Origin of the sequence: Thermomonospora catenispora, assembly GCF_006363815.1 — a bacterium.
In the GTDB taxonomy this organism is placed as follows: domain Bacteria; phylum Actinomycetota; class Actinomycetes; order Streptosporangiales; family Streptosporangiaceae; genus Thermomonospora; species Thermomonospora catenispora.
In genome coordinates this window covers 1-55239 of record NZ_RRYT01000019.1, presented here as the reverse complement: position 1 = coordinate 55239, position 55239 = coordinate 1, and the positions used below count along the sequence as shown (strand labels likewise).

General features: G+C 73.2%; 56 protein-coding genes and 2 pseudogenes (1 of these 58 only partly in view). 34 read left to right on the top strand and 24 right to left on the bottom strand.

Going from position 1 to position 55239, the window contains the following annotated elements; all coding sequences use genetic code 11:
- The 5 genes from EIO00_RS15865 to EIO00_RS15845 form a co-directional block, all read left to right on the top strand.
- Positions 1-125, top strand: the 3' end of a protein-coding gene (locus tag EIO00_RS15865; protein ID WP_140179720.1) for an SgcJ/EcaC family oxidoreductase. The gene continues 265 nt to the left of window position 1, outside the view; 125 of the gene's 390 nt are visible here — the last part of the coding sequence; its start codon lies off the left edge, out of view; it ends in the stop codon at positions 123-125.
- The gene (locus EIO00_RS15860; protein WP_140179718.1) at positions 122-439 is read left to right on the top strand and encodes a hypothetical protein; all 318 of its coding nucleotides are present in this window, start codon (positions 122-124) and stop codon (positions 437-439) included. Before EIO00_RS15865 ends, EIO00_RS15860 begins: the two co-directional genes overlap by 4 nt.
- Positions 440-928: 489 nt before the next feature.
- Positions 929-2170 (top strand): SfnB family sulfur acquisition oxidoreductase, encoded by a 1242-nt coding sequence (locus tag EIO00_RS15855; RefSeq protein ID WP_140179716.1) that lies wholly within the window; start codon positions 929-931, stop codon positions 2168-2170.
- Positions 2171-2474: 304 nt separating this feature from the next.
- On the top strand, positions 2475-2984 hold the full coding sequence (locus tag EIO00_RS15850; RefSeq protein WP_140179714.1) for a flavin reductase family protein: 510 nt from the start codon (positions 2475-2477) through the stop codon (positions 2982-2984).
- Between the two features lie 222 nt (positions 2985-3206).
- Entirely contained in the window at positions 3207-4118 is a 912-nt protein-coding gene (locus EIO00_RS15845) for a hypothetical protein (protein ID WP_140179712.1), read from the top strand.
- Between the two features lie 45 nt (positions 4119-4163).
- On the opposite strand, the gene EIO00_RS15840 is transcribed toward EIO00_RS15845, so the two are convergent.
- From EIO00_RS15840 to EIO00_RS15830, 3 genes are all read right to left on the bottom strand, one after another.
- Positions 4164-5078 carry a sulfotransferase family protein gene (locus EIO00_RS15840; RefSeq protein WP_140179710.1) on the bottom strand — a complete coding sequence of 305 codons (915 nt, stop codon included), beginning with the start codon at positions 5076-5078 and terminating at the stop codon, positions 4164-4166.
- A gap of 111 nt (positions 5079-5189) precedes the next feature.
- Complete coding sequence (locus EIO00_RS15835) at positions 5190-5969, bottom strand: IclR family transcriptional regulator (RefSeq protein WP_140179708.1); 780 nt, start codon at positions 5967-5969, stop codon at positions 5190-5192.
- The gene (locus EIO00_RS15830) at positions 5966-6478 is read right to left on the bottom strand and encodes a cupin domain-containing protein (RefSeq protein WP_140179706.1); all 513 of its coding nucleotides are present in this window, start codon (positions 6476-6478) and stop codon (positions 5966-5968) included. Before EIO00_RS15830 ends, EIO00_RS15835 begins: the two co-directional genes overlap by 4 nt.
- 108 nt (positions 6479-6586) lie before the next feature.
- On the opposite strand from EIO00_RS15830, the gene EIO00_RS15825 reads away from it, so the two are divergent.
- From EIO00_RS15825 to EIO00_RS24820, 14 genes and pseudogenes are all read left to right on the top strand, one after another.
- Positions 6587-7684, top strand: a complete 1098-nt coding sequence (locus EIO00_RS15825) for an LLM class flavin-dependent oxidoreductase (RefSeq protein WP_140179704.1) — start codon at positions 6587-6589, stop codon at positions 7682-7684.
- Between the two features lie 26 nt (positions 7685-7710).
- Positions 7711-8709, top strand: a complete 999-nt coding sequence (locus EIO00_RS15820; protein ID WP_140179702.1) for an ABC transporter substrate-binding protein — start codon at positions 7711-7713, stop codon at positions 8707-8709.
- Positions 8706-9572: an ABC transporter permease subunit gene (locus tag EIO00_RS15815; protein ID WP_140179700.1), complete on the top strand. Its 867-nt coding sequence runs from the start codon at positions 8706-8708 to the stop codon at positions 9570-9572. The genes EIO00_RS15820 and EIO00_RS15815 overlap by 4 nt, the downstream gene beginning before the upstream one ends.
- Before the next feature lie 57 nt (positions 9573-9629).
- Positions 9630-10604: an NrtA/SsuA/CpmA family ABC transporter substrate-binding protein gene (locus EIO00_RS15810; RefSeq protein ID WP_140179698.1), complete on the top strand. Its 975-nt coding sequence runs from the start codon at positions 9630-9632 to the stop codon at positions 10602-10604.
- Entirely contained in the window at positions 10601-12091 is a 1491-nt protein-coding gene (locus tag EIO00_RS15805) for an FAD-dependent oxidoreductase (protein WP_140179696.1), read from the top strand. The genes EIO00_RS15810 and EIO00_RS15805 overlap by 4 nt, the downstream gene beginning before the upstream one ends.
- On the top strand, positions 12088-12444 hold the full coding sequence (locus EIO00_RS15800) for a 4Fe-4S dicluster domain-containing protein (RefSeq protein WP_140179695.1): 357 nt from the start codon (positions 12088-12090) through the stop codon (positions 12442-12444). Before EIO00_RS15805 ends, EIO00_RS15800 begins: the two co-directional genes overlap by 4 nt.
- Entirely contained in the window at positions 12441-14765 is a 2325-nt protein-coding gene (locus EIO00_RS15795) for a molybdopterin-dependent oxidoreductase (protein ID WP_140179693.1), read from the top strand. Before EIO00_RS15800 ends, EIO00_RS15795 begins: the two co-directional genes overlap by 4 nt.
- Positions 14755-15909, top strand: a complete 1155-nt coding sequence (locus EIO00_RS15790; RefSeq protein WP_140179691.1) for an acyl-CoA dehydrogenase family protein — start codon at positions 14755-14757, stop codon at positions 15907-15909. The genes EIO00_RS15795 and EIO00_RS15790 overlap by 11 nt, the downstream gene beginning before the upstream one ends.
- Before the next feature lie 48 nt (positions 15910-15957).
- Positions 15958-16152, top strand: a pseudogene (locus tag EIO00_RS25260) (Clp protease N-terminal domain-containing protein); the annotation flags it as partial.
- Between the two features lie 495 nt (positions 16153-16647).
- Positions 16648-17595, top strand: a complete 948-nt coding sequence (locus EIO00_RS15780) for an ABC transporter substrate-binding protein (protein WP_140179687.1) — start codon at positions 16648-16650, stop codon at positions 17593-17595.
- Positions 17596-17893: 298 nt separating this feature from the next.
- Positions 17894-18706, top strand: coding sequence for an ABC transporter ATP-binding protein (locus EIO00_RS15775; protein ID WP_241661379.1), 813 nt, complete (start codon positions 17894-17896; stop codon positions 18704-18706).
- The gene (locus tag EIO00_RS15770; RefSeq protein ID WP_140179685.1) at positions 18703-19716 is read left to right on the top strand and encodes an aliphatic sulfonate ABC transporter substrate-binding protein; all 1014 of its coding nucleotides are present in this window, start codon (positions 18703-18705) and stop codon (positions 19714-19716) included. Before EIO00_RS15775 ends, EIO00_RS15770 begins: the two co-directional genes overlap by 4 nt.
- On the top strand, positions 19713-20531 hold the full coding sequence (locus EIO00_RS15765; protein ID WP_140179683.1) for an ABC transporter permease: 819 nt from the start codon (positions 19713-19715) through the stop codon (positions 20529-20531). The genes EIO00_RS15770 and EIO00_RS15765 overlap by 4 nt, the downstream gene beginning before the upstream one ends.
- 157 nt (positions 20532-20688) lie before the next feature.
- Positions 20689-22386 (top strand): serine/threonine-protein kinase, encoded by a 1698-nt coding sequence (locus tag EIO00_RS24820; RefSeq protein ID WP_206664155.1) that lies wholly within the window; start codon positions 20689-20691, stop codon positions 22384-22386.
- 25 nt (positions 22387-22411) lie between these two features.
- Here the strand turns inward: EIO00_RS24820 and EIO00_RS15755 are convergent, their stop codons facing one another.
- From EIO00_RS15755 to EIO00_RS15730, 6 genes are all read right to left on the bottom strand, one after another.
- Positions 22412-24004 carry a CocE/NonD family hydrolase gene (locus EIO00_RS15755; RefSeq protein ID WP_140179681.1) on the bottom strand — a complete coding sequence of 531 codons (1593 nt, stop codon included), beginning with the start codon at positions 24002-24004 and terminating at the stop codon, positions 22412-22414.
- 27 nt (positions 24005-24031) lie between these two features.
- Positions 24032-24481, bottom strand: a complete 450-nt coding sequence (locus EIO00_RS15750) for a DUF3237 domain-containing protein (RefSeq protein ID WP_140179679.1) — start codon at positions 24479-24481, stop codon at positions 24032-24034.
- A 397-nt stretch (positions 24482-24878) separates the two neighbouring features.
- Positions 24879-25145 (bottom strand): hypothetical protein, encoded by a 267-nt coding sequence (locus EIO00_RS15745; protein ID WP_140179677.1) that lies wholly within the window; start codon positions 25143-25145, stop codon positions 24879-24881.
- Positions 25146-25293: 148 nt separating this feature from the next.
- Positions 25294-26253, bottom strand: coding sequence for an HNH endonuclease (locus EIO00_RS15740; protein WP_140179676.1), 960 nt, complete (start codon positions 26251-26253; stop codon positions 25294-25296).
- 854 nt (positions 26254-27107) lie between these two features.
- Positions 27108-27365: a hypothetical protein gene (locus EIO00_RS24565; protein WP_175596242.1), complete on the bottom strand. Its 258-nt coding sequence runs from the start codon at positions 27363-27365 to the stop codon at positions 27108-27110.
- A gap of 5 nt (positions 27366-27370) precedes the next feature.
- Positions 27371-27610 (bottom strand): helix-turn-helix domain-containing protein, encoded by a 240-nt coding sequence (locus tag EIO00_RS15730; protein WP_140179674.1) that lies wholly within the window; start codon positions 27608-27610, stop codon positions 27371-27373.
- 605 nt (positions 27611-28215) lie between these two features.
- Here EIO00_RS15730 and EIO00_RS15725 point away from each other — a divergent pair.
- On the top strand, positions 28216-28692 hold the full coding sequence (locus EIO00_RS15725) for a hypothetical protein (RefSeq protein WP_140179672.1): 477 nt from the start codon (positions 28216-28218) through the stop codon (positions 28690-28692).
- 96 nt (positions 28693-28788) lie between these two features.
- Positions 28789-29241 (top strand): ATP-binding protein, encoded by a 453-nt coding sequence (locus EIO00_RS15720; protein WP_140179670.1) that lies wholly within the window; start codon positions 28789-28791, stop codon positions 29239-29241.
- Between the two features lie 123 nt (positions 29242-29364).
- Here the strand turns inward: EIO00_RS15720 and EIO00_RS25995 are convergent, their stop codons facing one another.
- The 3 genes and pseudogenes from EIO00_RS25995 to EIO00_RS15705 form a co-directional block, all read right to left on the bottom strand.
- A complete protein-coding gene (locus tag EIO00_RS25995; protein WP_479681610.1) occupies positions 29365-29793 on the bottom strand; it encodes a WD40 repeat domain-containing protein in 429 nt (142 codons plus the stop codon).
- A gap of 343 nt (positions 29794-30136) precedes the next feature.
- Positions 30137-30589 (bottom strand): annotated as a pseudogene (locus EIO00_RS25940) (serine/threonine-protein kinase); the annotation flags it as partial.
- 985 nt (positions 30590-31574) lie between these two features.
- Positions 31575-32111 carry an aminoglycoside phosphotransferase family protein gene (locus EIO00_RS15705; RefSeq protein WP_140179667.1) on the bottom strand — a complete coding sequence of 179 codons (537 nt, stop codon included), beginning with the start codon at positions 32109-32111 and terminating at the stop codon, positions 31575-31577.
- Between the two features lie 129 nt (positions 32112-32240).
- On the opposite strand from EIO00_RS15705, the gene EIO00_RS15700 reads away from it, so the two are divergent.
- On the top strand, positions 32241-33680 hold the full coding sequence (locus EIO00_RS15700; protein WP_140179665.1) for a coiled-coil domain-containing protein: 1440 nt from the start codon (positions 32241-32243) through the stop codon (positions 33678-33680).
- Positions 33681-33761: 81 nt separating this feature from the next.
- Here the strand turns inward: EIO00_RS15700 and EIO00_RS15695 are convergent, their stop codons facing one another.
- On the bottom strand, positions 33762-34388 hold the full coding sequence (locus EIO00_RS15695; protein WP_140179663.1) for a LysE family translocator: 627 nt from the start codon (positions 34386-34388) through the stop codon (positions 33762-33764).
- Between the two features lie 490 nt (positions 34389-34878).
- On the opposite strand from EIO00_RS15695, the gene EIO00_RS15690 reads away from it, so the two are divergent.
- Complete coding sequence (locus tag EIO00_RS15690) at positions 34879-35457, top strand: restriction endonuclease (RefSeq protein ID WP_140179661.1); 579 nt, start codon at positions 34879-34881, stop codon at positions 35455-35457.
- A gap of 277 nt (positions 35458-35734) precedes the next feature.
- Here EIO00_RS15690 and EIO00_RS25250 read toward each other — a convergent pair whose 3' ends face one another.
- Complete coding sequence (locus EIO00_RS25250) at positions 35735-36082, bottom strand: hypothetical protein (RefSeq protein WP_241661387.1); 348 nt, start codon at positions 36080-36082, stop codon at positions 35735-35737.
- Positions 36083-36434: 352 nt separating this feature from the next.
- Here EIO00_RS25250 and EIO00_RS15680 point away from each other — a divergent pair, with 352 nt between their 5' ends.
- The 4 genes from EIO00_RS15680 to EIO00_RS15665 are packed head-to-tail and all read left to right on the top strand — an operon-like array spanning position 36435 to position 41253.
- A complete protein-coding gene (locus EIO00_RS15680; protein WP_140179659.1) occupies positions 36435-37262 on the top strand; it encodes a hypothetical protein in 828 nt (275 codons plus the stop codon).
- Between the two features lie 54 nt (positions 37263-37316).
- On the top strand, positions 37317-38438 hold the full coding sequence (locus tag EIO00_RS15675; protein ID WP_140179657.1) for a hypothetical protein: 1122 nt from the start codon (positions 37317-37319) through the stop codon (positions 38436-38438).
- A complete protein-coding gene (locus tag EIO00_RS15670; protein ID WP_140179655.1) occupies positions 38435-39913 on the top strand; it encodes a hypothetical protein in 1479 nt (492 codons plus the stop codon). Before EIO00_RS15675 ends, EIO00_RS15670 begins: the two co-directional genes overlap by 4 nt.
- 14 nt (positions 39914-39927) lie before the next feature.
- Positions 39928-41253 carry an AAA domain-containing protein gene (locus EIO00_RS15665; RefSeq protein WP_241661377.1) on the top strand — a complete coding sequence of 442 codons (1326 nt, stop codon included), beginning with the start codon at positions 39928-39930 and terminating at the stop codon, positions 41251-41253.
- 69 nt (positions 41254-41322) lie between these two features.
- Here the strand turns inward: EIO00_RS15665 and EIO00_RS15660 are convergent, their stop codons facing one another.
- The gene (locus EIO00_RS15660) at positions 41323-41706 is read right to left on the bottom strand and encodes an ArsR/SmtB family transcription factor (RefSeq protein ID WP_140179649.1); all 384 of its coding nucleotides are present in this window, start codon (positions 41704-41706) and stop codon (positions 41323-41325) included.
- Between the two features lie 105 nt (positions 41707-41811).
- Between EIO00_RS15660 and EIO00_RS15655 the strand changes: the two genes are divergently transcribed.
- A complete protein-coding gene (locus EIO00_RS15655) occupies positions 41812-42279 on the top strand; it encodes an ArsI/CadI family heavy metal resistance metalloenzyme (RefSeq protein ID WP_140179647.1) in 468 nt (155 codons plus the stop codon).
- 214 nt (positions 42280-42493) lie between these two features.
- On the opposite strand, the gene EIO00_RS15650 is transcribed toward EIO00_RS15655, so the two are convergent.
- On the bottom strand, positions 42494-42997 hold the full coding sequence (locus tag EIO00_RS15650; RefSeq protein ID WP_140179645.1) for an ATP-binding protein: 504 nt from the start codon (positions 42995-42997) through the stop codon (positions 42494-42496).
- A 150-nt stretch (positions 42998-43147) separates the two neighbouring features.
- On the opposite strand from EIO00_RS15650, the gene EIO00_RS15645 reads away from it, so the two are divergent.
- Both EIO00_RS15645 and EIO00_RS15640 read left to right on the top strand, forming a co-directional pair.
- Positions 43148-43903, top strand: coding sequence for an XRE family transcriptional regulator (locus EIO00_RS15645; RefSeq protein WP_140179643.1), 756 nt, complete (start codon positions 43148-43150; stop codon positions 43901-43903).
- A 157-nt stretch (positions 43904-44060) separates the two neighbouring features.
- Positions 44061-44267 (top strand): DUF397 domain-containing protein, encoded by a 207-nt coding sequence (locus tag EIO00_RS15640; protein WP_140179641.1) that lies wholly within the window; start codon positions 44061-44063, stop codon positions 44265-44267.
- A 74-nt stretch (positions 44268-44341) separates the two neighbouring features.
- On the opposite strand, the gene EIO00_RS25820 is transcribed toward EIO00_RS15640, so the two are convergent.
- The 3 genes from EIO00_RS25820 to EIO00_RS15630 are packed head-to-tail and all read right to left on the bottom strand — an operon-like array spanning position 44342 to position 46644.
- A complete protein-coding gene (locus EIO00_RS25820) occupies positions 44342-44806 on the bottom strand; it encodes a DUF6879 family protein (protein ID WP_338325934.1) in 465 nt (154 codons plus the stop codon).
- A gap of 55 nt (positions 44807-44861) precedes the next feature.
- Positions 44862-46148 (bottom strand): ArsB/NhaD family transporter, encoded by a 1287-nt coding sequence (locus EIO00_RS15635; RefSeq protein WP_140179788.1) that lies wholly within the window; start codon positions 46146-46148, stop codon positions 44862-44864.
- 28 nt (positions 46149-46176) lie between these two features.
- A complete protein-coding gene (locus tag EIO00_RS15630) occupies positions 46177-46644 on the bottom strand; it encodes a CBS domain-containing protein (RefSeq protein WP_140179639.1) in 468 nt (155 codons plus the stop codon).
- A 483-nt stretch (positions 46645-47127) separates the two neighbouring features.
- Between EIO00_RS15630 and EIO00_RS15625 the strand changes: the two genes are divergently transcribed.
- On the top strand, positions 47128-47514 hold the full coding sequence (locus EIO00_RS15625; protein ID WP_140179638.1) for a group I truncated hemoglobin: 387 nt from the start codon (positions 47128-47130) through the stop codon (positions 47512-47514).
- 239 nt (positions 47515-47753) lie between these two features.
- On the opposite strand, the gene EIO00_RS15620 is transcribed toward EIO00_RS15625, so the two are convergent.
- The 3 genes from EIO00_RS15620 to EIO00_RS15610 form a co-directional block, all read right to left on the bottom strand.
- Positions 47754-48962, bottom strand: coding sequence for a poly(ethylene terephthalate) hydrolase family protein (locus tag EIO00_RS15620; protein ID WP_140179636.1), 1209 nt, complete (start codon positions 48960-48962; stop codon positions 47754-47756).
- A 307-nt stretch (positions 48963-49269) separates the two neighbouring features.
- Positions 49270-50154: a universal stress protein gene (locus EIO00_RS15615; RefSeq protein ID WP_140179634.1), complete on the bottom strand. Its 885-nt coding sequence runs from the start codon at positions 50152-50154 to the stop codon at positions 49270-49272.
- Between the two features lie 286 nt (positions 50155-50440).
- On the bottom strand, positions 50441-50830 hold the full coding sequence (locus tag EIO00_RS15610; RefSeq protein WP_206664154.1) for a winged helix-turn-helix transcriptional regulator: 390 nt from the start codon (positions 50828-50830) through the stop codon (positions 50441-50443).
- 140 nt (positions 50831-50970) lie between these two features.
- Between EIO00_RS15610 and EIO00_RS15605 the strand changes: the two genes are divergently transcribed.
- Positions 50971-51555, top strand: coding sequence for a YceI family protein (locus EIO00_RS15605; RefSeq protein ID WP_140179630.1), 585 nt, complete (start codon positions 50971-50973; stop codon positions 51553-51555).
- Positions 51556-51568: 13 nt separating this feature from the next.
- Here the strand turns inward: EIO00_RS15605 and EIO00_RS15600 are convergent, their stop codons facing one another.
- On the bottom strand, positions 51569-52420 hold the full coding sequence (locus EIO00_RS15600; protein WP_140179628.1) for a cytochrome c oxidase assembly protein: 852 nt from the start codon (positions 52418-52420) through the stop codon (positions 51569-51571).
- The gene (locus EIO00_RS15595) at positions 52417-52851 is read right to left on the bottom strand and encodes a DUF2243 domain-containing protein (protein ID WP_140179626.1); all 435 of its coding nucleotides are present in this window, start codon (positions 52849-52851) and stop codon (positions 52417-52419) included. The genes EIO00_RS15600 and EIO00_RS15595 overlap by 4 nt, the downstream gene beginning before the upstream one ends.
- A 425-nt stretch (positions 52852-53276) precedes the next feature.
- Here EIO00_RS15595 and EIO00_RS15590 point away from each other — a divergent pair, with 425 nt between their 5' ends.
- Positions 53277-54281 carry a LacI family DNA-binding transcriptional regulator gene (locus tag EIO00_RS15590; protein ID WP_140179625.1) on the top strand — a complete coding sequence of 335 codons (1005 nt, stop codon included), beginning with the start codon at positions 53277-53279 and terminating at the stop codon, positions 54279-54281.
- A gap of 505 nt (positions 54282-54786) precedes the next feature.
- A partial coding sequence (locus tag EIO00_RS15585) for a thiolase family protein (protein WP_338325933.1) occupies positions 54787-55239 on the top strand: 453 nt, incomplete at its 3' end.

Sequence of the window (55239 nt, the reverse complement as noted above, 5' to 3'; positions counted from 1 at the left end):
GGATCTCGCCGGGCGGCGACCGGGAGACCATGATCACCCTCACCGCGGTGCGCCGGGAGACGGGCTGGCGCTTCGGTTCGTTCCAGAACACCCCGCGCGTCCCCGTCCCGGGGGCGGCGGCATGAGGCCGCTCGCCGAGGAGACCGGCCTCGTTCCGGGATCCGTCCCGGATGTGCTGCGCAGGCTGTCGGCGTCGCTGGAGGGCGCCCGCGTCGAGGACTCCGGTCCCCGCCCCGTCCTCGTCGTGCAGGGCGACTGGTGGTACCGGGCCGAGTACCGCCTGGCGCCCGAGGACGCGGGCACCCGGGTGACCCTGCGGGTCTTCAACGCGGCCACCCGCGCCCGCTGGGCCGTCCCGCTCGTCAACCGCTTCTTCGTCGGGTTCCGGTCCCAGGTGCACGACGGTTTCGCGGCGACCCTGCGGTCCCTCGGCGGCTGACTCGCCCGGGCGGCGCCGGTGCGAGGGGGCGGGGCCCCTCCACCGGCGCCGGCGGCGGCCCTGCGGATCCGCCGGGCCGCCGCCCCGCGCCCGGTGCGAGGGCTCAGTCCCGCCGCAGCTCCGCGCGCTCGTCCCGCCGCGCCGGGAGGGCGGCCTCCGCCTGCGGGGCGGGGAGCCGGCGGCCGGCATCGCCGGCAGGACGGCCGAGTCGTCCGGCGCGAGGCCCTGGCCGAAGTGCAGCAGCGTCTGCGGGGTGAAGCGGCCGACCGGCCGGGAGTCGGTCAGCCCGGCGGCCGCCATGCCCGAGGCGTTGCCGGCGAAGGCCGCGAAGCAGGCGGAGGCGGACGGCACCGGCACGTTCTTGATCACGAAGTCGCGGTGCCCGGCCCGCCCTCGCCCGCTCGGTTTTGCGGAGATCGCCCTTGGGCAAATCCCTAGTAAACAGGTAGAGTTACCATGTATCTCCCGGTTTCGTTCCCAGGGGGCGAGATGACCACTTTCGACCAGGCTCTGGAGGTCCCGATCGCCTCCGCCGGTCGCGCCCATGTGATCCGCACCGACGAGGAGGCCCTCGAGGTCGCCGCGCGTCTGGCCGCCGAGTTCGCGCCCGGCGCCGCCGAACGCGACGCGCAGCGGCTGCTGCCGCGGGCCGAGCTCGACCGGCTGTCGGAGAGCGGGCTGCTGGCGATCACCGTGCCGCGCCGGTACGGCGGGGCCGACGTGCGCGCCGACACCCTCGCGGAGGTCTACCGCCTGCTGGCCGAGGCCGACCCCAACATCGCCCAGATCCCGCACAGCCACGTGGTCTATCTGCGGGTGCTGGCCCAGCAGGGCGACGAGGAGCAGCAGCGGTACTTCTTCGGCGAGGCGCTGGCGGGCAGGCGCTTCGGCAACGCCCAGTCCGAGGCCGGCACCCGGCACGCCCAGGACTACCGCACCCGGCTCGTCCCCGACGGGGACGGCGGCTACCTGCTGAACGGGGAGAAGTTCTACTGCACCGGCGCGCTGTTCGCGCACTGGGTGCCGGTGCTGGCCCAGCTGGAGGTGCCGGGCCAGGGCGACCGGCTGCACGTGGCCTACGTGCCCCAGGGCGCGCCCGGCCTGGAGATCGTCGACGACTGGACGGGCATGGGGCAGCGGGTCACCGCCAGCGGCACCGTGCGGCTCAAGAACGTGCGGGTGCCGGCCGAGCGGGTGGTGCCGCACCACCTGACCTTCACCGGGCCGCAGATCCACGGCGCCTACGCGCAGTTGCTGCACGCGGCCATCGACGTGGGCATCGCCGGGGGCGCGCTGCGCGACGCCGCCGAGTTCGTGCGCACCCGCTCCCGTCCCTGGCCCGACAGCGGGTGCGCCCGCGCCGCCGACGATCCGCTGCTCATCCAGCGGTTCGGCGAGCTGGTGGTCCTCGAACGGTCGGCGCGGGCGCTGCTGGCCGAGGCGGGCCGGGCGGTGGAGCGTGCCAGGCACGAGCTCACCGAGGAGAACGCCGACGCCGCCTCGATCGCGGTGGCCACCGCCAAGACGGTCGCCGACCGGGCCGGCGTGGAGATCTCCAGCGCGCTGTTCGAGCTGTCGGGCACCCGATCCAGCCTGGAGCGGCACAACCTGCACCGGCACTGGCGCAACGCCCGCACCCACACCCTGCACGACCCGGTCCGCTGGAAGATCCAGCACATCGGCCGCTACGTGCTCAACGGCACGCCGCCCCCGCAGCACGGCGCCATCTGAGGGCCCGGGCCCCGCCCGGACGGGAGGCCGGGCGGGGAGCCCGCAGAGGAGCCGTCTTCCTATTTCATAGTAAATAAGTAGGAATAAGTGAATATCGGCGGGACGGCCCGCCCCGCCGCCGCTCGACGCATCCACCGAGACCACGGTCGTGAACGGCGCCATGCCCTGGGAGACGCCGGACCGTGCACCGCCGGTCCCCGGCCCCGGCGATCGGGGCCTGCGGGGCCGGACCCGACCCGAGACCAGGGCGCCCCGGTGCGACGCACCACCCCCACGACGGCAGAGCCCGAAAGGACCTGTGGCGATGACCGAACTGCTGCGCGACCAGGCGATCGACCCCGATCAGTTCCGCCGGACCCTGGCCCTGCACGCCGCCGGGGTCGTGGTGGTCACCGCGGCCCCCGGCGGCGCCCCGGCGGGGCTGACCGCCACCTCCTTCACCTCGGTCAGCCTGGAGCCGCCCCTGGTGTCCTTCTGCATCGCCCGCACCTCCACCACCTGGCCGTCCCTGCGCGCCGCCGACCGCTTCGCGGTCAACATCCTCTCCGACGCCCAGGCCGACCTGGCCGCCCGCTTCGCCCACCGCGGCGTCGACCGCTTCGCCGCCCCCACCCGCTGGCGTCCCGCCCCCGACGGCACCCCGCTGCTGGAGGGCGTGTGCGCCCATCTGCTGTGCACGCCGTACACCACCACCGACATCGGCGACCACATCCTGGTCGTGGGCCTGGTGACCGGCGCCCGGATCCACCGGCCCGACCAGCCCCTGCTCTACCATCGCGGACGCTTTGGCCGCTTCCGCCCGCAGACCTCCTGACCTCCCGCGCACGGGGGTCGGTCTCCGCGGGCCGGCCTCCGTGCACGGCGGACGGGACGCGGCGCGGAACGTGCGGGTCCGAGGACGTCCGGATCCCGTGCGAAGAGGGGCGCCGACCGGGCTTTCGGTCGCATCGGGGGCCGGCCGCCGGTGGACCGCCGGCCCGACACGCGGGGCGGACGCTCCGTGGCGCGACCGGGCCAATCTCTATAGTGTTCCGACATGTTTGATGGAGATTTCGGTCTGCCGTTTCCCCCGCCCAGGCCGGAGGACTCCCGGCCGGTCATCGCCCCGCCACGGGACGAGCCGGGGCACTGGGCGGGCGCGCCCAGCGCCTGCCTGGTGGACGGCGTGATCTACCTGGCCTACCGGCTGCGCCGCCCGGTCGGTCAGGGCCGCGGATACGCGGTGGTGGTGGCCCGCTCCCGCGACGGGGAGCGCTTCGAGACGTTGACGGTCATCGACAAGGACCTCATGGACGCCGAGTCGCTGGAGCGTCCCGCGCTGGTGACCACCGAGGACGGGACCTTCCGGCTGTATCTGAGCTGCGCCACCACCGGCACCAAGCACTGGCGGGTGGAGGTGCTGGAGGCCGCCGACCCGGCGCGGTTCGACCCGGTCGGCAGCCGCGTCGTGCTGCCCGGCAGCCGGCTGGTCGGCGTGAAGGACCCGGTGATCCGCCAGGACGGCGGCAAATGGCACCTGTGGGCCTCCTGCCATCCGCTGGCCGACCCCGACGAGGCCGACCAGATGGTCACCGACTACGCCACCAGCGCCGACGGGCTGGAATGGGTCTGGCACGGCACGGTGCTGACCGGTCGCCCGGGGCGCTGGGACGCCCGCGGCGCCCGGGTCACGGCGGTGCTGCGGCACGGGGGGCGCACCGTCGCCTTCTACGACGGACGGGCCAGCGCCGCCGAGAACTACGAGGAGCGCACCGGCCTGGCCGCGGGGGAGGGGTATTCGGTGCTGCTCCCGCAGGGCGAGGAGCCCGTGGGGGTCTCCCCCCACGGCGGCGGCGGTCTGCGCTACCTGGAGGCGCTGCGGGTGCCGGGGGAGGGCTGGCGGATCTACTACGAGATGACCCGCGCCGACGGGGCGCACGAACTGCGCACCGAGCTGCACCCGGAATGACGTCGCCGTACGGGGCGGCCTCCGCCGGCGCGGCGGGCGAGGGGCTCAGGCGACCTTGAGCCAGTCCGTGCAGTCCCAGCCGGTGATCTCCGACAGGAGCGCGATGTCGTCCTCGAAGTAGGGCAGCAGCCGCGCGCGCTGCTGCGGGGTGGGCGGCCGCCGGGTGCGCGGGTCCCGCTGGAGCAGGGCCAGAAAGGGCCGGCGCGCCGCCTTGCGGACGGCCTCCGGCATGTGGGCGCCGATCCGGGCCCCGCCGCGCAGCAGCGCCTGCAGCGCCCGGTTGCCGGGGGAGTCGGCGACGTGCGGGGTCACGTTCTCCCGGGGGAGGGCGTCGAGCACCCCCGTCCGCACGCCGAGGAAGGCGCAGATCTCGTCCAGCGCGGCGGCGGGCCGGTCGCGCAGCTCCTCATAGCGCAGCAGCAGCACCTGCTCGCGCGGGAACAGCTTGAACAGGTGCTGCAGCTGCTCCCCGTACCTGCCCAGGTCGACATAGCGCCAGAACGCCGACCACCCGGCCCGCACCCGCCGCTCCTGGGCGGCGCACGCCTCCACCACGTCGCCGATCGGCTCCAGGCCCGCCGACCACAGGTGCGCCCAGTTGGAGTGGGCGCGTTCCACCGGGTCCCGCAGCACCGCGATCATCCGGACGTGGGGGATCAGCCGGTGGATCCGCAGCTGCGCCTCCTGGTCGTACAGGTAGAAGGGGGTGCTCTCGCCGCGCAGCGCGCCGGGCGGGGCGGCGTCGAAGAGCGCCTCGTAGTCCGAGCGCCGCCAGATGTGCTCTCGGTAGGTCTGCGCGTCGCCGGGGCCGCCTCCCCGAGGCGGCGGCCCGTCGGTCAGGAAGAACTTGGGCTCCTTGACCGGCGACATGAACAGCTGGGGGTGGCGGGCCAGCCCGCGGTGCAACGCGGTCGTGCCCGCTTTGGGCGCGCCGATCACCAGGACATCGGGCAAGGACATACCCGCCTCCATATTGAAGGTAAAACCTACCTTAAATATAGGTAATAGGGAAAAATGTCACCAGACCCGTTCTCGACGGCCGGGTCACGCGGCACCGCCGCGTGACCCCGCTCAGCCGCCCCGGTGCAGCGCGGTGAGCCGGTCGGCCGCGGCGCGCACGGCCGCCGCCAGCTCCGGCAGCCGATCGTCGCCGAACCGGACGGCCGGCCCCTGCAGCGCCACGGCCGCGATCGTGCGGCCGGAGTGATCGCGGACCGGGGCGGCCACGGCCCGCACGCCGACGATGCGCTCCTCGTTGTTGATCGCGTACCCGCGTCGCCGGATCCGCGCCAGCTCGGCCTCCAGCTCGGCGCGGGTGGTGATGGTGGCGGGCGTGTAGCGGCGGAACGGCTCGGCCATGGCGACCCGCCGGTCCCCGAAGGCCAGCAGGGTCTTGCCCATCGCGCAGACGTGGACGGGGTTGCGTGCGCCGGGCTCCTGGTCGTACCGCAGCGGGTGGGGGGACTGCTCGTGCAGCAGCACCGCCACCTCGTCGCCGACGCGCACGCCCAGGCTGACGGCCTCCCCGGTCCGATCGCGCAGCGCGATCAGCTCCGGGTGCAGCAGCGTGCTGCCCATGCGCTCCAGGGCGAGCCGGCCGAGGATCGCCACCGACGGCCCGAGGAAGTAGCGCTCGGTCACCGGGTCCTGCCCCAGCATGCCCGCCGCGTGCAGGGCGCGGACGATGCGGTGCGCGGTGCTGGTGGTCAGGCCGAGCCGGTGGGCGATCTCGGTGACGGTGAGCTGGGCCGCGCTCTCGAACGAGCGCAGCACGGCGATCGCCCGGTCGACCGCCTGGGTGCCCTGCCGGGGGAGCGCGGCCCGCTCGCCGTGGTCGACGGTCTCCGTCATGAGGACGATCTTCCGGCGTCGGCCGCGCCGTCCCGCCCCGCCTCGGGCGGCACCTCCACGGGCGCCCACAGGCTGGGCAGGTTGACCACGATGCCCTCCTGGGTGCTGCGGGCGATCACGACGACCGCCTCCTCGTCGGGGGAGGGGTTCTCCTCGCGGTGCGGCACATAGGGCGGCACGAAGACGTAGTCGCCGGGGGAGGTCTCGATCCGCACCTCCTCCTCCCCCTCGGCGAACACGAACACCGGGTGGCCGGAGACCACGTAGATCGCCGTCTCCGCCTCACCGTGGTGGTGGTCGCCGGAGCTGGTGACGGGGGCGACGTGGGTGCGTCCCATCCACAGCCGGCGGGAGCCGACGGTCTTGCCGGAGATCGCCTCCAGCCGCCGCATCCCCGAGGTCTGCGCGGTGTCGGAGGTCAGCGCGTCGCCGCGGATGTGCTCCAGCCGCCGGTGCCAGGCCGCGTCGCCCGCCGCCGTCCGGTCCGCTCGTGGCGTTCGGTCGGTCATGTCTCGATCCTCACATTCTCGACTATCTTGACCGATGTTATAGGGATTATTACAGTGCGGGACACGAGTCCTGCAATGTGGGATGCTCCGAGCGCCCGAGGAGGGCAGATGTCCGTCGAGTTCATCGGCATGATCAGGACCGCCGACACCTCCGAGATCCGTCCCCGCACCGGACCGGCGATCGACCCCGACTACACGCGCCGCTTCGCCCAGGCCCACGAGGAGGCCGGCTTCGACCGGGTGCTGATCGGCTACCACTCCTGGGACGCCGACGGCTTCGCGGTGGCGTCCTACGCCGCGGCGCACACCGAGCGGCTGGGCATCCTCCTGGCCCACCGCCCCGGCTTCGTCGCCCCCACCCTGGCCGCCCGCAAGTTCGCCACGCTCGACCGGTTCATCGGCGGCCGGCTCGCCGTGCACGTCATCACCGGCGCCAGCCGGACCGAGCAGCGCCGCGACGGCGACTACCTCGACAAGGCCGAGCGCTACCGCCGCACCGACGAGTACCTCGACATCCTCAAGCGCGTCTGGGCGGCCGAGGAGCCGATCGACCACGACGGCGAGTTCTACCGCTTCGAAGGCGCCTACTCGGAGGTCAAGCCGGTGAACGGGCGCCTGCCGATCTACTTCGGCGGCTCCTCGGCCGACGCCTACCGGGTGGGCGGCAAGCACGCCGACACCTACGCCCTGTGGGGCGAGCCGCTGGCGGAGACCGCCGAGCAGATCGCCTCGGTCAGGGCCCAGGCCGCCGCCCACGGCCGCGACCCCGACGAGATCGGCATCTCGGTGTCCTTCCGCCCCATCCTCGGCCGCACCGACGAGGAGGCGTGGGAGCGGGCGCACCGCATCCTGGACGCCATCACCGCCCGGGGCGGCGCCCGGCCGTACTTCCCGCCCGAGGAGCGCGGCGTCGGCTCCCGCCGGCTGCTGGCCGCCGCCGAGAAGGGCGAACGCCACGACCGCGCCCTGTGGACGGCCCCCGCCAAGGCGACCGGCGCCGCGGGCAACTCCACCGCCCTGGTCGGCAGCCCCGAGACCGTGGCGCAGGCGCTGCTGGACTACATCGACATCGGCGTCACCACGATCCTGATCCGCGGCTTCGAGCCGCTGGAGGACGCGGTCGACTACGGCCGGCGCCTGCTGCCGCTGGTGCGCTCCGAGCTCGCCCGCCGCCGGCCCGCCGAGCGGGCCGCCCGGACGGCGTGACCGCCTTCTCCCGCGGAGGGACGACCATGCCCGGCCGACCGTTGCCCCGCCGGTCCGCGCTGCGCCGGTGCGCCGCCGCGCTGGGCGCGCTCGCGCTCACGGCCGTCACCGCCGCCTGCGGCTCCTCCGGCGCGGCCGGAGGAGCCTCCGGCGACGTCGTGCTGCGGGTCGGCGACCAGACCGGCATGACCCGCTCGAGGCTGGAGACGGCGGGACTGCTGAAGAACCTGCCCTACAAGATCGAATGGTTCCGCTTCGCCGCCGCTGCCGACCTGCACGAGGCGCTGCGCGCGGGCGCGGTGGACGTCGGGGGAGCCGCCGACTCGCCCACGGTCGCCGCGATGGCCTCCGGATCGACGATCAAGGCCGTGGCGGCCTGGAGCAACAGCGGCGCCGGAAGCTACATCCTCGTCCCCGCGGACAGCCCCATCCGCACCTTCGCCGACCTCCGGGGCAAGCGGATCTCCCCCTCCACCCGCGGGAGCATCGCCCACTACCTCGTGCTCGGCGCCCTGCGGCGCGCCGGGCTGAGCGCGGCGGACGTCGAGCTCAACTTCCTCAACCCCGCCGACGCCTACGGGGCCTTCTCCACCGGCAAGATCGACGCCTGGGGCACCTGGGGCGTGTACGCGGCCCGGGCGCGCGGCCAGCTCGGCGCGCGCGTGCTCACCACCGGCCGCGGGCTGACCTCCGGCCTGTACGTGATGAGCGCGACCGACCGGGCGCTGGGCGACGCCGGCAAACGCAGGGCGATCGCCGACTTCAACGACCGCGTCGATCGGGGGTTCGCCTGGGCGGCGCGCGAACCCGACGACTTCATCGCCTGGTACGCCCGCTTCACCAAGCAGACCACCGCCATCGCCGCCCAGGTCCAGCCGGAGGAGGCGGCCTACCGGCGGGTCCCGCTGGACGACCGCCTCATCGCCCAGCTCCAGCAGACCTTCGACACCTGGGTCGGCGCCGGGGTCCTCCACGGACGGCTGGACCTGGCCTCGTACGTGCACCGCGACCTGGAGGGAGCATGACCGTGCCCGCCACCTCCGCCGGCGGTGCGGCCGGCGCCCGCACCGCCCGGCCCGCCGGCACGACGGGTGAGACCGTCGCGACCCCGCCGGCGATCCGCTTCCCCTACCGGACGGTCTCCTGGCTCACCCCGTTCGTCCTGATCGGCCTGTGGGAGGTCGCCGCCCGGACCGGGCTGCTGCCGCCCCAGGTGCTGCCGGCCCCCAGCACGGTGGTGGGCACGGCCGTCCAGCTGACCGCCAGCGGCGAGCTCCCCCGGCACCTGCTGGCCAGCCTGCGCCGGGCCGCGCTGGGCTTCGTCATCGGCGGGAGCATCGGCCTGGCCCTGGGCGTCGCCGTGGGGCTGTCCCGCATCGCCGAGGCCTTCATCGACCGCAGCGTCCAGATGCTCCGCGCCATCCCGTTCCTGGCCATCCTGCCGCTGGTGATCGTCTGGTTCGGGGTGGGCGAGGCCGGGAAGGTCTTCCTGATCGCCAAGGGCAGCGCCTTCCCCCTCTACCTCAACACCGTGCTGGGCATCCGCCAGATCGACGGCAAGCTGCTGGAGATGGGCCGGACCCTCGGCCTGGGACGCGCCGCCCGCATCCGGACGCTGATCCTGCCCGGGGCGCTGCCGTCCATCCTCGGCGGGATGCGCATGTCGCTGACCTACGCCTGGCTGGCCCTGGTGATCGCCGAGACCGTCGGCGCGATGGCCGGCATCGGCTTCCTGGCCACCAACGCCCGCGAGTTCCTCCAAGTGGACGTGATCGTGCTGGTGGTGGTGCTGTACGCGGGCATCGGCATCGCCTGCGACCTGCTCGCCCGCATCCTGGAGCGCCGCCTGCTGAGCTGGCACCCCTCCTACGCCCGCCTCACCGCCTGACCCCTCTCGACCTCTTCTGCCCCGACCTTCGCGCCCCCTCGAACGCAAGGACGACCCATGACGACCCACGGACGGATCACCCGCCGCTTCCTGTTGGCGGCCGCCGGACTGGGCGCGCTGACGGCGCTGACCGGCTGCGCCTCCTCCTCCACCGGCGGCTCGCCCCACAAGGTGCGCCTGACCCACGGCCCCATCTCCGTCCCCAAGATCCGCGGCGAGCTGGACCGCACCCTCAAGGCCCAGGGCGTCGCGGTGGAGTGGATCGGCCCGTTCCCCAACCACGCCCCCACCCTGCAGGCGGTGGCCACCGGCACCGCCGACTTCAGCTTCGGCGGCAGCAGCACCCCCGCCGACCAGGCCATCCTCTCCGGCGCCGACCTGGTCTACGTGGCGTGGGCGGTCTCCACCCCGCGCACCACCGCGATCCTGGCCCGCCCCGGCTCGGGCATCGAGAAGGTCGCCGACCTGGCCGGCCGCACGGTCGCCGTCAACAAGGCCGGGCTGGGCGAGTTCCTGCTGGTGGCGGCGCTGGAGAAGTACCGGGTGCCGCGCGAGGCGGTCAAGGTGCTCTACATGAACCCTCCGGAGGCCTCCACCGCGTTCGCCTCCGGCAAGGTCGACGCCTGGTCGATCTGGCAGGGTTTCCGGGAGATCGCCGAGGTCGAGTACGGGGCCAGGCCGATCTTCGTGGAGGGCGAGGAGCTGGACCGCCAGATCGACTTCCGCACCTACCTGGTGCGGCGCGAGTACGCCGAGAAGCACCCCGACCTCATCCGCAAGGTCATCAAGGCCTACCAGGCCGACACCGAGTGGCAGAACGCCAACTACCGCAAGGCCATCGAGCTGGGCAACGCCGTCTCCAAATACCCCCCGGCCGTGATCGACAAGATCGTCTCCCACGGGGTCGAGGAGAGGCTGTCCTTCATCGACGACGAGGGGATCCGCCAGCTCCAGTACGGCGCCGACTGGCTGACCGAACGCGGCATCCTCACCGGCCGGATCGACATCGCCGACCACGCCGTGAAGCTGTGAGCGGGAGACGGGCCGGGACGCCGGCCGGCGGCGACCTGGCGCTGACCACCGACGTGCTGATCGTCGGCGGCGGGCTGGCGGCCACCTGGGCGGCGCTGGCCGCCGCCCAGGCCGGCGTGCGGGTCGTGCTCGTCGACAAGGGCTACTGCGGCACCAGCGGCGTCACCGCCACCGCCGGCGTCACCCACTGGTTCGTCCCGCCCGAACGGCACCGCCGCGCCGTCGCCGAACGCCACGCCGCCGCGGCCGGGCTGGCCGACCCCGAGTGGGCGCTGCGGGTGCTGCGCACCACCTGGGAGCGGCTGCCGCTGCTGGACCGGCACTACCCGTTCCCCGTCGTGGACGGCGCCGTGGACCGCACCCAGAACGTGCGGGGACCCGAATACCTGCGGGCCATGCGCGGCCTGGTGCGCCGGGCGGGCGTGCGCATCCTCGACCACCACCCCGCCCTGGAGCTGCTGCTGCACCCCGACGGGTCGGTCGCCGGCGCCGCCGGCGTCCGCCGCCGGGCCGGCGGGCGATGGCGGATCCGCGCCGGGGCGGTGCTGTCGGGGATGGAGTTCTCCAACTACTACACCCTCGCCCCCGCCTACTCGACCATGGCGCGGTCGATGTCGTACCTGTTCGGCACCTACGTCGACGCCGACGGGCGGGAGATCGAGCTGCCCGCCGGCCCCGACCGCATCCGCGTCCTGGGCGAGGCGATGCTGCGCGGCCCCGTCCACGCCCGCCTCGACAAGGCCCCCGACTGGGTCCGCCGCACGATCCACGTGGTGCAGCCCAACTTCCTGCTGCCGTTCGCCCGCCGCGGCATCGACCCCTACACCGACCTGTTCCCGGTGACGCTGCTGGGGGAGGGCACCATCCGCGGCGTCGGCGGGCTGGCCCTGGCCGACGAGGACTGCCGGACCCATGTGCCGGGGCTGTTCGCCGCCGGGGACGCGGCCAGCCGCGAGCCCGTCGTCGGCGCCGTCTCCGGCGGCGGCTCCCCCAACTCCGCCTGGGCGGTCTCCTCCGGCACCTGGGCGGGCCGCGCCGCCGCCCGCCTCGCCCGCGCGACGGGCGTGCGCACCGGCCCGGTCCGCCCCGCCGGACAGGTCGGCATCCGCCCCGCGGTCCGCGCCGCCCCCTGCGATGTGGACGCCGTGATCGCCCTCGTGCGGGAGGAGCTCAACGCCTACGACAAGAACATGTTCCGCACCCGCGAGGGCCTGCTGCGGTCGGCGGCGCTGCTGGAGGGCGCCTGGCGGCACCTGCGCGACCACCTCACCGGCACCGGCCGGGAGGCGGTGCGGGCCCGCGAGGCCGCCGCCCTGGTCGCCATGGGCCGCTGGGTGAAGGCCGCGGCGCTGCACCGCACCGAGACGCGCGGCATGCACTGGCGCACCGACCACCCCCGCACCGACCCCGCCCAGACCCGCCGCATCACCGTCGGCGGCCTGGAGGAGGTGCGGGTCGACGCCCCCGCCCGGGAGGAGAACGCATGATCGAGCTGGTGATCGCCTCGCGCTGCATCGCATGCGACATGTGCGTGCGGGTCTGCCCGATGGACGTGTTCGACCCCGTCCCCGACGGCGTCCCCGTCATCGCCCGCCGGGACGACTGCCAGACCTGCTTCATGTGCGAGCTGTACTGCCCCGCCGACGCCCTCTACGTCGACCCCGACTGCCGCGAGCGCGTCCCGATGGACGAGGAACGGATCCTCGCCACCGACTGGCCCGCACAGTACCGGCGCGACTCCGGCTGGGGACGGGCCCGCCGCACCCACCGCAACGAGAGCTGGCGGATGGGGGAGATCTTCGCCGCCGCCCACCGCATCCTCGGCGAGGAGCGACCGTGACCTGGGCCCCCACCACCTCCCACTGGGGCGCCCACCTGGCTCGGCGCACCCCCGCCGGCGGCCTGGAGGTCCGCCCGCACCCCGCCGACCCCGCCCCCTCCCCGCTGCTGGGCAACCTCCCCGACGCCGCGGCGCACCCCACCCGCGTCACCGCCCCCGCGGTGCGCCGTGGCTGGCTGGAGCACGGACCCGGCCCCTCCGCCGGACGCGGCCGGGAGGAGTTCGTGGAGGTCGACTGGGAGCGGGCGCTGGACCTGGTGGCCGGGGAACTGGACCGGGTGCGGCGCGAGCACGGCAACGAGGCGATCTTCGGCGGCTCCTACGGCTGGGCCAGCGCGGGCCGCTTCCACCACGCCCAAAGCCAGCTCCACCGGTTCCTCAACACCATCGGCGGCTACACCGCCTCCCGGGGCTCCTACAGCCTCGGCGCCTCCCTCGTCCTGCTCCCGCACGTGGTGGGGGACGCCGACGCGGTGCTGCGCCGCGCCTCCACCTGGCCGACGATCATCGAGCACACCGACCTGCTGGTGGCCTTCGGCGGGCTGCCCCGCAAGAACGTCGCGGTCACCCCCGGCGGGGTCACCCGCCACACCACCGCGGCCGTCCTGCGCGACCTCGGCCGGAGCGGGGTGGAGGTCGTCTCCGTCAGCCCGCTGCGCGACGACGCCCCGCCGGGCGCCCGGGTGCGCTGGCGCCCGATCCGGCCGGGCACCGACGTGGCGCTCATGCTGGGCCTGGCGCACACCCTGCTGGTGGAAGGCCGCTGCGACCGGGCGTTCCTGGACCGCTGCTGCACCGGGTTCGAGGTCTTCGAACGCTACCTGCTGGGGGAGGGCGACGGCGTCCCCAAGGACGCCCGCTGGGCCGCCGGGATCTGCGGCGTCCCCGCCGCCGACGTCCGCGCCCTGGCCCGCCGCATGACCGAGGGCCGGACGCTGATCACCGTCACCTGGTCGCTGCAGCGCATCGAGCACGGCGAGCAGCCGGTGTGGGCGGGCCTGGCGCTGGCGGCGATGCTCGGCCAGATCGGGCTGCCCGGCGGCGGCTTCGGCCACGGCTACGGCTCCATCGGCGACGTCGGCGACCACGGCCCCCTGCTGCGCCTGCCCACCCTGCCGCAGGGACGCAACCCGGTCTCCGCCTTCATCCCGGTCGCCCGGATCGCCGACATGCTGCTGCACCCGGGCGGCGGCTGCGACTACGACGGCCGGCGCCTGACCTATCCGGACGTCCGGCTGGTGTACTGGGCCGGCGGCAACCCCTTCCACCACCATCAGGACCTGGCCCGGCTGCGCCGGGCGTTCGGCCGGCCGGACACGATCGTGGTGCACGAGCCGTACTGGACGGCCACCGCCCGGCACGCCGACATCGTGCTGCCGGCCACCATCCCCCTGGAACGGGAGGACATCGGCGGCGGACGCCGCGACACCCACCTGATCGCCATGCATCGGGTGCTGCCGCCTTACGGGCAGGCCCGCGACGACTATGCGATCTTCGCGGCGCTGGCCGAGCGGCTCGGCGTCGCCGAGGCGTTCACCGAGGGCCGCACCCCCCGCCGGTGGCTGGAGCATCTCTACCGGACCTGGCGGGAGGAGCTGCGCGCCCAGGGCCACGCCGTCCCCTCTTTCGAGGAGTTCTGGGCGGCGGGGGAGTGCCGGCTGCCGTCCGGCCCCGAGCACGCCACACTGCTGGCGGACTTCCGCGCCGACCCCGAGGCGCATCCGCTGCCCACCCCCAGCGGCCGGATCGAGATCTTCTCCTCGGCGATCGCCGGTTTCGGCTATCCGGACTGCCCCGGCCACCCGGCCTGGCTGCTCCCGACGGAGCGCCCGGACGAGCGGTATCCGCTGCATCTGATCGCCAACCAGCCCGCCACCCGCCTGCACGGCCAGGGCGATGTGGGCGCGCTCAGCCGCTCCGCCAAGGTCGCCGGGCGGGAGCCGCTGCGCATCCACCCCGACGACGCCCGCGAACGCGGCATCGCCGACGGCGACGTCGTCCGGGTGTTCAACGACCGCGGCGCCTGCCTGGCCGGCGCCCGCCTCAGCGAGGAGGTCATGCCGGGGGTGGTCCAGCTGGCCACCGGCGCCTGGTTCGACCCGGTGGACGACCCGGCCCGGCCGGGCGGGGTGCTGTGCGTTCACGGCAACCCCAACGTGCTCACCGCCGACCGCCCCACCTCGCGCCTGGCGCAGGGCTGCACCGGCCAGCACGCCCTCGTGCAGGTCGAGCGGTACACCGGGCCGCTGCCGCCGCTGCGCCACCTGTCCCCGCCGCCGTTGCGCCCTTCGACACCCGAGGAGGACCCCCGTGACCGCTGACATCCAGACCGCAGACCGGGCCGTCACCGAACGGGCGGACTTCGCCGAGACGGTGGCCGCGATCGCCGAACGGGCCGCCGAGCACGACCGCGCCGCCTCCTTCCCGCACGAGGCGTTCCAGGCGCTGCACCGGATCGGGGTGCTCAATCTGACCGTTCCGGCCGAGCTGGGCGGCGGCGGCGCCGCGCTGGCCGAGGCGGTCGAGACGGTCCGGGCGGTCGGCGCCGCCGACCCGTCGGTGGCGCTGGTGCTGGCCATGCACCTGATCGCGCACGCGGGCCTGGGCCGGCCCGACAACCCCTGGCCGCCGGAGGTCCGCCGCACGGTGCAGCGCAGTTCGCTGGAGGGGGTGGCGCTGATCAACGCGCTGCGGGTGGAGCCGGAGCTGGGCACCCCGGCCCGCGGCGGGCTGCCCGCCACCGTCGCCGAGCGCACCGAGGGCGGCTGGTCGCTGCGCGGCCACAAGATCTACTCCACCGGCGCGCCCGGGCTGCGCTGGATGCTGGTGTGGGCGCGCACGGACGACCCCGAGCCGTCGGTGGGGTCGTTCCTGGTCCCCGCCGGCACCCCCGGATACCGGATCGAGCCCACCTGGGACCATCTGGGCATGCGGGCCACCCGCAGCGACGATGTGATCTTCGAGGGGGCCCGCATCCCCGCCGAGTACGCGGTGGACGTGCGGCCGGCGGAGGCGGCCCGTCCCGACGCCCGGACGACGGCCTGGAACGCGCTGCTGATCAGCGCGATCTACGACGGGGTGGCGCGGGCGGCCCGCGACTGGCTGGTCGGCTATCTCAACGAGCGCACCCCGGCCAATCTGGGCAGGCCGCTGGCCGCGCTGCCGCGCTTCCAGACCGCCGTCGGCCGGATCGAGGCGCTGCTGCTGGCCAACGACACGCTGCTGCGCAGCGCCGCACGGCGGGCCGACGAGGGCGACGCCCCCGACGTCGGGCTGGTCAAGCACCTGGTGACCGGCAACGCCGTGCAGGCCGTCGAGTTGGGCATCGGGTTGATCGGCAATCCGGGGCTGTCGCGGCGCAACCCCATCGAGCGGCACTACCGCAACGTGCTGTGCAGCCGCATCCACACCCCGCAGGACGACACCGTGCTGATCTCCGCGGGCACCGCGGCGCTGGCCCGCTGACCGGCCGGCCGGCGGAGGCGCGGGGGCCACACCCCTTTCACCCGCGAGGCCAAGAAGGCGCTGGAGCTGTCCCTGCGTCACGCGATCCGGCTCAAGCACAACTGCATCGGCACCGGGCACATCCTGCTCGGCCTGGTGCACGATGCGGACCAGCCGGCCTGCCGCCTGCTGTGGGAGGCCGGCGCCGACCTCGGCGAACTGCGCGTCGACCTGGAGCGCCGCATCGCCGCCGAGGCCGCCTGAGCGCCGCCGCACCGGGCGGGCTCCGCCGGGGCGGACGGCGTCGGGCCCGCGAGGGCCGGGCGACCCCGCCCCGCGCGAGTTCCTCCGCGATCACCCGTCGTGACCGTCCGCCGCGACCTGGCGCCGCGCCCCTCCGTCGTGCTCTTCCGTCGTCTCCCTCCGTCGCGGTCGGCCGACGCCGTCCTCCGGCGGGACGCCCGCCCGGAACGGGCCGACGCCGCGCTTCGACCGGCGGCCGGCGACCGCGTTCGCCCGCGACGGGGCCGGTCGCGTTGCGCGGCGCCGCCTCGCCCTGATATCCGGTGACTCGCCCTTCCCGGATCGGCCGCGCCGGGCGGTGACCCAACGGCACCATGGATGGACGATCCGTGCGTCCCGAAATAACCTACTTTTCAGGGTGGATTTAAATGAAGGTGGTGTTCGTCCTGCGGATCGGTCCCACGCCAGCGGGAGCGGACCAGGGGATGCCGTGATCGGCGTGCAAGGGAGTGCACCATGATCGACGAGCTCCGGTACACCTGCGGTCCGATGCCCACCGCGACGGCCCTGGCCGCACGGGCCGGGCTGCTGGAGGCCGAGTTCAGTCAGGGCGAGCCCCCGCTGCGCCGCCTGCCGGACCCCGCCCACCGCCGGCCGCCCGGCCGGCGCGGCGGACACGACCCGGCCGGACTGATCCGCGAGGGCGGCAACGTCTTCGCCCTGTGGACCCGCGCCCGCGGCGCCCCCACCCGCCTGGTGGCCCTCTCCTGGGGACGGCAGTACCAGGCGGTCCTGGCCCGCCCGGGCTCGGGCATCACCGCCCCGGCGGACCTGGCCGGACGCACCGTCGGCGTGCCCTGCTCGCCGGGCCGGCGGGCGGACGTGCCGGGCGCGGCGGCGCTGCGCGGGTTCGAACGCGCCCTGCACACGGCCGGGCTGGGCCTGTCGGACGTGCGCGTGCTGGAGATCCCCGACGGCGCCGCGGACGGGCCGGACGCCGAGGATCATCGGGCCGTCGCCGCCGCCCTGGCCGACGGCACGGTCGACGCCGTCTGGGTGCGGGGGAGCGCCGGGGAGGCGGTGCGGCGCGCGCTGGGCGCGGTCGAGGTCGCCGCGCTCGGCGACCATCCCGACCCGTTCGTCCGCGCCGGCGACGGGACGCCGACCCTGATCACCGTGCACGCCGGACTGCTGGAGGAACGACCGGACCTGGTGGCCCGCTATCTGGCGGTGCTGCTGCGCGCCACGCGCGGCGCGGGGGTGGCGGCCCTGGATCTGGTGCCCGGCCTGGACGGCGACCGGCTGGCCGTGCTCGCCGAGCAGAGCGCCTTCCTGGAGCTGCACGGCTTCATCGACGGCCATGTCGACCTGGGGCTCTGGACCGACCCCCGCCCGTTGCAGTGCGCCTGGGAGCTGGCCGCCGAATCCCGGCCCGCCTTCCCGTCGGAACGGGACCTGTGCTGAGCGGGCCCGGCGGAGGCGCCCGGAACGGCTGAGGGCCCTCAAGGGCGGCCGGAGAGGCCGGGGGAGCGGGAGCGCGTCCGGAAGGGGCGGACGTGCGAGGCGCGGCCGGAACCCGGAGCGGCCGGAACGACCGCGACGGCCGGGCCGATCAGGGGCATGGGGGCCGGGCCGATCAGGGGCATCGGGGGCCGAAGCCCTCCGGCGGCCGGGCCGGCGCCGTGAGGACCTCCTCTCGACAAAAACCTAGTAATTAAGTAGGTTTTGCCTGGAATTGGGATCTCCGTGGAGGGGAACCGTCGTGCCCGCGTCCCTGGATCGTTCCGCGGCCGCCCCGGCCGCCGTCTCCCTGCACGGGCTGCGCCGCGTCTTCGGCGCCCGCACCGTGCTCGGCGGCATCGACCTGCAGATCGAGGCCGGGCAGATCATCGCCCTGGTCGGCCCCTCCGGCTGCGGCAAATCCACCGTGCTGCGGCTGCTGGCCGGACTCGACCGCCCCACCTCCGGCACCGTCCTCATCGACGGACGCCCCGTCGACGGCATCGACCCCCGCTGCGCGGTGGTGTTCCAAGAACCCCGGCTGATGCCCTGGCGCACCCTGGCCCGCAACGTCGCACTGGGCCTGCCCCCCGGCACCCCCCGCGCCGAAGGCCGGGCCGAGGTGCTGCGCTGGCTGGAGCTGGTCGGCCTGGCCGACTTCGCCGACCACCGGCCCCGCCAGGTCTCCGGCGGCATGGCCCAGCGCGCCGCCCTCGCCCGCGCCCTGGTCCGGCGACCCGGCGTGCTGCTGCTGGACGAGCCCTTCGCCGCCCTGGACGCGCTCACCCGGCTGCGCATGCAGGACCTGCTGGACGACCTGCAACGCCGCGAAGGCACCACGGTGGTGCTGGTCACCCACGACGTGGACGAGGCCGTCCAGCTCGCCGACCGCATCGTGCTGCTGCGACCCGCCGACGACGGCTCGGGGGCGGTCGTCGGCGCCGACCTGCAGGTGCCCGCCGCCCGGCCGCGCGACCGGGCGGACCCCTCCCTGGTGCCGCTGCGCGCCGACCTGCTCGCCCGGCTCGGCGTCCCCCGCCGGGCCGCCGCCCTCGACACCGAAAGGGTCCGATGAGAAAGCCCCGCACGCTCGTGGCCGTCGCGGCCGCCGCGTTGACGTTCCTGACCACGGGCTGCGTCGCCGGCGAGGACGCCGGCGGCGCGACGGGAGGGAACCCCGGAGACGGCCGGCGGCTGCGCCTGGACTACGCCTACTACAACTTCGCCAGCCTGGTGATCCGCGACCGGCGGTGGCTGGAGGACGAACTGAAGGACACCAAGATCACCTGGGTGCTGTCGGCGGGCAGCAACAAGGCCAACGAGAACCTCCGCGCCGACGCCATCGACATCGGCTCCACCGCCGGAGCGGCCGCCCTGCTCGCCCGCGCCAACGGCACCCCCATCAAGACGATCGCGGTGTTCGCCCGACCGGAATGGACCGCCCTGGTCGTCCCCGCAGGCTCGCCGATCGCCTCGCTCACCGACCTCAAGGGCAAGAAGGTCGCCGCCACCAAGGGCACCGACCCCTACTTCTTCCTGCTGCAATCGCTGCAGACCGCCGGACTGACCGGCAAGGACGTGCAGGTCGTCAACCTCCAGCACGCCGACGGCAAGACCGCCCTGGAACGCGGCTCCGTCGACGCCTGGGCGGGCCTGGACCCCTACATGGCCCAGACCGAGCAGGAGGCCGGCTCCACACTGCTGTACCGCAACCCCGGCTTCAACACCTACGGGGTGCTCAACGCCCGCGAGGAATTCCTCGCCGAGCATCCCGACCTGGCCCAGACGGTGCTGAACGCCTACGGCCGCGCCGCCCGCTGGATCAGGGAACACCCCCGGGAGACCGCCGAACTGCTGGCCCGCGAGGCCAAGATCCCCCTGCCCGTCGCCAAGGCCGAACTGGAGCGCACCTCCTTCGACGTCTCGGCCGTCCCCGGCGCCGACCAGCGCACCGTGCTGGAACGGATCGCCCCGATCCTCGTCGCCGACGGCGACGTCAAGTCCGAACAGGCCGTGCGGCAGGCGCTGGACTCGCTGTTCGAGCCGCGCTTCGCCCAGGCGCAGAACCCGCCCCAGGCGTCATGACCCTCGCCGAAACCCCCGCCCAGGCCCCGCCGGAGGAACCGCGCCCCGCCGCGCCCGGCCGCGGCCGGGCCTGGGCCCGCCTCGCCGCGGGACTGATCCCGCCGCTGATCCTGCTGGGGGTCTGGCAGCTGGTCGCCGCCTCGGGGGCGTACTCCACCGCCCAGCTGCCGCCGCCCGCCGACGTGGCCGCCGGGCTGGGCGAGCTGATCGAACGCGGCGAACTGTGGCGGCACATCGCCATCAGCGTCCAGCGGGTGCTGCTGGGATACGCGGCCGGCGCCGCCTGCGGCCTGGCGCTGGGCGCCCTGGTCGGCCTGTCGGCCCCGGCCCGGGCGCTGCTGGCCCCCACCGTGCAGGCGCTGCGCACGGTGCCGTCGCTGGCCTGGGTGCCGCTGCTGCTGCTGTGGATGGGCATCGGCGAGGCCCCCAAGCAGACCCTGGTGGCCATCGGCGCGTTCTTCCCCGTCTACACCACCACCGCCGCCGCGCTCGCCCACGTCGACCCCCAGCTGGTCGAACTGGGCCGCGCCTACGGGCTGCGCGGCGTCGGGCTGCTGACGAAGGTGCTGCTCCCGGCGGCGGCCCCCTCGGTGGTCAACGGGCTGCGGCTGGGACTGGCCCAAGGCTGGCTGTTCCTGGTGGCCGCCGAGCTGATCGCCTCCTCGATGGGGCTGGGGTTCGTGCTCATCGACAGCCAGAACACCGGCCGCACCGACCTGATGCTGCTGGCCATCGCGCTGCTGGCGCTGCTGGGCAAGACCAGCGACGCGGCGCTGGGCCTCCTGGAGCGCCGCGTGGTGCGCGGCCGGACCTGACCCGGACCCGACCCCGCGTCGCCGGGCCCCGGCACGGCGGGTCCGGCGCGGCCCGCCCCGGCGGACCGCTCCCCATGCCGGATCCGCCCGCCATGGGGGGATGGTCGCCCCTAGGCTGGGCGGGTCGCGACGCGGTCGGTCGGAGGCAAGGACGGGCATGACGGAACCGTTGCAGGAAGGCGACCCCGAACGGCTCGGACGGTATCGCCTGCTGGGGAGGCTCGGACGCGGCGGCATGGGCACCGTCTACCTCGCCGCCGACGAGACGGGCCGGAAGGTCGCCGTCAAGGTGATCAACCCCGAGGCGGCGGACGTCCCGCAGTTCCGCGAGCGCTTCCGCCGGGAGGTGGCGGCGGCCCGCCGGGTGCGCCGCTTCTGCACCGCGCCGATCGTGGACGCCGCGCTGACCGAACCCCCCTGGTACGTGGTGACCGAGTACGTGCCCGGGCCGACCCTGCAGGAGGCGGTCGCCGAGTCCGGCCCGCTGCACGGCGCGGACCTGGAGGGCCTGGCCGTCGGCATCGCGACCGCCCTGTCGGCCATCCACGAGGCCGGCCTGGTGCACCGCGACCTCAAACCCTCCAACGTGCTGCTGTCCCCGGTCGGCCCCCGCGTGATCGACTTCGGCATCGCCCGCGCCCTGGACGAGCACACCGCGATGACCCGCACCGGCCAACTGGTCGGCACCCCCGCCTACCTGGCGCCCGAACTCATCACCGGCGGCGAGGTCACCCCCGCCGCCGACGTGTTCTCCTGGGGGTGCGTGGTCGCCTTCGCCGGAACGGGCCGCACCCCGTTCGGAGGCCGCAGCGTTCCGGAGATCCTGCACCGGGTGGCCTACGACCCCCCGAACCTGGACGGACTGGACCCGGCGCTGCTGCCCCTGGTGAGCAGCGCCCTCACCAAGGACCCCGCCCGGCGCCCCTCCGTCCCCGACCTGCTGGCCGCCCTCACCGGCCGCGCCCCCGCCGAGCCCTCGCCTGCCGCGGACCCGCCCCCTCCCGCCGAGCCCTCGCCACCCACTGAGCCCCCGTTCGCCGCAGGCCCGGCCCCCTCCCCAGGCCTTGCGTCCTCCGCGGACCTGACCCCTCCGGCCTCGGCCCCTTTCACAGGCTCCGCGCCTTCCACCGAACCCTCGTCCCCCGGTCAGCCGCCCCGCGACGCCGCCGGCCCGACGCCGCCCTCCCCGGACGGGCCGTCCGCGCCTCCCCGGCGCCCGGAGGGCGCCGCCCCTCCGCCCTTCGGGACGCCTCCCGCCGGCCCGGGCGCCGTTCACAGGGGAGGCAGGTCGCCCCTCATGACGCTGAGCGTCGTCGCCGTGCTCGCCGTCCTGCTCGTCACCGGGGCCTTCACCGCCCGCGTCGTCCTCCACGCCTCCTCCGGCAAGGCGCCGCCCCCCGCCGCCACCGCGTCTTCCCCCGCCTCCACCGCGTCGGACGCCCGTTCACCCCGGACCGGAGAGCACCCTGCCGCGCCCTCCCCGTCCGCCACCGATGCGGCGAAGGCGGCCACCGACGTGGTGGATCCACGGCTGCACGGCACCTGGGAGGGCGAGATCGTCCAGGAGAGCCGTCCGCAGGCCCGCTACGAGGTCACCTTCGTCCTCACCGAACGCGGCCGCAACGACCGGGTCGGCCAAGCGACCTACCCCGAGCTGGGCTGCATCGGCGGCCTCACGCTCACCACCGCCTCCCCGGGCCGGCTGGTCGTCGAGCAACGGCTCACCGAGGGCATGGGCCCGTGCGGCGTCTTCGTGGACATCACCTTCACCCTCCTCGACGACGGCTCCCTCCACTGCTCCTTCCGGGGCTTCAACTACGCCGCCGAGGGCGTCCTCCGCAAGACCGAGAGCTGACGGCGAGACCGAGGGCCGACGGCGCTCACCCGCCCATGATCGGCAGGGTGATCCACGAGGGCCGGGCGGCGTCGTGGAAGACCGTCTGCTCGGCCCGCTCGGCGGCCGGATTGCGGTCGAAGCGCGGGAAGTTGGAGGAGGCGATCTCCACCCGGATCCGATGCCCCGCCCGGAACGTCAGGCTGGTGGCCGCCAGATCGATCTCATGCCGCAGCCGGCCGCCGGGGGAGCGCACGATGCCGTCGATCACGCTCATCGCCCGCCCGTCCGGATGCACGTCCACCAGCTTGGCCGTCCAGTCGCTCCCGGAGGCCGCCGAGGTGGCGGCGTGCAACACCACCTCCAGCGGCCCGGTCACCTCCACGTCCCGCTCCAGCACGGGCGTGGTGAAGCACAGCACGTCCGGCCGCTCCTCCACCGCCCGCTGATCCCGGGGACCGACGTTGACCGGGTCGGGCAGCAGCAGCGGCCCGCCGCAGGTGGGCACCGGGTCGTTTGGATCGTGCACGAAACGGGACGGCTCGGCGTCGGCCGCCGGGGCCTCGGGCGACAGCAGCCCCCCGGAGTGCAGGTAGTACCGCGTGGGCACGACCCCGGGCGGCGGCCAGGACTCGGCCTCCCGCCAGGCGTTGACGCCCATGGTGAAGTACTTGACCTTCGGGCCCTCGGTGCGCCCGGTCAGGAAGGCGATCTGCTCGGCCTCCAGCATCACCGCCTGCGCCGAGGCGCCGAAACCGAAGTTCAGCTCCCCGACGCCGGCCTCCTGGGACAGGTGCGTCCACGGCCCGATGATCAGCCGGCCGCCGGGGATGCGCCGGAAGTTCTCCAGGGTGCCGCGCAGGAACACGTCGAACCACCCGGCGGTGTGCAGCACCGGCACCTCGATCCGGTCGTGGCGCAGCGTCTCGGCCAGCCCCTCCCAGTACTCGTCCCGCTCGGGATGGTCCACCCAGTCGCGCCAGAAGGGGAACGCCTGCGACACCCCGGGCATGTCCCGGAGCGGCAGCGTCCGCAGGGCGGAGTCGGGGTCGGCCAGCACCGGCAGCAGCGCCCCGAACCGGTCGCCGGCGTCCTCCCCGCCCGCCGCCGCGTGCAGCGCGCCGAGCATCCCCTGCAGGGCGCCCCAGTGGAACGCCGACCCCAGCGCGAACGCGCCCCCGTGGTACTTCAGCCCGTCATAGAAGTCGTACGGGGTCATCGCGGCCGCCACGGCCTTCAGCGCCGGGGGCCGCCGGGAGGCCAGCTGCAGCGCGCACCCGGCCAGATACGAGGTGCCCGCGGCCACCACCTCGCCGTTGGACCACGGCTGGGAGACGATCCACTCGACGGTGTCCACCCCGTCGCGTCCCTCGTCCACCCACGGGGCGAACTCCCCGTCGCTGCTGCCCCGTCCCCGGCAGTGCTGCAGCACCACCGCCAGCCCCGCGTGCAGGTAGGGGACGATCGGCACCCGGCGGAACAGCGGCTCCCCGTAGGGGTTGCGCACCAGCACCGTGCGGTGGGGGCCGCCCTCGGCGGGCCGGTGCACGTCGGCGCGCAGGATCGTCCCGTCGCGCATCTCGATCGGCTGGTCCAGCACCGTGACGACCGGCACGGCGGGACGGTTCAGCTCGGTCACGGGCGCGGCCTCCTCGGGGGCGGGGGATCAGGTCAAGGTGAAGGCGTCGTAGACGACCGCGTTCGGCTCGCGCCGCCCGGTGCCGACCGCCAGGGTGCGACCGAGCCACGCGTAGTCGGGCGAGCCGGTCTCGAACCGGATGAACAACCGGAAGTAGTACTCGGCCGGGTCGACGTCCTCCCCGGCGGCCAGCCGCGCCATCACCTCCGGAGGCCCGTGCCGCACCCCCTGGGTCTGGATGTACAGCAGGGCCCCGTCGTGGGTGCGCAGGGTGTAGCGGGTGTCGATGCTGGCGCTCCCGTCCTCGTGGACGACCTGCCAGTCCGCGCCGCCGGGCAGCACCTCGCCGTTCAACCGCGGTCCGCTGAACGACCCGCCGACGATGCCGATCACCCGCCGGTCGCCCCACCGCGTCCGTCCGACGTGCAGGACGGGGGCCAGCTCGACCCGGAACGTGGCCAGCGGCTGGAGCTCCATCTCGTTCCCCTCGTCCGGGCCTGACAGACTCTATGCACAATCGCTACGGCTGCAAAGATTATGCGTCAAGTCCCTTTCGGGCACTACCGTCCGGAGACGGCCGATTTCGCGGATGCCGGGGAGAGGCCTTCCCGAAAGGCGGGGAGCGGCACCTCCTACGGGTTCCGCCGCAGAACCCGGCGGGCGACGCCGGCCGGACGACCGGAGCGGGCCCGGCGCGCGCCGCCTCAGCGGACGACGCCCGCAGCACCCGTCCCACCGGACGACGCCGTGGCCGCTCGATCTCCGGCCGGCGCCTCCGCATCCGGCAGGACGGCGCCGCTCTCGCAGGCCGCCCGCGGACGGATGACCCGTGGCGCCGATCGGTCGGTTCCGTCCCCGGGCCCCGGCCGAAGGCTCACGGCACCGGGCGGGTGAAGCGTTGGGGCTCCTCCAGCAGGAGATGGGCGCCGTCGAGATCGGCCAGCCGGGCCGCCAGGGTGGCCTCGGCGAGATGCCGGGGGAGGGCGGTGGAGAACTTCAACCCGTCGAGGGCCTTGCCGTCGACCTCCGGCAGGCACAGCCGTTCCCGGGCGGCGTCCCGGGCGGCCCGCCACATCTGCGGAGTGAGGTCGGTGCGCAGCCGGACGAAGTAGGGGTCCACCCGTTGGGAGACATCGGTCACCGACCCCAGTGACGCCTTGAGGGCCGCTGCTCCCGGTCGCGACCTCGTAGACCGCCCACGAAGACGACGGATTGAAGAGGCCTGATGCGGCTGACCTCCGCCCGGCACAAGGAAGCCGCCGGGCGGAGGCGGCAGCCGCGCACTCATCTCACGGATCGCGGTCAGGAGCCCGGAACACGTTCTCGTTATGCCATTCCAGGAACTTCCGGCTCGGGCGGTCGGCACGACGCTCGGGCACGGAGATATGCCGGCCGGACCGTTCGTAGAACCAATCGCCGTTGCCGAACTCCTCCCGCAGACGCGGACTCACCAAGAGCCGATAGTCGGGGTCCACGCTCAGATACCCTCGGTCGAACAGCGTGTGGACGTCCGAACGAAGCAGCAGGCCGTTGTCGATCCTGTGGTCGCCGCCCTGGGACAGCGGACGTATGTGTGCGGCTTGGAGCGCTGGTCTTATCTTGCTTCCGGTGATGGCGCATCGGTGCCCGTAGGCATGCTGCACGACGGCCTTGAAGGCTTGTTGGCCGAGACGTTGGGGGACCAGCCGCGGATCGCCGTAGACCGGTCCGGAGCGGTGCCACGGCTCGCTGAAGTCAATCTCTACGCGGCGGTCGAGGAGCCGTGCAAGAAGCCCTTCGAAGTATGAGGCAACCGGGCTGGTAGGCGGGCTGGCAGACAGGTCATAGCCTTTCCCCTGAACGATGTTGGAAGCGAAATCCGGGGGAGGTGCCGCCAGCTGACCTTCTGGAAAGAAACGCGGGTCGCGGATCAGGATGCATCCGATCACCGGATCCTCATGCGGACTGATCGGCTCCCTGCGATAGATCTTTATTCTCTCCCGCATCGCGGCCAGGCTCTCGACTCCGTTGCCTTCGCCGAAGAGCTCCCACGCCTCTGATATACGAAGCTTGGCGAACCCGCTGTAAAAACCACCGCCGACCACGGAGTTCTCTGGATAATGACTCTTGAAGAAGAACGGCTCGCCGGGCTGGAGAACTCTGAAGGACTGCTTGCCGGACGGACGCCAGAAGTTGATCTCGCTCAGTTCAGGGCGCGAGGACAGGAACCGGTACCACTCACCGTCTGTAACACCAACGTAGGCCTTCACGTCATGTGATTGTGCACCTTTCGTCAAGATGAGAGGTGGCGGTGATCGAGCTGTTGCGGAGAACGGCCTGACGAAATCAATAGGCCGGCCCGGCTGCATGCAGTGGTCTGGAGGGAAAGGCTGTTCGAGGGGTGACATCTGTTGGCGTGGAAGGAGCCTGCAAAAGCCAACCGTCAGAGCGGTCGGTGGAGGGTGCCCAGCGGGTCGGCTGGCCTTGAGGGGTTTGGTCGGGGCGGTCGGGCGGTCAGCCCTGCAGAGCCGCACACGTAGGCTTGAGGTCAGCCCCAAAGAGGGTCGGCAAAGAAGCCCATCCGGTTCGTCAGAGGCGGTCTAGAGACCGTGATGCGCCGCGTGCTTGCTTCATGCAAGTGCCGTTCAGACTCTTTCGATCCTGACTGCATTGGCCAGGGTGTGTCATCCGGAGGCATCTCACCGGTCTACATGGATTTCAAAAAGAGACGTTTGTTGTGTTCGTTCGTCCCGAGAAAATAAATGTCCTGGCAAGGGTTCCGGGAGCGTTTTGCTGTCGGGTGGTCGTGCCTGCCGGACTCAACGCCTGTCAGCGTGCGCCGAACGCCTCGGTCGGGATCCTCGGCATTTCGCCATTGCGTTCCCAAGGTCTCAGGCCGTTATCTCGCGGGATGCGCGCAGGTTTCATAAGGCTGCCGTCGGCGGAGCGGAGAGCAGGGTCACGCTGCTTCGGTGCGCTGTCCGGCGCCTTCTGTTCTCTGGGTGGCCGCCGTTGGCGTTCGGTGAAGTCGGAGGTCGTATTTGCCGGACTTGGTGTCCGTCAGTGGCATGCAGAACATGCCAGGGGAGAATCTGAGTGCTCCGTCGCCGGGGTCCTTGGAGTCCTAGGCGGCCGCCTCGTGGCGGGTACGCGCCGACTCGACGCACGTCGCCCCGCCGTTTCCGCTGTGGCTGGTATGTGCCAGTGCGTCACTGCGTCCATTTTTCAGCCGCCTTTGCCGAAAGCGCGATCGGCTGATTCGCCGGGAGAGCTTCTGCACGGAGTGTTTCCCGGTTCGCTTCATGGCGGCCGCGTCTTCTGGGCGCTCCAGGACGTCGCCGTTGAACGCATCGTCCACATAGGCGTATTCGCTGCCGTTCATCGCGGCTACGGCGAAGCCGCCGGCCAGGCCGGGGTCAGCGGCGGCTCATGCCACAGGGCGGGGGTCGCCTCCTCGCTCTCCCGCCGGCGCCCCATGCGCCCCGGCGGCGGCTCGTTCTGAACGAGCTCCTCCCGCATCCGGGTGAACAGCCCGCCGGTCCCCAGGATGCCTTCGGCCCTCGCCGGGTGGTTCGGCTGCGGAATGCGCCGCCCCGACTCCCATGCGCGCACCAGCGACTCGGACACGAACACTGATTGCTCTGGTTCGTCCCGGCTCATTCCTTTTGTCTCACGTGCTCGCCCAATCTCCCTAGCAAGGAACGGTCGGGGCGTCATGCGGTTCGCCGTCATCGGGGCGCACTTCCGCGTACACATTGCCGGGAGGGCTTGTCGAGGCGGGGTGCACGCGTTCGGTGTCCTCAGGGGTAAGTCGCAACGCCACTCTTGACGAGGGAAATCAACAGCTCGTGAAGAAGGGACAATGGCATGATCATTTCTGGCGGCGTGCCGAGGCCCTGGCGTCGCGACCTCGGCCGGTGCCTTGACCGGACCACCCCGGCCGCATATCCCGCACGCCTTGCACGATCGTCGTTCCCCGACGGTCTCATTCCGTCCCGCCGCTCACGCCGACCGCGGACGACCTTCATCGCCTCGCCGCAGCTCCCGCCTCATTCGCATGTCCCGACCCCGCTCCACCGGGCCGCCGCCCCGCCGCGTTCGGCGTCCGTTCCGCGTCCCGCCTTCTGCGCACTTCCGCGCCCGGCCTCCGCCTCGTTCCACCGGAGCGGGACGCCCCGGCGCATCCCGGCGACGGCCGCTCCGGGCGGAGCGGTCACGACGGGCGAGCGGCCATGACGACGCCCCAGAAGCCCGGCGTCCGCGCCCCCGGACCTCCCGCCCGTCCCGCCCGACCCCCGGGCGGCGGAACCCGGGGCCTGACCGAGCGGCCCGCCCCTTCACCGCCCGACGAGGACCGGTCCGGCCCCGCCCCGCTTGACGCCGGGGAACCCTCCCGCCCGCCCGGCCCCTCTCCTCAGGCCGAGCCACCGCACCCCGGCGGCCACCCCCCGGCGTCCGCGTCCCCACCCCGGCGGCTCGAGCCGCCCCACGCCCTCGAGCACGCCGCCGAACTCGCGGTCTTCATCCGCTACCTGCAGGCCGTCATCAACGTCTACGGACCGTGGACCACCTCCCAGGTGGTCCACGCCCGCGAACGCGGCTTCGCCTGCGATCGCATCGCCAAGGCCCACGACCTCCTGGCCAGGCTTCTCGACCACTCCCACCGGCCGCCCGCCGAACAGGAGCCGTCCGATGACCCCACCCCGTGACGCCCGCGCCCCGCGGACCACCGGTCCGCCATGCGCCGCCCGCACCGCTCCGGCCATCGCCCCCCACCGTTCACCCACCGCCCGGAAAGGAGACCGATGCCGCTGCCCGTCGCCGTCCCCGCGCACGCCGAGCCGGTTCCGTCCATGTGCTGGCGGCGCACCTTTCCCGGCCAGGACGTCCAGGTCCGCGCCGCCCGCGCCTTCGTCGCCCGCCTGCTGGCCGGCTTCCCGGCCCTGGACGATGTGCTGCTGGTGCTGAACGAGCTGGCCGCCAACGCCCTGCGCCACACCCGCTCCGGTAAGGCCGGCGGCCGCTTCACCGTCGAGATCCGTCGCGCCCCCGACGAGGTGACCGTCTCGGTCACCGACCAGGGCGGCCCCACCGAGCCGCGCATGCGCCCCCTCGCCGACTCCGACGACCCGGACGCTCTGGCCGAGTCCGGCCGCGGCCTGCTCACCGTCGCCGCCCTCGCCGCCTCCTGGTCGTGGACCGGAACCCCCGCCTCCCGCACCGTCCACGCCGTCTTCACCGCCCCGGCCACCGCCTGACCGGCGCCTCCCCCCGGCCGCGGAACGGGCGAGCCGACCGTCGGCGAACGGCCGTGCCCTGGGGCGGGCCGCCCCCCGGCGAGACGACGGTCGTCCCGGCCCATGGCCTTCGGCCGCAGAGACCTACACCAGTGAGAGGCCCTTCAGAGGCGGACTGTCCCGCCTCCACAGGCGGACGGCGCCGTTGCTGCAGGCGGTGGCGAGGACCCCGTCGCGGTTGAAGGCGACCGAGGTGACGTCGCTGTCGTGCTGGAGGGGGTCTCCGATCCGCCCGCCGTTGCCGACGTCCCACAGCCGGACGGTCTCGTCGTTGCCGCCGGTGGCGAGGATCCTCCCGTCGGGGCTGAAGGCGAGCGCTCCGACGCTCTCGGCGTGGCCGGGAAGGGGAGCGTCCTCGCGGGTGAGGACATGCCAGGTGACCGGCACGGCCGCGGCGAGGCCGACGACCCCGAAGGCGGTGAGGACGGCGCGGCGGGACGGGCGTCGCGGCCTGGCGGCCGGGCCGAAGGCGCCGCGGGACAGGGCGGGCTCGGTGGCGGGAGGAAGCGACATGGTGGCCGGGCCGGCCAGGGCGGACAGGGCGGCGGCCGTGTCGGCCGCGGTGGGGCGCCGCTCCGGGGCGACCTGCATGAGGTCGCGCAGCACGGGCTTGAGGAGCCGGGCGCGCTGGGCGGGGGCGGGCTTGCCGCGGGAGACGGCCAGAAGCAGGGCCGCGGGGGTCGAGCCGCTGAAGGGAGGGTGCCCCTCGACGGCGGCGTAGAGGGTGGCCCCCAGGGACCACAGGTCGGAGGCGGGGTGGCCTCGCGGTCGTTGACNGACCACAGGTCGGAGGCGGGGTGGCCTCGCGGTCGTTGACCTGCTCGGGGGCCATGTAGGCGGGGGTGCCGATGACCGCGCCGCTCGGGGTGAGGGTGACCTCTCCGGAGACGGAGGCGATGCCGAAGTCGGTGACCACGACCCGGTCGCCTTCCAGCAGGATGTTGGCGGGTTTGATGTCGCGGTGCACGATGCCCGCCTGGTGGGCGACCGCCAGCGCGGCGGCCATCTGGGCGCCGATCCGGGCGACCTGCGTTTCCTCCAGCGGGGTGCCGTTCTTGATGAGGTCGGCGAGGGACTGACCGTTGACCAGTTCCATCACGATCCACGGCAGTCCGTCCTCGTCATCGAACTGGTCGTAGACGGTGATGATGTTCGGGTGCTTGAGCGCGCCGGCGGCCCGGGCCTCCCGCTCCATGCGTTCCACCAGCCGGTCGTGCAGCCGGGAATTCCGGCCCATCTGGGGTTTGAGCTGCTTGAGCACGACGTCCCGGCGCATCCGCTCGTCATGGGCCCGCCAGACGGCGCCCATTCCGCCCTCGCCCAGCACCTCCAGCAGTCGATACCGGCCGGCCACGAGACTGTCCCTGTCCCAACCCATGGCCGGTAGACAACCACGCCGAACGGCTTAGCGACGGAGAATTCCGACGAGTGTGATCAATTCACCGAAGTCGGTGAACGGCCGATGGGCGCGACACCGGCATCGCCCGCCGTATGCGCCGGGCCTTTTCCACCATGCCGTTTCCCTGAGCGGGGAGGGGCCCTCGCGGTCGGGAACGGTGCGGTGACCTGTGCAGACTCGGCAGGGCCGCCGGGCTCTCCGTCCTGGGCGCCGGAGACCGCGCGTGGAATGAAGCCCGCCGTGCGGTGCCTGGTGCCCACCGGTGAGAGCGGGCCTTTCCACACCCGTTCCACTCGCTCACCGGCAGGGCGGTGCACTTCCGCTGCGAGCAGGCCGCGCACCCGGCGACCGGCGCCGTGCGGCTCCGTATCGGGACGCGGACTTGCTCCCGCTGCGCGGACCCGCGGCCGGACCGAGAAGCCCGCTGGCTATGCGGCGAGCTCGACATGACAGTTCTCCGGGCGCCGGTCTGGAATGGCGCCGAAGCCGGGGCCGCCTTACTGTCAAGGTCTGGCGTGATCCCATCGGGGTGACCGTCTCGGTCACCGATCCGGGACCTTACAAGTCGCGTGTGCGTCTCCTCGCCGGCTTCGACGACCTGGCCGCTCTGGCCGAGTCCGACTGTGGTCTGTTCGCCATGGCCGCCCTCGCCACTTCCTGGTCGTGGACCGGCGCCCTCTGTTCTCGCACCGTCCTCGCCGCCTTCGTCGTTCCGGCCCCGCCTGACCGGCCATGGCGATGGGGAGTGGTGCTATTCCGGCTGCCCAAAGAAACTTCTTGCAAGGCACAGGCCGTGGCGTATGCGACAGGAAAACTCCGCAGACCATGAGGTTCCACCTCGACGGTGTACCTGCGATCACTGCGGTGGCGCGCCGGAAGATGTACCGTTTGCGGCTCAGACCGGGATACGGCTGATCAGCTCGTCGGGATCGGTCCGGGCGAGGAAATGTTCGATGCGGCGCGCTGAGGCCGGCAGATAAGGGCGGTATTCGGCGACGGACAGCACAAAGGTCCAGGCTGTGAGCCGGTCGGGGTCCAGAGCCTCATGACCGTGCAGCTCCTCCAGCCGGCGCTGGATGCTGGTGGGCCCATCCTGGACGGCGACCCAGAGGGCGGCGGCCTCAGCGTTCAGGTCGTCGACCGCGCCGAGCGGATCGATGGCGAACCAGCCGTCCGGCCCGTGCAGGATGTTCTTCGCCTGAAGGTCGGCGTGCAGCACATGCCGGATGGTGGTGGAGCGCAGCAGCACGTCGAGGACTCGTTCGGCGTCCTTGATGGATTCGGGGGAGGCGATATCACTCGCATAGCGGGGGTCGGCGAAACGCGCTCGGGCCCACTCCAGCCGCATTTCGATGACCTCGGCCATGTCCTTGAGCGGGGGAGGCGGGGGTGGATCGGGGCGATGGTCGCCGCCGACCCGATGCCGGCGCATGACCCCCGCGGCGGGGGTCGGCCGGCGGAACCTTGCGGATCGGTCCGGAAAGCGACCGTGCGCGTCATCCGGGAGCAGTCCGGGCGGGAGGCGTTCAAGCGATGAGGAGGGCGTGTGCGGGCGAGGGGTTTGAGCCTGCTGAGGGAGGCCGAGGAGATCGCGCGAGGGATCACAGATGCATGGGAGCGATCAGAGGCGCTGGAGGACGTCGTCGAGGCCATGGCGCTTTATGACGTCGCCGAGGCCGAACGCGTCGCCTGGAGCGCTCCCGAGAAGGACCGGACGCGGGCGCTGCTGAGGGTCGTCGAGGGCGCGGTCGGACATGATCTGGACGGGGCCGAACGCATCGCCCGGACGATGCCCGCGGGGGAGGAGCGGGTGCAGGCCTTGGCGCGGGTCGCCTGCAGGCTCGGCCTGCAGGAGTCCGCGCGGGCGCTGCGTCTGCTGGAGGAGGCCCGGCGCATCGCCCGCTCTCTGCGCGATGACAAGGAACGGGCGGACGCGCTGTATGAGGTCGCCAGAGCGCTGGCGCGGCATGCCCCGAGCGACGCCGGCAGGCTCGCCAAGAGCATCACCCGTACCAGCGGCCGGCGCCTGGCGTTGCGGGACGTCGCCGAGGCGATGGCGGAGAAGGACCCGAGGGCGGCCGAACGCATCGTGGGCGACCTCGCCAGATGGGCCGATGAGAGGACCCGGAGGATGGTGGTGCAGCGGGCCGCCGAGGTGGTGGCCGCCGTGCACGACGTGTCCGAGGCCGCACGTCTTTTGAGCTCCATCGACGATGAGGAGGAGCGGTCATGGAGGCTGGCGCGCGTCGTCGAGTCGGCCGCTCCTCGGGATCCGGCCGGAGCCGAACGCCTCGCCCGCACCATCCCCGACCGCAAGGACCAGATCCACGCGCTGTGGTCCGTGCTGGACGTCGTGACCGAGCGCGATGCGGCCGAGGCCGAGCGCGTCGCCGGGAGCTTTCCGGGCGACGATCCACAGCGAAGGCTGTGGCGGGTCGCCTTCGTCCTGGCCCGGCATGACCCGGCGGAGGCCGAACGGCGGGCCCGCATGCTGCGCGACGGTCGCGACCGGTCCTCGGCGCTCCGCGCCATCGCCGAGGCGGTGCTGGAACACGACCGGCGCCGGGCGGCCCGCCTGCTCGCCGAGGCCGAACGCGCCGCCCGCGGCGCCTCCCGCCGGGGGACGGGGTCGGTGGAACTGCAACTGATCGCACCGCTGGTGGCCGCGTGCGACCCGGCGGAGGCCGCACGCATCATCGGCGACATCGGCACTCAAGAGGCGCGGGACGCCACGAGGGAGGAGGCGGCCGGGAAGGCGGCCGCCTACGATCCCCCCGGCGCCGAGCGCCTGGCCCGGACCACGGAAGACCCCTACCACCGGGCGTGGAACTTGCGGACGGTCGCCGTCGAGGCCGCCCGCCACCGCCACCTGGCCGAGGCCGAACGGATCGCCCGCGGCATCACCGAGCACCCCTGCCTGAGGGCGTGGGCCTTGGCGGGCATCGCCGAGGTGCTGCTCCGAGCATCGGGCGACGCGCCCGCCTCCCCGGACCCGGTGTGAGGGCGCTGCTCGGCTCCCACGCGCCGGCCGCACCGCCACCGAGGAGAACGGGAACGGGTGCTCCCCGCTCCCGCCTCGGCCTCACCGCGTCGGCCAGGGGAGGAACTCGGCCAGCAGGGCTGCGGCGGCGCCCACCAGCAGCACCCCCGAGAGCCCCAGCAGCCGCCGCCGGTACCAGGTGAGGTTCAGCCGCTGCCTCACCGAGCCCAGCAGCAGCGCGAGCGCGGCCTTGCCGCCCACCAGCGTCAGGTAGAAGCCGATCAGGAAGGCCGCCCCGCTCACCGGTGCGCGCTGCCAGGCGGTGGTCAGGATCGGCCCGCCGATGCTCATCCAGAACAGCCACGGATGCGGGCTGAGCAGGTTGACGACCACCCCCTGCCACAGGGCCGCGGACGGCGGCGGGTCGTCTTCTCCCTGCGGGCGGGGAAGGTCGGCGCTCCGCGCCTCCCGCAGCGTCGAGACCCCGAGCGTGAGCACGAACAGCCCGCCGGCCACGCCCGCCGCGGACAGCGCCCATCCGGGCACCAGACTGAGCACCGTCAACGCCAGCGCGATCACCGGAAGGTCGGTGACCAGCGGCGAGGCCGCCGCCCGCATCCCGGCGGCCCGGCCGCCGCGCATCGTCGTCGAGATCACCAGCGCCAGCAGCGGCCCCGGGCTCACCCCGGAGCCCAGCCCGATCGTCAACCCCAGGACCAGTTCCCGCACCGCATCCGTCCTCGCTCATGCGCTCTCGTCCCGCGCCCGCTCCCCGGCGGGCGTGAGGACGGCCCTGCCCGGCCGCCGTGATCGTAAGAGAGCCGCGGGCGCGTCACCCGATGCGGGCCGGCCGGACCATCGGCGCGGGCCGAGGCGGCGGCCGTTCGGCGGGACCGGAGGTGAGAAGTCGATGACCTTTGGGAGAGCCCATCGGAACGGCCTGGCGAATCGGCCGCCGAAATGACTCGAGTGACGGCTGCGGATGTTCGTTCCACCAGGTCGCACCCGGTGAGAAACCGCCGAATCGGCGGGCGTCCGACAGCCTTCCGCCGGGATTTCCCGTTCGAGGGAGGGGGGATTTCCCGGGGACGACGGGGGGATATGGCGGAATCTCCGCAGGATTGTCGGCGGTGCATGTCAATCTGCGGGTGTTCCCGAGTCTGCGGAGGGTCCCATGGACGCGTCATCGCCCGATGGTCCGGTGTCTCGTGGACCGCATGTGGCCGTGCTCGCCGGCGGAGCCTTGATCGCCGGACTGGTCGCCGGCGTGGTGGGCGCCCTGCTCGTCCGCCTGGTGATCGTGTACTGGCGGTGGGTGGTCGCACTGCTGGTCCTGGGGGTGGTCGCGGCGGTCGCGATGGCCGTGGCGGTCGTCCGGCAACGCCGGGCCGAACGGGAACGGGAACGGCGGCTCCGGGAGATCGCGCATCTGGAGCGGGTCGACGTGATGACCGGTGAGGAGTTCGAGGAGCTGACGGCCGAACTGCTGCGCCGGGACGGTTTCCGTTCCGTCCAGGTCGTCGGCAGGACCGGGGACCGCGGTGTGGACGTGCTCGCCACGACCCCGGACGGACGCGACGTCGCCCTCCAGTGCAAGCGGCAGAAGAAAAAGGTTGATGCAGATCGCGTGCGCAACCTGATCGGCGCCCTCCAGGTCACCTACCCCGGCCGCCTCGGAGTGCTGGTCACCAACAACGACTTCACCGCTCCTGCCGTCGAGGAGGCCGCCGGCCGGCTCCTCCTCGTCGACCGCGCCCGCCTGGCCCGCTGGATGGACGGCGACCCCTTGCCCCTGTGAGCGATCGCGCGCGACCGCGTCCGGCCGCTGCGTCTTTTCCGACACGCCGTTTCCATGGGGCGCGTGTGGATGCGTCGTCGTCGGGGCATGGCGGTGGCCTGGGACGGGACGACAGCGGGCAGGAGACCCTGCCCATGGTCGCCGCAGCCGCAGCGCACGGCTGGCGTCGGCGGCGGGGTAAGGGGGCGGTGCTCCCCTGATGCGGTCGCCGGTTCGACGTGGCGGGTGGTGCCGGCCGTGGCGAGATCGCCGGGTCGGTGGCGGGCCTGGGGGCTTGTCAGGAGCTCAGGGCCGCGGCGCAGGAGGAACAACGGGTGGTGGCGACTCGGGAGGTGTCGCCTTCGGTGGCCCTGGCGGGGTTGGCGGGGCTGATGCGGTGCCACAGGCCGGGGTCGGGGTCGGGGATCCAGCCCCATCCGTTGTCGGGGTCGCGGACGTGTTCTTCGGTCATGTGGCCGCAGGCGCCGGGGATGTGGGCCATGTTCTGGCGGGAGATCAAGATGGTGTCGGGGGCGAAGCCGGACCAGCCGCCGCTCTTTCCGTGAGGACGGCGGGACGAGGAGAAGCTGAGGTCGCAGGCGCAGCCGAGCCCGATGGTGAGGCCGCACTTCTCACACTCGGTCATGATCGTTGAGCCTAGCCGCCCGCCTGCAGGGAGCGCGTGGACATGGCGCATCGGCTTCCTCGCGGGCGATCCGGGGGATCTGCCGGGGAACTTCTCGCCGGAATTGCGTGCCCGCGCCGCCGACCCGGCGTCCGCCGCCGTTGCTCTGCCGCGGATGCGGCCGGAGGGCGCCCGCCTCGCCATAAGGCAGCCCGCCCGGAGGCCGAGCACACAGAGGGTTCCTCGTCGCGGTCCCGGCGGCAGCGACGAGCCCACCCCGCCGCGCGTCCTGACAGGCCCGGAACGGCTGGATCCCGGCGAGCGGACTCTGGAGATCTCTGGAAAGTCTGGGCCCTTTGCTAGCGTCCCGATCATGCAGGACGATCTGGACGCGCTGGAGGACCGGATCGCCCAGCTGCGCCGGGCGGTGCGCGCCGCCATGCGGCGGCGGGACACGGTCCGGGTCCGGGAGCTGCGGGCCGAGCTGCGGGCAGCCGAACGCGCCTGGGACGAGCTCGCCGACTCCCTGGAACGGGCGGGGGAGCCGCCGCCCGAGCCGGTCCCGCCCCCCGCGCCGCTGCTGCCGGCCCGCGAGCACGTCCACCAGGTCCTCACCCTGCTCGGCGTCCCCGCCGCGCCCAAGCTGATCGGCGCGGTGCACCGGGCGTTCTTCCCCGGCGAGCTGCCCCCCTCCCGGCTGGCCAGCCTGCGCCGCGACGAGGAACGCTCCTACCGCTCGGCCCCGGGCGCCCGCCCCTACTACCTGTGCCCGGCGCTGACCCACGACCTGCTCGCCCCGGCCCGGGCGCTGATCACCGTGAGCTCCTGGCCGCTGGAACGCCGGATCGTCGGCCCGCTCAGCCCGCGGGTGGACTTCCTGCGCGCGGCGGTCAAGGTCGCCGGCGCCGCCGTCGCCCAGCAGGGGCTGCACGGCTCGGCCGCCGGAGACGTGGAACGCCTGCTGCGGAGCTTCGCGGTGAGCATCCCCGGGGCGATCGCACCGCACCCGCGGGGCCGGCCCGGTCCGGTCGACCCGGACCTGCTCGCCCGGGCGGCCGAGACCGAGATCGCCGTCCACGCCGACGCCGACCGGCGGACCCGGGCCGACGCGGCGCGGCGGGCCCGCCGTCAGCTCGGCGAGCATGAGCGGCTCTTCGGGGCCCCGTTGCGGGTCATCCCCGGCACGGCGGCTCGCGGCTGACCGATGCGCGCGTCATACTCCCCACCGATCCCGACGACCACTTAGGCCACTACCGTGAACGAACTCGACACACGGCTCGCCGCACTGCGGGGCGGCACGCCACCGGTGAACTTCTCCGCCCGCGCCATCGCCGGACTGACCGCCAATCCCGGCTGTGCGCGCCGCGCCCTGCTGGACGCCTCCGGAGCCGACAAGGGCCTGATCTCCGCCCGGGTGGGCTTCCCGGTCCGGTTCGGGCAGTCCACGTTCGCGCTGGCCCGCGGCCGTGCGTTCGAGGAGCAGATCAAGGCGAACGGCGCGGCGCAGCTGCTGGCGCTGCTGCGCGAGAGGCTGGGCCTGGCGATCGAGGAGGCCTCCTATCTGACGCTGGAGGACGTGGGCGAGCACACCGGCCGCGAGGTGCGCGCCGCCCACACCGCCAACCTGCTGCTGCGCGCCGCCCGCGACCCCGACGACGCGGGCACGCTGTTCGACCATCCGATGCTGCGGCTGACCGTCGCCGGGCACACCGCCTACCTGGAGCCGGACCTGGTGGCGTTCAAGGTCGGCGGACGCTTCCACGTGGTGGAGATCAAGTCGTTCGCGGTCATCGACGGGCAGGTGGACAGCGAGCAGGTCACCGCCGCCGCCCGGCAGGCCGCCGTGTACGTGCTGGCGCTGCGGGAGCTGCTGGCCGACCACGACCTGGACCCGGAGATCGTCTCGCACGAGGTGCTGCTGGTCACCCCGGCGAACTTCGCCAACACCCCGGTGGTGTCGGTGCTGGACGTGCGCAAGCAGCTGGCCGCGATCCGCCGGGTGCTGGCCCGGATGAGCCACATCGAGACGCTGCTGGAGGACCTCCCCGAGGGGGTGACGTTCGACCTGGCCCCCGACGCCGAGGGCAACCCGACCCGCGACCCGGCCGAGCTGTCGGCCGCCCTCCACCAGGTCCCCGCCCGCTACCGGCCCGGCTGCCGCGCCCACTGCGAGCTGGCCGCGTTCTGCCGCGAGGAGGCCCGCCGCGACGACTCCCTGGACGTCTTCGGTCCCGCCCTCAGCGGCCTGCTGGGCGGCGTCGACACCGTCTCCGCCGCCCTGTCCCTGGCCGACGGCTCCCGCCGTCCGGCCGAGGAGGAGGCCGACATCGCCCGGGCCCTCCGCCACGCCGAGTCCCTGCGGTGCAGCCTGCCGTGAGCAGCCTGCTCGTCGCCCTGGAGAAGCTGCACGCGGCGCGCTCAGGGCATGCGCGGCCGCTGCGGCGCAAGCGGCACCACCATCTGGTGGACGAGCCGCTGGTGATCGTTCCGTTGAAGCTGGCCGGCGAGGCCGCCGCGCCGCTGGGCTGCGCGGTGGGCACCGACCCGGACGACCCGCTGCTGCTGACCGTCCCGCAGCCGCGCAACCGCGACCTGCAGCACGCGTTCTTCCTGGAGCTGGCGCGGGTGGTGCTGGACTACATCGCCGCCCGGCAGACCGAGACCGAGGAGGTGCTCTCCCACCGCAGGGACGAGCCTCCCCGCCTCCGGTACGCCGACGCCCCGCAGATCCTGACGCCCAACCGGCCCGCCCTGGAGTATCTGGGGCTGCTGGGGCGGCTGACCCGCTTCCAGGAGACCGAGGACGAGGTGCCGCTGCTGGGCCGGTGGCTGACGTTCTTCGCCGACCGGGCCGAATACCCCGGCTCGTCGCTGGCGCTGGCGATGACCGACCTGCTCACCGCCCAGTGGGCGACCGGGCAGAGCGAGCTGGAGGACGCCAATCTGGCGATGCTGCTGGCCTGGATCTGCCCGCCGGAGGGGATGACCGGGGCGCAGGCCGCCCGGGCCGCCGAGGATCCGCTGGACTTCCCGCCCGCCGGCCCGGCCACCGACCCCGAATTCGACAACCTCGTCCTGCAGCCGGCCGTGCACGGCTATGACCGGGCCGCCGCGGCGGGGGACCGGGTGGCGCTGGCGCGGGCGGAGGCCAAGATCCGCGAGGCGGTCGCCTCCCAGCTCATGCCGACCTGGCGGCTGATGTGGAAGGGGCTGGAGCGGCTGCGGGCACTGCCGGAGGCGCCGCACTGCGAGCAGCGGTGGGCCGCCGACCGCGACCGGTTCACCGGGCATGTCGACCACATCGCCGAGGGCGGCCCGCCGCAGCCCCGCCACGATCACGCCGTGGCGGCCGCGGCCCGGCTGGCGACGCTGGAACGCGCCCAGGGCCGGTTCGAGGCCGAGCAGGCTCTGGACGACCCGTTCGTGCTGGCCGAGCTGCGGACCCTGGGGGAGGCGTTCGGCGGCACCGTGGTGGACCGCGAACCCGACCGCACGGAGGTCAGCCCCAAGGGGCGGGTGCTGCTGCGTCCCCGCCTCACCGTGCGCACCGAGGACCCGGTGCGCATCGAGCACGACCAGACCTACGTGTCCCCCGAGCGGCCCCGGCAGACCGCCCGGATCCGCCAGGTCGTCGACGACGACTCCGGATGCCTGCTGGTCCTGGACGTCATCTCCGGGATGGGCACGCCCAAGAGGCCCGCCCCCATCCCGGAGCTGGGCGAGACCGTCTGCTACACCCGCGCCCCGGCGCAGTTCGGCGGCCAGGAGTTCCCGGCGCCGGAGGAGACCCCGTGGACGCACGGCGGCCCGCCGGCCGACCTCGACGAACCGCACAGGGAGCCGGACCAGTGAGCGGAGCCGGACCGGTGAGCAAGGACCCTTCGGAGGCGTCCAAGGAGGCCGTCGAGGCGGTGCTGGCCGACATGGCCCGCGCCGGCGACGGCGACCGCGGCGTGATCGTCGACTCTCCGCCCGGCGCGGGCAAGACCACCCTGGTGGTGCGGGCCGCGCGGGCGCTGGTGGAGTCCGGCGAACCCGCGATGATCATCGCCCAGACCAACCACCAGATCGACGACCTGCTGGAACGCCTGTCCGCCGAGCTGCCCGACGTCCGGTTGGGCCGGCTGTCGGCCGAGACCTATCTCCCGCCCGACGCGGTGCGGAGCCTGCCGAACGTCGCGATCGACACCAGGATCGACGGCCTGGCCGACCGTCCGCTGCTGCTGGGCACCGCCGCCAAGTGGGCCCGGGTCCGCGACCATCATCGCCGCTGGACCATCGTCGACGAGGCCTACCAGATGAGGTCCGATGCGCTGCTGCTGGTGGCGCACCTGTTCGATCGGGGGCTGTTCGTCGGCGACCCGGGCCAGCTCGACCCGTTCACCGTGGTGGAGACCACCCGCTGGACGGGTCTGTCGTATGACCCGCGGCTGAACGCCATCGACGTGCTGCTGGCCCACAACTCCTCCCTGCCGACCCACCGGCTGCCGGTCTCCTGGCGCTTGCCGGCCTCGGCGGCGCCGCTGGTGTCGCAGGCGTTCTATCCGTTCACCGGGTTCCGGGCCGGGACGGCGGAGGGGGAGCGGCGGCTGGAGTTCACCGCCTCCGGGCTGCGGTCGGCGCTGGACGAGACGCTGGAGACGGCCCGGGCGACCGGCTGGGCGCTGCACGAGCTGCCCGCCCGCCACACCCTGCGCACCGATCCCCAGGTCGCGGAGGCGGCGGCGGGCCTGGCCGCCCGGCTGCTGGCCCGCGGCACCGTCGCCTACTGCGAACGCCACCCCGAGGGGCGTCCGCTGGGGCCGCGGGACATCGCCGTCGGCGTGGCCCACCGGGACCAGGCCGACCAGATCCGCCGGTGCCTGGCCGCCGCCGGCGTCTCCGGCGTCACCGTGGACACCGCCAACCGGCTGCAGGGGAGGGAGTTCGAGGTCGTCATCGTCGTCCACCCGCTGTCGGGCCGGCGTGACGCCACCGCCTTCCACCTGGAGGCGGGGCGGTTGTGCGTGCTGACCTCCCGCCACCGTCAGGCCTGCATCGTGGTGGCCCGGGCGGGCATCACCGATCTGCTGGACGCCCACCCCTCCACCGATCCGCTCCACCTGAACGTGCCCGTCAAGTTCCCCGACGGGTGGGAGGCGCACCAGACGGTGCTGGCCCATCTGGCCGAGCACCGCGTCGTCGCCGGGTGACGCACCGGTCGGCGGCGGGGGAGCGCCGGTCCTCGCCGCGGCGCGCTCGTTCCTCGGCCGCCAGCCGGCTCACCGGGAGGCCGCCGCGGTGAGGCGGGGGTGCAGGATCGTCGACAACCGCTCCAGCAGGCGCGGATCGATCCGGTAGTAGACCCAGGTGCCGCGCCGTTCGGAGTCGACGAGCCCGGCCTGCTTGAGCACCTTCAGATGGTGGCTGATCGTCGGCGCGGTCAGCTCGAAGGCGTCGGTCAGCTCGCACACGCACACCTCGCCGTCCCGGTGGCAGGCGATCAGCGACAGCAGCCGCAGCCGCACCGGGTCGGCGATCGCCTTGAACAGCGGCGCCAGCTCACCGGCCTCCTCTTCGCTCAGCGGCGCGCACACCGGCGGCGGGCAGCACGCGCCCGCGGGCGCGTCGGCGAGGGCGGCGACCGGCGGCTCTTGATTCGACATGTCTCTAATTTGACATCCGTCTAGATAGGGGCGCAAGCTGAGGCTGACCGCTGATTAGACGTTCTTCGAATCAGCGACTGGACCTTCGACGTCCGGGAGGAAGCCATGTCCCGCATCCAGCTCGCCCTGCGCGTTCCCGACCTGGAGGCCTCGATCGCCTTCTACAGCAGGCTGTTCGGCGCCGAACCCGCCAAGATCCGCCCCGGCTACGCCAACTTCGCCATCGCCGAGCCGCCGCTCAAGCTCGTCCTCATCGAAGGCGCCGGCGAGGACGCCACCCGCCTGGACCACCTGGGCGTGGAGGTCGAGGAGCCCGCCCACGTCGACGCCGCCGCCCGCCGGCTGGAGGAGACCGGACTCGCCCCCGTGGCGGAGAAGGACACCGCCTGCTGTTATGCGCTGCAGGACAAGGTGTGGGTGACCGGCCCCGGCGGCGAGCCCTGGGAGGTGTATGTCGTCAAGGGGGACGCCGACGCCTTCGACAAGTCCGAGGCCTCCGCCTGCTGCACGACGCCCCGGCCCTCCGACGTCGCCGAGGGCACGGCGGACGCCGCACCCTCGGCGGAGGGCTGACCGCTGCCGCCGCCGACCCTCCTGGGGGCACCGCTTGGGCCCGCGCGCCCGCCGATCCGGTGCTCGGGCAGGCGTGAACGCGGCCTCCCGCCGCCGGGCCGGAGGGGCGCCCGGCAGCGGGAGGAGACGGCGGGGACCAGGACCGACCCGCCGCCCGGCGCCCGCTCCCGGCGCCGGACCGCTCCTGCGGCCGGGCGCCCGGCGCGGGCGGCGGTCATGATCTGAGCCTCGCCCACACGATCTTGCCGCCGGATGGCAGCGGGGTGACCCCGCAGGCGGCGGCCAGGGCGGTCACGATCGTCAGGCCCCAGCCGCCGTTGTCGTCGAAGTGCTCGGGGCTCAGATCCAGATCCTCGGGCCGCAGCTCGATCACCGGGGGAGGGTTGCGCGGAACGGTGGGGTCGGCGTCGCCGACTCCCAGCACGATCCCGGTCGCGTCCCGGCGGCAGTGCACGACGATCCGTCCGGTCGGCGGAGTGACCGCCAGGGCGTTGGACATCAGCTCGGCCAGGATCAGATGCGCGTCGTAGCGGGCGTCCTCTCCCAGGCCCCAGGTGCGCAGACGCTGCTCCAGCAGACTCCAGGCCAGCCCGACGCTGGCCGGTGAGGCCGCCATGGGCATCCGCACCTCGACCGGGGTCACGGGGCTCGGCCCGGCCGTCGGGTCGTCGGTCGGATGACGGGCGTTGGCGGGTCTGCCCTGCGCCGGCGGTCGCATCGTGATCACCTCCACGCCGCTGTGTATTGATGCGAGTACGCAGAGGATTCATCGCTGGTGGGGACGTTGGTACGCCATCCGTGGGACGTCTGGGACGTTTCTCAAGTAGCATCGAAATTCGTCCTGGACGTCCTGAAAAGGGGGACAGACGTGGCGAACGTTGCGCTCCGTAAGGCGATGGCCGATGCGAAACTGACAGAACAGCAACTTGCCGCCATCTGCGGTGTGGACGTCAAGACGGTGATGCGGTGGGTGGCGGACGAGACGCGCCTGCCCCACCCGCGTCACCGCTGGGCCGCCAGCGAGGCCCTGGGAGTTGAGGAAACCGTGCTCTGGCCAGATACGATCCGCAAGAACGTCAAGACCGGCGCCGACCGGGAAATCCTCGCCGTCTACCCCTACCGCTCAGCGTGCCCGAAGTCGGTGTGGCGGGACCTCATCACCGGCGCACAGAAGGAGATCACTTTCGCCGGTTACACCAACTACTTCCTGTGGTTGGAGATCCCGAACCTGGTCAACACATTGCGTCGCAAGGCCCAGCGAGGTTGCCGCATCCGTTTCCTGATCGGTGATCCCGACAGCGAGGTCACTCGTCGCCGTGAAGAGGTCGAGAACGTTCCCCTGACGGTGAGCACCCGTATCCGCATCACCTTGGAGGAGCTCACCAAGCTCGCAGACGTCCCCGGTGTCGAGGCCCGCTTCGGCGACGATCACATCGCCATGAGCGTCTTCACCTTCGATCAGCAGATGCTCGTCACCCCCCACCTGGCCGACCTGGTGGGCCACGACTCGCCCATGCTCCACCTGCAACGCCTCCAGGATGACGGCCTGTACGACCGCTTCGCCCACCACGTCACCCATCTGTGGAATCGGGGACGTCCGGTGCCTTCTGTGTCGAAGGCTTGACGAGCGGTCCGTTCCGGGGCGACCCCGCCGCATCGAGCGCGGCATCAGCGCTTTTGCCCACCATGTGGTCGGCGACAAGCGTCGCCGTCGATTCCGGTGGTGGCGAAAGAAGGTCTTGAGCTTGGAGAACAGGGGACCTGGAGGAGAGGAGTGCGATATGCGAACTCCGGAGCCGCTCCACATCGCCTGGCGCAAGAGCAGCCACAGCGGCAACACCGGCGGCAACTGCGTCGAGGTTGCCCGTCCGGAGGCCAACGTCGGTCTGCGTGACTCCAAGAGCCCCGATGCCGGGCACCTCGCCGTCTCGAACAAGGCCTTCGCTGCCCTTCTGGCCCGCATCAAGCGCAGCGAGCCGGTCGCCTGACCGGCGCGCTCTCGAGCCCGCCTCACGCGGGGCCGGGGTTGCAGGGAGGACTTCCCGACCCGCTCGGCTGCAGCTCACGGGCGAAGAGGGAAAGGGGCCTCTAGGCACATGCGGGCCATGCAGCGCCGCAGGCCGAAGCCGCTCAAACGACGCGGTCCGGAGTGCCCGGCCGCACCGTTTCCGCATGGGGAGTGACGGTCACACCGAACCGGGTGATGCCCACCCTGCGTCCAAGCGCAGCTCCCGAAGCCGGTCGGCGAGAGCCCGTCGCGCCGCTGGGCGCTGGGGGACGGAGAGGAAGCGGACACGGCGAGGTTCAGGCGGGCCCGGTAATCCTCGTGATCGATCCCGCGTTCCCAGGCCGCTTCGAACGCCGAGGCGCACAGCTTGATCACGGCCGGGTCCGTGGTGATCTCCTTCTGCCGAGGGCGCCCCTCGCCGTCGACGTGGTTCCACAGCACCAGCTCGCCGTCGAACAGCCAGAAGTCGGTCCCCGGAAGGCAGAGATCACAGGCCCGCCGCCGAGGCGGCCAGCGCACTCGCTCGCCCGACGGCCCCGCCCGTCGTGGACGGGGCCGCCGGACGCCGGGTTCGTCAGGCGAAGTAGCGCAGGTAGACGTAGCCCCACGCCATCAGGGTGGTCAGCAGGGTGACGATGATCCCGTACCGGGTGAACTCCCAGAACGAGATGCGCTGACCGTTGCGGGCGGCGATGCCGAGGGCGACCACGTTGGCGCTGGCGGCGACGGCGGTGCCGTTGCCGCTGAAGTCGGCGCCCAGGGCGAAGGACCACCACAGGGCCCGGCCGGTGCCCGGGTCGGGGGCCTCGGCGGCCAGGCCCTCGACGATGGGCGCCATGGTGGCGGTGTAGGGGATGTTGTCGAAGAACGCCCCCAACACGGCCGAGCCGAACAGCAGCGCGGTGGCCGCTCCGAAGAAGTTGTCGCCGACCGTCTCCACCGCCCAGCCGCCGAAGGTCTCGATGACCCCGGTGTGGACCAGCCCGCCGACCATCACGAACAGGCCCATGAAGAACACCAGGGTGGGCCACTCGACCTCTTTGAGGACGTCGTTCACCTCGGTGCGCGCCACCAGGATCATCGCGCCGGCCCCCAGCAGGGCGACGATCGAGGGCTCCACGTGCAGCACCGAGTGCAGCCCGAAGCCCAGGATCACCAGGGCGAGCACCGCCAGGCAGCGTGCCAGCAGCGCCCGGTCGGTGATCGCCCGGCTCTCCTGCAGGGCCATCACCTCGGCGACCCGGTCGGGGTTGTACCGGAACGACCTGCGGAACAGCGGCCAGCACAGCAGGGTGAACGCCGCGAAGATGATCACCACGATCGGCGTCATGTGCACCAGGAAGTCGTTGAAGCTCAACCCGGCTCGGCTGCCGATGATGATGTTGGGCGGGTCGCCGATCAGCGTGGCCGCGCCGCCGATGTTGGAGGCCAGCACCTCGGCGATCAGGTAGGGCTGGGCGGGGATCTGGAGCCGGCCGCAGACCACCAGGGTGACCGGGGCGACCAGCATGATGGTGGTCACGTTGTCCAGGAACGGCGAGGCGATCGCGGTGATGGCCATCAGCATCACCAGCAGCCGGTAGGGACGCCCGCGGGAGCGTTTGGCGGCCCAGATCGCCAGGTAGTCGAAGATCCCGGTCTGCTTGATGATCCCGACGATGATCATCATGCCGAGCAGGAGGAAGATGACGTTCCAGTCGATCCCCTCGTGCTCGGAGAAGAAGACCTCATCGCCGGGGATCAGCCCCAGCAGCGCCATCGCCCCGGCGGCGATGAGGACGACCTTGACCTTGTCGACCTTCTCGGTGGCGATGAGGACGAAGGCGACGACGAAGATGGCGAGGGCGGCGGTGGCGCTCAGCGTCATCGGCCCCGCCCCCTCGAGGCCGTCAGTCCTCCGGGACGTCCGGTGTGCTCAGCGCCAGGCTGCCCAGCAGCCGTTCCAGGGTGACGGCGCCGGTCAGCGTGCCGTCCCGGTCCACCACGACCACCAGCGGAGTGCACCGGCGCGCCATGAGCGCCGCGACCTCCAGCAGCGTGGCGTCCTCCCGCACCGTGGCGGGGCGGAAGTCCCGGCTGTCGAGGAAGTCGCCGATGGTGAGCCCGCCCAGTTCCCGCCAGAACAGGTCGGCATGCGCCTCGTCCACGGTCCGGGCCAGCGCCGGGTCCTCCTGGTAGGAGTTGGGGACCAGGATCCGGAGCACCTGTGTGCCGGGCACCACCATGCGGGGGCGGCGGCGTTCGTCCACCACGATCAGCCCGGGCAGTCGTCCCAACGCCATGACCTGCACCGTCCGGGCGACCGGATCTCCCGTGGCCACGGTCGGCACCTGGATGGCGATATCGCGTGCTTGCATGTCGTCCTCGCGGGGAGTGGACGTCCGTGATGACCCGGGCAGCCTGCCCCATCTCCGCGCCCGATGCGGCGGGAACACGCCGGTCGCCGGGCGGAGCGAGCGTGAACAGCGCGGCTGGAAGGCGGAGCAAGGCCATCACTGCTCGTACCGGCTCCCGTCGTGCCTGGGGGTCGTTGAGACGGTGATGTCAATGCTCACAGGCGTTCCTTCCTCGCTGCTTACCGGTCTGCCGGTACAAGACTTCGGAACGGACGGGCAGATCGGTATGGGTGATAACCCCTATATGTCGGCAGACGGAACATGCATCCCTTATGACCGATGAACCTCATGAGTGTCCGCCTAGGGTCGACGATCCTCTCAACGCGCGTGTCGCCGAGTGAGGGCATCGTGACTTTCCGTTTTCACGGCGCTGATCCGCGGGAAACGTCGCGCTGATGTGGTGGACCGGCGTACGGCCCCCACGTCACGGAGAGGACGATCGTCATGGGCGACACCCCTCAGCAGTCCCTCTACGAATCCATCGGAGGTGAGGACGCGCTGATCGCGGTGGTCGACGACCTGTACCGCCGGATCCTCGCCGACCCCTTGCTGAAGGACTTCTTCGCCTCGTCGAACATGTCCCGGCTCAAGGGCCGACAGGTGGAGTTCTTCGGTGCGGCCCTGGGCGGGCCCATGACCTACACCGGCGCCTCGATGCGCCAGGCGCACGCCGGGCTGGGCCTCCGCCCCGAGCACTTCGAGGCGGTGGCCGGGCACCTGACCGGCGCGCTGGCCGACGCCGGCGTCCCGCAGGAGACGATCGACGAGATCATGAAACTGGTGGCGCCGCTCGCCGACGAGATCGTCACCGCCCCGGCCGCCGCCGGCTGACCGCTTGCCGCCGGGCGGACCGCCGCGCCCGGCCCGGCCGCCGCCGCGTCCGGCCTTCGCCCGCGGGGCGGAGCGGGACGGCCGCGGGGAACGCCGGATCGCGTCTGGAACGGGCCCGAACGAACACCGGCGTGGACGAACCTGAACGGACATCGGCGGGCCCGAACGGAAACGGGTCCGAACGGAAAAGACGCCGCCCCGCCGGCGCACCGGCGGGGCGGCGTTCGGTCGCCGCGGCGTCACCAGTTCTTGTGCTGGACCCGGCCGAGGCGGCAGAAGGTGCAGTCGCCGCTCAGGAAGTCCGTCGTGCGGCGGAACTCCTCATCGCCCAGATGCCAGCGCAGCCAGGCGGTGATGATGTGCTGGCCGTTGCGGGTGGCGTAGATGTGGTCGGTGTCGTCGAGGATGGTGAACCACACCGGGACGCGGGTGTTGCGGTAGTCCCGCTCCATGTTGGAGGTGGCGAAGTCGCCGTCGCCGCCGATGTAGAGGGCCGGCTTGCGGAGGTTGTCGGGGCCCCGGCCGTCGAAGGAGCCGCCGGCCACGTGGACGGTGGTGCTCAGGCGCGGATCGTCGGCTGCATCGAACGTCCCCAGCGACCCCCGGGAGTGGCCGCCGAAGGCCACCTCCGACAGGTCCAGCTTCTGATACAGCGGGCTGGTCGGCAGAGAGTTCTGGGTCTGCAGCCAGTTGAGCGCGTTGACCATGTAGCCGCCGTCGCTGGAGGAGACCTCGCTGTAGACCACGAACCCGTGCGAGGCCCACTGCCGCAGCATGTCCTCATAGTCGGACGGGGTGGATCCGGCGCCCGGACCCCAGACGAAGATCGGGTGGTCCACGCCGTCCCGGCCGAGGTCGGCCGGGTACACCAGCCACCCGTTGCGGCGGGGACCGGCGAACCTGTCGATGGTCACCGAGTAGGGGCCGGGCTTGGTGACGTCGCTCACCGGCGGCAGCGAGCCGCCCGGCGGGTTCTGGTCGTCGCCCTCCTCGGCCGTGACGAGCACGTCGTCGACGGTCAGGCTCTCCAGAGGGCTGTTGGCGTCCAGCGAGAACCGCAGTCGCAGGCTGCGGCCGTCCACCGAGGCCGGCAGGCGGAACGACGTCGAGCCCGAGGCGGTGCGCCCGGACTCCAGCGTGACGTACGAGCCGCCGTCGACCGAGTAGGCCACGGTGAAGCTCTCCCCGAGGTCCAGCCCGGTCGCGGTCCGGTGGTAGGAGACCGTCACGCCGCTGTGGCCGGTCAGGTCGATGGAGGCGGAGGTGATGGACGCGTCCGACAGCGGCGATCCGCTCAGCCGGGCGCCGTAGCCGCCGGTGGTGACGGGACCGGTGGCGGTGAAGGAGCCCAGGCCGTCGGAGAAGTCCTCGCTGTAGACCGTGGTGGCGGCGGAGGCCGGGGCCGTGAGGGCGCCGGCGGCGCCCGCGGTCATGAGGCCGATGGCCACGGCGCCGAGCATCCGTAGTCGTCTGCTGAGGCGAGACATGTGAAGATCCCTTCCGTCCGCGCCGACCGATCGAGTCGGCTCCTCGTCGCGGCGGGGGCGTGCGCCGCCCCCGACCGCCGCAGATTCGGACTGAAACCGGCTCAAGGCCGATTCAAACCAGAACGTCCGGCGCGGAAATCGGGGAAATCACTGGTATGCCCTGCTCTGCTCGGGCCTTCGGACCCGTGCCGGGTGATTCGGCCTCTGTGCGTCGTGACGCCGTCCGGGGCGATGCGCCGGACGGGGCGCCGGGGCGCGGGGAAGGACCTCAGTCCCGGGAGTCCGTGCGGGGCCGCACGATCGCGACGGGGCAGTGGGCGTGGTGGATGATGCCGTGGCTGACCGACCCGAGCCGCAGGGCGCGCAGCCCGCGCCGGTCGTGGGAGCCGACGACGACCAGGTCGGCCCCCTGCGAGGCGAGGGTCAGCGCGTGCACCGGATGGTCCCGGACGATGTCGACCGCCGTCTCCACCTCGGGATGCCTCTCGCGCAGCGGGGCGGCGGCCTGCTCGACCGCCTCCCGGAGGGATTCGTCGGTCCTGTCGGCGTCCAGCTCGTCGACGATGCGGGCCGGGGGCCGCCAGCCGTGCACCGCCCGCAGCCGCGCCCTGCGCAGCGCGGCCGCCTCGAAGGCGTACTCGAGCACGGCCTCGCCCTCGACGGTCGGGTCGATCCCGACGACCACCTCCCCGTGGGACGCGTCGGCCTCCCCGCGCACGATCACCACCGGGCCGGGGATGTGACCGGCCACGTGCAGCCCGGTCGACCCCAGCAGCAGGCCGACGAAACCGCCCACGCCGTGGGAGCCGACGACGATCTCGAACGCGCTGTCCGCCCGCTCCCGCAGGGCCTGCTCCGGTGACCCCGCCACCAGCTCGGCGTCGACCTCCAGCCCGGGCCGGCGCCGGCGGGCCAGCCGCTCGGCCTCCTCCAGGATGAGGCGCCCCGCGTTCTCCAGCGAGGCCAGCAGATCCGCCGAGCCCACCATCACCGCCGTGCCCATCCCCCAGGTCTGCACCGCGTGCAGGATGCGCAGCGGCCGGTCTCTCAGCGCCGCCTCGTCGGCGGCCCAGGCGACGGCGTGACCGGCCCCCGGAGAGCCGTCGGTGCCGACGACGACGGGTGCCGCGGAGGGCCGCGAAGGCTGCGCCATGACGTGCCTCCAAGCTCGAGGACGGGACCGGGCCGCCCGTCCGACCGGGCGATGCCGGCAGGGCCGCCCCGCCCGCTCCGGCGACGGAGCCGAGCGGCCGCCCCTGCCTCTGCCGAGGGCGTTCCCCCGACGGGGCGAACCTCACCGCCGGCCCCGGAGCCTCGAGACGGCGCGCGGCGGAGCACGACGGCCGGCGGCCCGCCGCAGGGCGCCTCACGCCGGCCCTGCGGCGCGCCCGATCAGCGGTCCTCGCCGGCCGGATCCACGCTCGGAAGGGGCCGCCGGCTCAGGCGAACGGCTCGACCTCCTCGGCCGCGCGGGCGTCGTAGCGGGCGCGGGCGGCCTCGATCTCGTCGACGTGCCGCTCCGCCCAGAGCACGAACGCGGTCACGTTCTCCAGCAGGGTGCGGCCCAGCTCGGTGAGGGAGTACTCGACGCGGGGCGGCATCACCGGATACATGGTCCGGGTGACGATGCCGTCGCGCTCCAGGCCGCGCAGCGTGACGGTGAGCATCCGCTGGCTGATGCCGTCGATCTCGCGCTTGAGCTGGTTGAAACGCTTGGTGCCGTCGCCGATCGTGGCGATCACGTACAGCGACCACTTGTCCCCGATCCGGTCCAGGATGTCGCGGGCCCGGCACTGGGACGGCGTCCACTCCGCCTCTGCGGCCTGCACGGTTACCTCCAGGTGACCAAGGCAGAAAAAACTGCCTTCTTGTGCCGTGGTGCAGCCTCTGCCCAGGATGAAGACGGTTCCGGAACAGAACTGTCCTATCGATGGGAACCTTCTTACCTTTCGTAACCCAAGGAGACAGCATGTCCGCCGAGCTTGTCGAGATCCCCGGGTACGTCGCCGGAACCTGGGTGGTGGACCCGGTCCACTCCGAGGTGGGCTTCACCGTCCGCCACCTGATGATCAGCAAGGTCAAGGGCCGGTTCGCCGTCTTCGAGAGCCGGATCGTCACCGCCGCCGACCCGCTGGACTCCAGCGTGACCGCCACCATCGACATGGCCTCGGTGGACACCGGCAACGCCCAGCGCGACGACCACCTCCGCAACTCCGACTTCTTCGAGGTCGACGAGCACCCCACCGCTGCTTACCGCTCCACCGGCCTGCACCGGGAGGGCTCGGGCTTCCTGCTGGAGGGCGAGCTCACCCTCAAGGGCGTCACCCGCCCCGTCCCCCTCCACCTGGAGCTGCACGGCTTCGGCCCCGACCCCTACCTGGACGACCCGTTCTCCGGCGCCCGCCTCGGCCTGACCGCCACCGGCGAGCTCGACCGGACGGACTTCGGCATCGACTACAACGGCCCCATTCCCGGCGGCGGCGTGGCCATCGGCGAGAAGGTCCGGCTCACCCTGGAGATCCAGGCCGCCCTCCAGACCGACGCCGCCGCATAGCCGCCCCCACGGCTCATCCGCCCTCGCCGCCCGCCCCCTCGGGGCGGAGACGGCGGGGGCCGGCCTGCGACGGGGGAGGGGGACCGGTGCGGATCGGACGGCCCGCGGCACGGGCGGCGCGGGCGTACCAGGAGGCGGCCAGGACGGCGGCCAGGGCCAGTTCGACCAGGTCGCCGCCGTAGTACATGAGCCGGGCGGCGGTGCGCAGGTCCGAGAGGCCGTAGGCGGTGCCGGGCGGGGGAGCGGCGTACAGGGACTTGGCCAACGCGGCGTGGGCGGCTCCGGCCAGGAGGAGGGTGACGGCGCGCAGGGGGAGGCCGCGGCGGTGCCGGACCGGGTCCAGCTGGCAGACGGCGAAGGTGAACAGCAGGCCCGCCGCCACGATGTGGACGTGCAGCAGGGCGTGCAGCGCCGGATGACGGTGGGCGGCGGCCAGGAGCGGCGTCCGGTACATCAGCCACAGCCCGCCCATGTCGAGCACGGCCGCGACCGGAGGGAAGGTCAGCCACCGCGCCGGAGCGGAGCGGGCCGCCGCCAGGAGGGCCCGGCGGGGCGGGCCCCCGGGACGCAGCGCCCGCAGCGCCAGGGTGAGGGGACGGGCCGGCACCAGCAGCACGGGCGCCGCCATCCCCGCCAGCAGATGCTGCAGCATGTGCACGGTGAACGGCCCTCCCGGCAGCGTCCCGTCGGCGGCGACCGCGATGAGCGCGCCCCCGGCGGCGAAGGACAGATCCCGGTGCCGGGGCCAGGCGTCGCCGCGGCCGCGCAACCGCGCCGCCCCCGCCAGGTAGGCCGCCACGGCCGCGAGCACGACGGCCGTCGCGAGCAGCCGCCCGCCGGCGCCCGCACCGTGGTGGTGGGTCATCGCCGGTTCGCCCGCACGGTCAGGGCCGCGCCGATGCCCAGCAGCAGCAGCGCCGCGGCGTTCCAGGCCAGGTCGTAGGGCAGCAGGTCGGGCACGTCGTAGCGGATCTGGTGCAGCCGCAGCAGCTTGTGGTCGACGATCCCGTCGAAGAGCTGGAAGCCGCCCGCGCCCAGGAACACCCCCGCCCAGGCGTGCCCGCCCGCCAGCATCCCCCGGCGGCGCAGATCCGCCCACCAGGCGAACCCCGCCACCAGCCCCAGCAGCTCGGCGGTGTGCAGCAGCCCGTCGGTCAACAGCCCGATCGCCGGCGTGGAGCGGTCATAGAAGTGGTGCCAGCCCAGGATCTGGTGGAAGACGATCTCGTCCACCGCCGCCATCACCGCGATCCCGATCAACGCGGCGGCCGCCATCGACCGTCTCGGCGCGCCCATCGTCGCCTCCCTCCCCGCGGACGCCGAGACGCCTACCCGCCGCCCGCGCCCGCCATGTCCGCGACGACGTTCACGGCGATGCCCACGGCGATCTCCACGGCGAGCGGGCACGGCCCGCGGGGCGGGGCCCGGGCGGCCCGGGGCTCGGGGCGACCGCACCCCGCGGGACACGCCCCGGCGCGACCTGCCCGTCCGGGGCTCGAGGGTCCGTCATCCGCGGCGATCCCCCCCGGTGGACGCTCCCCGGCGGACGGCGCGGGGAGCCCGCCGGTCGGCGTGGTTTTCTCCCGGGTCGCCGGGCGCCGGAACGGCCGTCCGGAACGGCCGATCCCAATGAGATGATCTTGAAACTCGGAGGCGGGACCGATGGGCCGGAACGCCACGATATGCGATCATAAAAGCGCAGGAAGTGACAGGATTCGGGCATGGAAGTCAGGTCTGGGCGTCAGCCAACGATCGCCGATGTGGCACGGCTGGCCGGAGTGCCCACGGCTACCGTCTCGCACGTGCTGCGCGGCCGTAACCCCGAGCGGGTGCCCGAGCAGATCCGGGAGCGGGTGTACGCGGCCGTGCGGCGGCTGGGATATGGAGACCGGCGCGTCGGGCGTTCGCCCTCGCCCGAACGCACCGACCTGGTGGTGATGCACGCCTGGACGCAGGGGATGCTGCGCAGCGGCCTGATCGCCGCGGAGCTGGCCCGGCTGGGCTCGAAGCTGCGTGAGGCGGGGTACACGTTCATGCTGCACGACGAGCCCGACCTGCAGGGACTGCGGGCCGCCCGGGTGTGGGCGCAGCTGCGGCCCGCGGCGGTGATCGCCGAGACGGCGCAGTTCACCTCGGCCGCGGTGGAGACGCTGCAGGCCGCCGGGACGGTGCCGATCGGCATCGGCCGCGAGCCCTCGCCCCTGGTCCCCACCCTGGTCCTGGACGACTCCTCGCTGGGGGAGGCCGCCGCGACGCATCTGCTCGCCCAAGGCCGCATCAACCTGGCGGTGCTGCTGCCGCGCGCCCCCGGCGCCCGGGTGTACGCCGAGGCCCGCTACCGGGGGGCCGAACGCGTCGCCACCCGCCACGGCGCCCGGATCCGCCGCGTCACCATGGCCGAGTCGGCGGACGACGCCGCGGCGCTGGTCCGCGAATGGACCAAGGGCGATCACCCCGACGGGGTCTTCGCCTGGCACGACGGATACGCGGGCCTGCTGCTGGGCGCCCTCCTCGACGCGGGCCTGCGCGTCCCGGACGACATCGCCCTGGTCGGGGCGGGGAACGACGCGGTGTGCGAGATGCTGCGGCCCCGCCTGACCTCGGTGGGCGCCGTCCCCTCCCCGCCCGGCGCGGCCCCCGCCGTGCTCGCCGCCCTCGAGGACCGCTGGGACCCCGACCGCGCCGTCGTCTCCTTCACCCCGCGGCTGCATCGCCGCGACACCTGACCCGCGGCACCCGGCCGCGGCCGTCCGAGGCGCGGCCGCCCGACCGCGACGCCCCGGCGCGGGCCGGTCGCCGCGGTCAAGGGCCCATGGTCGAGCGGCGCGGCCACGCGTGGCCGTCGGACGTCCCTTCGGCGTCGCGTCCGGGTCGCCGAGCCGTCGTCGGCGGCCGGGACGCCCGAGGGGGAGCCGGGGCGTCGGTGGGCGATCCGCGCGCCGTCGCCCCGCCACGCTGCGTGACCGGCGCAGGGGGTGTGTGCGCGGGCACAACACGGCGTGCTTTCTGTGCGACATGCACAAAACGTTTGGTGCATGACGCATGAAATGACCTGTTCGGGCTGGCGTATTTGTGCAAGTGGTGGGATCCTCGCGGCGTGCGTCACCGATCGTTCCCGCCCGTGGCCTGCAGGCCTGCCGCGGGCTCGAAGCACGGCGGTGCGCGCACCGTGACGGGGGACGGATGCGTCGTCACCCCCATGCCGGGAGCCGAAGGGGACAGGGGCCAGCCATGCCGGAAGCAGTGATCGTCTCGGCCGTGCGCTCGCCGATCGGGCGGGCGAACAAGGGCTCGCTGGTGTCGATCCGACCGGACGACCTGGCGGTGCAGATGGTGCGCGCCGCCCTCGACAAGGTGCCCGCCCTCGACCCGCGCGACGTCGACGACCTGATCATGGGGTGCGGCCAGCCCGCCGGGGAGTCCGGCTACAACATCGGCCGCGTCGTCGCCGTGCTGGCCGGGCTGGACGGGGTGCCCGGCACCACCGTCAACCGGTACTGCTCCTCCAGCCTGCAGACCACCCGGATGGCGTTCCACGCCATCAAGGCGGGCGAAGGGGATGTGTTCATCTCCGCCGGGGTGGAGACCGTCAGCCGCTACGGCAAGGGCCGCGCGGACGGCATGCCCGACACCAAGAACCCTCTGTTCGCCGACGCCCAGGCGCGCACCGCCAAGGCCGCCGAG

Excerpts from the sequence above, each read along its gene's own strand:
- EIO00_RS15660 (WP_140179649.1), bottom strand. The coding sequence starts at position 41,706 with ATGTCGAATCAAGAGCCGCCGGTCGCCGCCCTCGCCGACGCGCCCGCG.
- EIO00_RS15750 (WP_140179679.1), bottom strand. The coding sequence starts at position 24,481 with ATGGAGCTCCAGCCGCTGGCCACGTTCCGGGTCGAGCTGGCCCCCGTC.
- EIO00_RS15630 (WP_140179639.1), bottom strand. The coding sequence starts at position 46,644 with ATGCAAGCACGCGATATCGCCATCCAGGTGCCGACCGTGGCCACGGGA.
- EIO00_RS15860 (WP_140179718.1), top strand. The coding sequence starts at position 122 with ATGAGGCCGCTCGCCGAGGAGACCGGCCTCGTTCCGGGATCCGTCCCG.
- EIO00_RS15780 (WP_140179687.1), top strand. The coding sequence starts at position 16,648 with ATGATCGACGAGCTCCGGTACACCTGCGGTCCGATGCCCACCGCGACG.
- EIO00_RS25250 (WP_241661387.1), bottom strand. The coding sequence starts at position 36,082 with ATGACCGAGTGTGAGAAGTGCGGCCTCACCATCGGGCTCGGCTGCGCC.
- EIO00_RS15725 (WP_140179672.1), top strand. The coding sequence starts at position 28,216 with ATGACGACGCCCCAGAAGCCCGGCGTCCGCGCCCCCGGACCTCCCGCC.
- EIO00_RS15765 (WP_140179683.1), top strand. The coding sequence starts at position 19,713 with ATGACCCTCGCCGAAACCCCCGCCCAGGCCCCGCCGGAGGAACCGCGC.
- EIO00_RS15680 (WP_140179659.1), top strand. The coding sequence starts at position 36,435 with ATGCAGGACGATCTGGACGCGCTGGAGGACCGGATCGCCCAGCTGCGC.
- EIO00_RS15835 (WP_140179708.1), bottom strand. The coding sequence starts at position 5,969 with ATGACGGAGACCGTCGACCACGGCGAGCGGGCCGCGCTCCCCCGGCAG.
- EIO00_RS25995 (WP_479681610.1), bottom strand. The coding sequence starts at position 29,793 with ATGTCGCTTCCTCCCGCCACCGAGCCCGCCCTGTCCCGCGGCGCCTTC.
- EIO00_RS15655 (WP_140179647.1), top strand. The coding sequence starts at position 41,812 with ATGTCCCGCATCCAGCTCGCCCTGCGCGTTCCCGACCTGGAGGCCTCG.
- EIO00_RS24565 (WP_175596242.1), bottom strand. The coding sequence starts at position 27,365 with ATGAACGGCAGCGAATACGCCTATGTGGACGATGCGTTCAACGGCGAC.
- EIO00_RS15640 (WP_140179641.1), top strand. The coding sequence starts at position 44,061 with ATGCGAACTCCGGAGCCGCTCCACATCGCCTGGCGCAAGAGCAGCCAC.
- EIO00_RS15850 (WP_140179714.1), top strand. The coding sequence starts at position 2,475 with ATGACCGAACTGCTGCGCGACCAGGCGATCGACCCCGATCAGTTCCGC.
- EIO00_RS15625 (WP_140179638.1), top strand. The coding sequence starts at position 47,128 with ATGGGCGACACCCCTCAGCAGTCCCTCTACGAATCCATCGGAGGTGAG.
- EIO00_RS15595 (WP_140179626.1), bottom strand. The coding sequence starts at position 52,851 with ATGGGCGCGCCGAGACGGTCGATGGCGGCCGCCGCGTTGATCGGGATC.
- EIO00_RS15605 (WP_140179630.1), top strand. The coding sequence starts at position 50,971 with ATGTCCGCCGAGCTTGTCGAGATCCCCGGGTACGTCGCCGGAACCTGG.
- EIO00_RS15590 (WP_140179625.1), top strand. The coding sequence starts at position 53,277 with ATGGAAGTCAGGTCTGGGCGTCAGCCAACGATCGCCGATGTGGCACGG.
- EIO00_RS15600 (WP_140179628.1), bottom strand. The coding sequence starts at position 52,420 with ATGACCCACCACCACGGTGCGGGCGCCGGCGGGCGGCTGCTCGCGACG.
- EIO00_RS15770 (WP_140179685.1), top strand. The coding sequence starts at position 18,703 with ATGAGAAAGCCCCGCACGCTCGTGGCCGTCGCGGCCGCCGCGTTGACG.
- EIO00_RS15815 (WP_140179700.1), top strand. The coding sequence starts at position 8,706 with ATGACCGTGCCCGCCACCTCCGCCGGCGGTGCGGCCGGCGCCCGCACC.
- EIO00_RS15840 (WP_140179710.1), bottom strand. The coding sequence starts at position 5,078 with ATGTCCTTGCCCGATGTCCTGGTGATCGGCGCGCCCAAAGCGGGCACG.
- EIO00_RS15705 (WP_140179667.1), bottom strand. The coding sequence starts at position 32,111 with ATGCGCCGGCATCGGGTCGGCGGCGACCATCGCCCCGATCCACCCCCG.
- EIO00_RS15800 (WP_140179695.1), top strand. The coding sequence starts at position 12,088 with ATGATCGAGCTGGTGATCGCCTCGCGCTGCATCGCATGCGACATGTGC.
- EIO00_RS15720 (WP_140179670.1), top strand. The coding sequence starts at position 28,789 with ATGCCGCTGCCCGTCGCCGTCCCCGCGCACGCCGAGCCGGTTCCGTCC.
- EIO00_RS15855 (WP_140179716.1), top strand. The coding sequence starts at position 929 with ATGACCACTTTCGACCAGGCTCTGGAGGTCCCGATCGCCTCCGCCGGT.
- EIO00_RS15810 (WP_140179698.1), top strand. The coding sequence starts at position 9,630 with ATGACGACCCACGGACGGATCACCCGCCGCTTCCTGTTGGCGGCCGCC.
- EIO00_RS15845 (WP_140179712.1), top strand. The coding sequence starts at position 3,207 with ATGTTTGATGGAGATTTCGGTCTGCCGTTTCCCCCGCCCAGGCCGGAG.
- EIO00_RS15825 (WP_140179704.1), top strand. The coding sequence starts at position 6,587 with ATGTCCGTCGAGTTCATCGGCATGATCAGGACCGCCGACACCTCCGAG.
- EIO00_RS15830 (WP_140179706.1), bottom strand. The coding sequence starts at position 6,478 with ATGACCGACCGAACGCCACGAGCGGACCGGACGGCGGCGGGCGACGCG.
- EIO00_RS15650 (WP_140179645.1), bottom strand. The coding sequence starts at position 42,997 with ATGCGACCGCCGGCGCAGGGCAGACCCGCCAACGCCCGTCATCCGACC.
- EIO00_RS15615 (WP_140179634.1), bottom strand. The coding sequence starts at position 50,154 with ATGGCGCAGCCTTCGCGGCCCTCCGCGGCACCCGTCGTCGTCGGCACC.
- EIO00_RS24820 (WP_206664155.1), top strand. The coding sequence starts at position 20,689 with ATGACGGAACCGTTGCAGGAAGGCGACCCCGAACGGCTCGGACGGTAT.
- EIO00_RS15820 (WP_140179702.1), top strand. The coding sequence starts at position 7,711 with ATGCCCGGCCGACCGTTGCCCCGCCGGTCCGCGCTGCGCCGGTGCGCC.